This is a genomic window from Mariniflexile gromovii, assembly GCF_017814435.1.
Classification (GTDB): domain Bacteria; phylum Bacteroidota; class Bacteroidia; order Flavobacteriales; family Flavobacteriaceae; genus Mariniflexile; species Mariniflexile gromovii.
In genome coordinates, this window is sequence record NZ_JAGJCB010000001.1 from 57,672 (window position 1) to 115,342 (window position 57,671).

30 protein-coding genes and 1 other RNA gene (2 of these 31 cut by a window edge) are annotated in these 57,671 nt (G+C 35.2%); 17 read left to right on the top strand and 14 right to left on the bottom strand.

What is annotated here, in order from left to right; genetic code table 11:
* From J8H85_RS00250 to J8H85_RS00315, 14 genes are all read left to right on the top strand, one after another.
* On the top strand, window positions 1-101 hold the end of the coding sequence (locus tag J8H85_RS00250; RefSeq protein ID WP_245243697.1) for an efflux RND transporter periplasmic adaptor subunit. 1,690 nt of this gene lie to the left of the window's left edge; only the last 101 of its 1,791 coding nucleotides appear in the window; the start codon falls outside the window, past its left edge; its stop codon occupies window positions 99-101.
* A gap of 38 nt (window positions 102-139) precedes the next feature.
* On the top strand, window positions 140-550 hold the full coding sequence (locus J8H85_RS00255) for a heavy-metal-associated domain-containing protein (RefSeq protein WP_209651508.1): 411 nt from the start codon (window positions 140-142) through the stop codon (window positions 548-550).
* A gap of 21 nt (window positions 551-571) precedes the next feature.
* Window positions 572-1,132: a helix-turn-helix domain-containing protein gene (locus J8H85_RS00260; RefSeq protein WP_209651510.1), complete on the top strand. Its 561-nt coding sequence runs from the start codon at window positions 572-574 to the stop codon at window positions 1,130-1,132.
* Window positions 1,133-1,197: 65 nt separating this feature from the next.
* Window positions 1,198-3,690: a heavy metal translocating P-type ATPase gene (locus tag J8H85_RS00265; protein ID WP_209651512.1), complete on the top strand. Its 2,493-nt coding sequence runs from the start codon at window positions 1,198-1,200 to the stop codon at window positions 3,688-3,690.
* A gap of 490 nt (window positions 3,691-4,180) precedes the next feature.
* On the top strand, window positions 4,181-4,627 hold the full coding sequence (locus tag J8H85_RS00270; protein WP_209651514.1) for a hypothetical protein: 447 nt from the start codon (window positions 4,181-4,183) through the stop codon (window positions 4,625-4,627).
* A 341-nt stretch (window positions 4,628-4,968) separates the two neighbouring features.
* Window positions 4,969-6,306 (top strand): hypothetical protein, encoded by a 1,338-nt coding sequence (locus J8H85_RS00275; protein WP_209651516.1) that lies wholly within the window; start codon window positions 4,969-4,971, stop codon window positions 6,304-6,306.
* A 99-nt stretch (window positions 6,307-6,405) separates the two neighbouring features.
* The gene (locus tag J8H85_RS00280) at window positions 6,406-7,848 is read left to right on the top strand and encodes a T9SS type B sorting domain-containing protein (RefSeq protein ID WP_209651518.1); all 1,443 of its coding nucleotides are present in this window, start codon (window positions 6,406-6,408) and stop codon (window positions 7,846-7,848) included.
* Window position 7,849: 1 nt separating this feature from the next.
* Window positions 7,850-10,273, top strand: coding sequence for a PorP/SprF family type IX secretion system membrane protein (locus J8H85_RS00285; RefSeq protein ID WP_209651520.1), 2,424 nt, complete (start codon window positions 7,850-7,852; stop codon window positions 10,271-10,273).
* A gap of 425 nt (window positions 10,274-10,698) precedes the next feature.
* The gene (locus J8H85_RS00290; RefSeq protein WP_209651522.1) at window positions 10,699-18,972 is read left to right on the top strand and encodes a T9SS type B sorting domain-containing protein; all 8,274 of its coding nucleotides are present in this window, start codon (window positions 10,699-10,701) and stop codon (window positions 18,970-18,972) included.
* A 5-nt stretch (window positions 18,973-18,977) separates the two neighbouring features.
* Window positions 18,978-19,961 carry a PorP/SprF family type IX secretion system membrane protein gene (locus tag J8H85_RS00295; protein ID WP_209651524.1) on the top strand — a complete coding sequence of 328 codons (984 nt, stop codon included), beginning with the start codon at window positions 18,978-18,980 and terminating at the stop codon, window positions 19,959-19,961.
* A 677-nt stretch (window positions 19,962-20,638) separates the two neighbouring features.
* Window positions 20,639-24,850: a hypothetical protein gene (locus J8H85_RS00300; RefSeq protein ID WP_209651526.1), complete on the top strand. Its 4,212-nt coding sequence runs from the start codon at window positions 20,639-20,641 to the stop codon at window positions 24,848-24,850.
* Window positions 24,851-24,915: 65 nt separating this feature from the next.
* On the top strand, window positions 24,916-38,133 hold the full coding sequence (locus tag J8H85_RS00305; protein ID WP_209651528.1) for a T9SS type B sorting domain-containing protein: 13,218 nt from the start codon (window positions 24,916-24,918) through the stop codon (window positions 38,131-38,133).
* Window positions 38,134-38,180: 47 nt separating this feature from the next.
* Window positions 38,181-39,164, top strand: a complete 984-nt coding sequence (locus J8H85_RS00310; RefSeq protein WP_209651530.1) for a PorP/SprF family type IX secretion system membrane protein — start codon at window positions 38,181-38,183, stop codon at window positions 39,162-39,164.
* A gap of 104 nt (window positions 39,165-39,268) precedes the next feature.
* Window positions 39,269-40,411, top strand: a complete 1,143-nt coding sequence (locus J8H85_RS00315; protein ID WP_209651532.1) for an MFS transporter — start codon at window positions 39,269-39,271, stop codon at window positions 40,409-40,411.
* 113 nt (window positions 40,412-40,524) lie between these two features.
* On the opposite strand, the gene J8H85_RS00320 is transcribed toward J8H85_RS00315, so the two are convergent.
* On the bottom strand, window positions 40,525-41,373 hold the full coding sequence (locus J8H85_RS00320; protein WP_209651534.1) for a carboxypeptidase-like regulatory domain-containing protein: 849 nt from the start codon (window positions 41,371-41,373) through the stop codon (window positions 40,525-40,527).
* Between the two features lie 73 nt (window positions 41,374-41,446).
* Entirely contained in the window at window positions 41,447-42,481 is a 1,035-nt protein-coding gene (locus tag J8H85_RS00325; RefSeq protein WP_209651536.1) for a glutaminyl-peptide cyclotransferase, read from the bottom strand.
* 88 nt (window positions 42,482-42,569) lie between these two features.
* On the opposite strand from J8H85_RS00325, the gene ffs reads away from it, so the two are divergent.
* Window positions 42,570-42,668: signal recognition particle sRNA small type (ffs, locus tag J8H85_RS00330), an RNA gene on the top strand.
* Between the two features lie 180 nt (window positions 42,669-42,848).
* The gene (locus tag J8H85_RS00335) at window positions 42,849-43,652 is read left to right on the top strand and encodes an SDR family oxidoreductase (RefSeq protein ID WP_209651538.1); all 804 of its coding nucleotides are present in this window, start codon (window positions 42,849-42,851) and stop codon (window positions 43,650-43,652) included.
* 1 nt (window position 43,653) lies between these two features.
* Here the strand turns inward: J8H85_RS00335 and J8H85_RS00340 are convergent, their stop codons facing one another.
* Complete coding sequence (locus J8H85_RS00340; RefSeq protein ID WP_209651540.1) at window positions 43,654-45,078, bottom strand: TlpA family protein disulfide reductase; 1,425 nt, start codon at window positions 45,076-45,078, stop codon at window positions 43,654-43,656.
* A 376-nt stretch (window positions 45,079-45,454) separates the two neighbouring features.
* On the opposite strand from J8H85_RS00340, the gene J8H85_RS00345 reads away from it, so the two are divergent.
* Window positions 45,455-47,083 carry an ABC-F family ATP-binding cassette domain-containing protein gene (locus J8H85_RS00345; RefSeq protein WP_209651542.1) on the top strand — a complete coding sequence of 543 codons (1,629 nt, stop codon included), beginning with the start codon at window positions 45,455-45,457 and terminating at the stop codon, window positions 47,081-47,083.
* A 71-nt stretch (window positions 47,084-47,154) separates the two neighbouring features.
* On the opposite strand, the gene J8H85_RS00350 is transcribed toward J8H85_RS00345, so the two are convergent.
* From J8H85_RS00350 to J8H85_RS00400, 11 genes are all read right to left on the bottom strand, one after another.
* The gene (locus J8H85_RS00350) at window positions 47,155-47,394 is read right to left on the bottom strand and encodes a putative signal transducing protein (protein ID WP_209651543.1); all 240 of its coding nucleotides are present in this window, start codon (window positions 47,392-47,394) and stop codon (window positions 47,155-47,157) included.
* Between the two features lie 99 nt (window positions 47,395-47,493).
* Entirely contained in the window at window positions 47,494-49,920 is a 2,427-nt protein-coding gene (pheT, locus tag J8H85_RS00355; RefSeq protein ID WP_209651545.1) for a phenylalanine--tRNA ligase subunit beta, read from the bottom strand.
* Window positions 49,921-50,340: 420 nt separating this feature from the next.
* Window positions 50,341-50,679: a hypothetical protein gene (locus J8H85_RS00360; RefSeq protein ID WP_209651547.1), complete on the bottom strand. Its 339-nt coding sequence runs from the start codon at window positions 50,677-50,679 to the stop codon at window positions 50,341-50,343.
* A gap of 142 nt (window positions 50,680-50,821) precedes the next feature.
* Window positions 50,822-51,211, bottom strand: a complete 390-nt coding sequence (locus J8H85_RS00365; RefSeq protein WP_209651549.1) for a VOC family protein — start codon at window positions 51,209-51,211, stop codon at window positions 50,822-50,824.
* A 215-nt stretch (window positions 51,212-51,426) separates the two neighbouring features.
* The gene (locus J8H85_RS00370) at window positions 51,427-51,834 is read right to left on the bottom strand and encodes a hypothetical protein (protein ID WP_209651551.1); all 408 of its coding nucleotides are present in this window, start codon (window positions 51,832-51,834) and stop codon (window positions 51,427-51,429) included.
* A complete protein-coding gene (locus J8H85_RS00375) occupies window positions 51,812-52,408 on the bottom strand; it encodes an archaeosortase/exosortase family protein (RefSeq protein ID WP_209651553.1) in 597 nt (198 codons plus the stop codon). Before J8H85_RS00375 ends, J8H85_RS00370 begins: the two co-directional genes overlap by 23 nt.
* Window positions 52,395-52,667 (bottom strand): PID-CTERM protein-sorting domain-containing protein, encoded by a 273-nt coding sequence (locus J8H85_RS00380; protein ID WP_209651555.1) that lies wholly within the window; start codon window positions 52,665-52,667, stop codon window positions 52,395-52,397. The genes J8H85_RS00375 and J8H85_RS00380 overlap by 14 nt, the downstream gene beginning before the upstream one ends.
* 216 nt (window positions 52,668-52,883) lie before the next feature.
* Window positions 52,884-53,360, bottom strand: coding sequence for a hypothetical protein (locus J8H85_RS00385; RefSeq protein ID WP_209651557.1), 477 nt, complete (start codon window positions 53,358-53,360; stop codon window positions 52,884-52,886).
* A 6-nt stretch (window positions 53,361-53,366) separates the two neighbouring features.
* Window positions 53,367-53,747, bottom strand: coding sequence for a DoxX family protein (locus J8H85_RS00390; protein WP_209651559.1), 381 nt, complete (start codon window positions 53,745-53,747; stop codon window positions 53,367-53,369).
* Window positions 53,748-53,772: 25 nt separating this feature from the next.
* On the bottom strand, window positions 53,773-56,184 hold the full coding sequence (locus J8H85_RS00395) for an alpha-ketoacid dehydrogenase subunit alpha/beta (protein WP_209651561.1): 2,412 nt from the start codon (window positions 56,182-56,184) through the stop codon (window positions 53,773-53,775).
* Between the two features lie 172 nt (window positions 56,185-56,356).
* Window positions 56,357-57,671, bottom strand: the final stretch of a protein-coding gene (locus J8H85_RS00400) for a gluzincin family metallopeptidase (protein WP_245243698.1). It continues 1,532 nt past the right edge of the window; the window shows 1,315 of its 2,847 coding nt (coding positions 1,533-2,847); the start codon falls outside the window, past its right edge; the stop codon is at window positions 56,357-56,359.

A 57,671-nucleotide genomic window follows, 5' to 3' on the forward strand; every position in this document is an offset into this window, starting at 1 on the left:
ACAAGGGAGCAGATTGGTTAAGCACATCAAAAGAAGTGAGAAATCCGTATTACGGAAAATCGATGCTGACTTGCGGAGAGGTTTCAAAAGAATTAAAATAATTTAAACAATAAGTATTAACAATTAAATCAAATTAAAAATGAAAAATTTAAAAGTAACAACAGGAATTATATTAGTAGCATTTTTAGCTTTATCGGCTATGTCTTGTAAAAATGAGACCAAAAAAGAAAATGACACCATTATTGCCGAAGTAGCCCAAAATTTAACAACAATTAGTTTTGGCGTAAGAGGTAATTGTGGTATGTGCAAAAAAAACATTGAAAAAGCTGCAAATGCTGTTGATGGAGTCACAAACGCGGTGTGGGATGTTGAAAAAAAGAAAATCGATGTTATTTATAACAACACAAAAACCAATGAAATGGCCATTCACAATGCTGTTGCCATGTCTGGTTATGATACTGAAAAAGTATCTGGAAATACAGAAGCTTATAATGGGTTACCAGGTTGTTGCCAATACGATCATGAAATGGAAATGAATCAAATGAAATAATTTTCAAATTTTTAAGTCAACATGGCACATTTAGCTGTTAAGAATATGGTTTGTAACCGCTGTATAAAAGTGGTTAAAGAGGAATTGATTAAAAACAACATAAATTTCAGTCATGTTGATTTAGGAACCATCTATTTTAAGGAGGATATTTTAGAAGTGGAAAAAGAAAAGTTAAAAACCATACTTGAAAAAGAAGGTTTTGAGTTGGTTGAAGACAAAGAAGCTGTTATAGTGGAAAACATAAAATCTATAATAGTTCAAATAATTCATCATGGTAAAGAGAAACCCAGCTTTCAAAATTTTTCCGAGTTTATTTCTTCAGAAATCAATATGGATTATTCTCAATTAAGTAAACTCTTTTCAGAAATAAAAGGAAATACCATTGAGCATTATATCATTGAACAACGAATAGAGCGTGCAAAGGAATTAATTGTTTATAACGAATTAAATTTAAGTCAAATTTCATATGAGTTAAATTACAGTAGCCCTCAGCATTTATCGCGGCAGTTTAAGCAAATTACCGGTTTAACGCCTTCTGAATTCAAAAACATTCGAACCAGAAAAAAATTGGATACAATTTAACCAAAATTGTATACAAATCTGTTTGCGATAACTTTGATCTTTGCTTAATAAAAAAACTTAAAATCATGAAACATACATATCATATACATGGAATGACTTGTAACGGTTGCAGGAGTCATGTTGAAGAAACGCTTTCAAAAGTAAAAGGTTTTACAAAAGCATCTGTTAATTTAGAAAAAGCCGAAGCTATTCTGGAAATGGCATCTCATATACCTATCGAAATATTTCAAGAGACTTTAAAAAACGATGGTGGAAGCTATAGTATTCATAACCATGGAGACCATCATCCTTCCACAGAAAAAAAAGAAGAAAAACCTAAAGTTAAAGGCACAGGAATCTTTTATTGCCCCATGCATTGCGAAGGTGAAAAAACATATAATCAGGCTGGAGATTGTCCCGTATGCGGCATGGATTTGGTTGAAGAGCGAACAATTGCTTCAGCAAGTGTGCAATTTACTTGCCAGATGCATCCCGAAGTTATAATAGATGAACCTGGTTCATGTCCTATTTGCGGCATGGATTTAGTGGCAGTTGAAGCAGATGCTTCAGAAGAAGATAAAACCTTTAAAAAATTATTAAAAAAGTTCTGGATTGCAGTGGCGTTTACATTGCCTATTTTTTTGATAGCAATGTCCGAAATGATAAGCAATAATCCGCTGTATCAACTTCTAGAACAAACCTATTGGAACTGGGTTCAATTTGCGCTATCTATTCCTGTTGTATTTTATGCAACCTGGATGTTTTTTGAACGTGCCTGGGTGTCCTTAAAAACCATGAACCTAAATATGTTTACGTTAATTGGTATCGGTTCTGGAATTGCCTGGGTGTTTAGTGTATTTGCTATGTTTTTTCCAAGTGTGTTTCCGGATGCGTTTAAAACACCGCACGGCAATGTATACGTTTATTTTGAAGCAGCTACAGTAATTTTAACATTGGTTTTGTTAGGGCAATTGTTAGAAGCAAAAGCACATAGTCAAACCAGTGGTGCTATAAAGGAATTGCTAAAATTGGTGCCTTCAATAGCAACTTTAGTCGAAGACGGAGAAGACAAAATTATCGCTATCGATAAAATTCAGCAAGGAAATTTATTAAGAGTAAAACCAGGTGAAAAAATTCCAGTTGATGGTGTTATTGTAGAAGGACGTAGCCATATAGATGAATCGATGATAACCGGAGAGCCAATTCCTGTAGATAAAGAGATTAATGATAAAGTGAGTTCTGGCACCATTAATGGCACAAAATCATTCATTATGAAAGCCGAAAAAGTAGGTTCGGAAACACTGCTTTCACAAATTATTCATATGGTTAATATGGCTAGTCGTTCAAAAGCTCCCATTCAAAAATTAGCAGATAGAATTTCAAAATATTTTGTACCAATTGTAATTATAGTTTCTGTAATTACTTTTATTACTTGGGCTGTATTTGGTCCTGCACCAGCTTATGTTTTTGCGTTTGTTAATGCCATAGCGGTATTGATTATTGCGTGTCCTTGTGCGTTAGGTTTGGCAACTCCAATGTCTGTTATGGTAGGTGTTGGTAGAGGTGCCCAATCTGGTGTTCTAATAAAGAACGCCGAAGCCTTAGAAAAAATGAATAAGGTTGATACGTTAATAATTGACAAAACCGGAACTATTACTGAAGGAAAACCTTCGGTTGAAAGTGTAATTTCAATAAGCGATTTGGATAATACAACTTTAATTCAATATATAGCATCGTTAAATCAATATAGCGAGCATCCGCTTGCAGAAGCTGTCGTAAATTATGGGAGAGCAAAACAAGTTTCACTAATTAAGGTAGATGATTTTGAAGCTATTGCAGGAAAAGGAGTTGTTGGAACCGTTGGAAATAATAAAGTAGCGGTGGGTAATGTAAAATTGTTAGAGCAATTATCTATTAGTATTCCTGAAGATTTATCAATAAAAGTTAAAAATGAACAAGAACAGGGAAAAACAGTTTCATATATCGCGGTCGATAACGATGCTGTTGGATATGTTACCATTTTTGACGCCATCAAATCAACCAGTAAGAATGCCATTAAAGAATTACAGAATAATGGGGTTGATGTGATCATGCTTACTGGAGATAATAAAAATACTGCTAAGGCAGTTGCGGAACAATTAAATCTAAAACACTATAAAGCAGAATGCCTTCCAGAAGACAAATTAAACGAAATTAAACGTCTTCAAGAACAAGGGAAAGTTGTTGCTATGGCCGGAGACGGCATAAACGATGCACCAGCATTAGCGCAATCAGACGTTGGTATAGCCATGGGAACAGGAACCGATGTTGCAATTGAAAGTGCTTCTATTACGTTAGTTAAAGGGGACTTACAAGGTATAGTAAAAGCTAAAAAACTAAGTCATAAGGTTGTTAAAAATATAAAACAAAACTTGTTTTTTGCCTTTATTTATAATGTTTTAGGCGTGCCCGTAGCGGCAGGCGTATTATATCCAGTTTTTGGTTTGTTATTATCACCAATGATTGCGGCATTAGCCATGAGCTTTAGTTCAGTTTCTGTGATTGGTAATGCCCTACGATTGAGAAAAATTAAAATTTAATTGGCCATTTTACCTCATTTGATCCAAATCCGTATGGCTCAAGGAAAATATAATTCTGTAATGGGAAGTAGTCAATTATTTTATTTGAAGTCAAAACAAACTGTAATAATGTAAATCAAATAGTTGTAATGGGCTTTCTGTTTTTTTTTATATTTAACTTTTCTTAGAGACTATCGCTATTGTTTAAATAAAAGCATTTCACAATTTTAAATGATTACCGTAAGCATTGTAGTAAAAATTCTAAAACAAATTAAATTTAACACTAAGCAAATTTTAATAGAAGTTTTTAGAGTTGGTTTAAACTTACTCAAATTATTAATTGTTTTTAGTATTTGCAAATGTCTCATTTTTACTATAATACATGGTATTTATTTCAGTTCTGTTTTCAAATTATTGTGTAATAAATGAAAAAATTCGATTAAAAGCTTGTTTTTAACGATTAATTGCATAAATTTGTTTTTTCTAATCCCCAAATCCGTAAATCGCAAATATGAAAACAAAAATTATTCTACTTAGTGTTGCTTTATTTTTAATGGCAGGTGTTAGTTTTGCCCAAAAAAAGAATGATCCTAAAAGCATTATTAGTGAAAACGTAGCTATAAAAAAGTACCATAAAAAGGAAGAGTTAGAACGTATGCAAAAAGGGGAGTTGTTATCCCTATATATAGAACGTATTGTGGTTTTGACTAAAACCTTACCTTATATTGCATTTGCTACCAAACCGGGAGTTACCATGTCTACCTTAGGGATTCCTAATGATAGTGATAACAGAAAAATATTAGAGAGTCAATTTGAGGCTACAGACGATTATTTGGAAGCTACAACCGAATTTCATAAAAAAATATTACCATATTCAGATACTAGCAAATTAATTTCGGCTATTATATTTTATGAAGAAATTATGAAATCATTGCATGAGTATAGTGCATACCATTAAAAAAGATTCTATCTATTAATTTGAATTAGATAATATCAATACAATAAATTAATTATAAACAAAATCAATCTTATTTTCTAAGGTTGGTTTTGTTTTTTTATATCAAACCATACGTATCCATATTTATTTTTATATAAAAGGACCTTCAAATAGACATTTTTTTTGCAACAAAATAGTTTTTAGTCTAACATATGCGCATTTCATCGATAAAATTTATTTATAATTTTACTTATTTTGTGTATTTGGGCGAAATATTTGGTATTTCATGGAATATTTTTATAGATTTGACAAATATTCAGTAGAAAAATCTTATTTGGTTTTTACAATTAAAAAAAATGACTATGAAAAACTTCATTCAAACGACCTTTATATTTCTTTTTATACTGGGGAATCTTTATGGCCAACAAGAAAAGGGAATTATAGGAACTGCTAACTGGTTGCACAACTGGACAGAGTTTAAACCTAACCAAAAACAGTATGATGAGCCAACGCAAATATTAGCTGGTAATATTGATAAAGATAAAAAACTAGTTAAGAGAGAAACTTACATGTTGTTAGGAAACGTTTTTGTAACAAATAACGCTACACTTACCATAGAGCCAGGAACAGTAATCATTGGAGATTTTGCTTCAAAAGCTTCTTTAACTATTACTAAAGGCGCAAAAATTATTGCTGATGGTTTAGAAACAGACCCTATTATTTTTACGTCTAATAGAGGAATAAAACGCTCTGGAGATTGGGGTGGAATTATTCTATTGGGTGATGCGCCAACAAACAAATTTGGAAATGGTTCGGTAGCTTCGTTATATAGTGACTTATCGCAATCTTCTTATTCTTTCACAAATTATGGAGGAGTTAATGCAGAAAGTAGTTCTGGTATTTTAAGATATGTAAGAATTGAATTTGCAGGTAAGAGAATTAAAAATGATGATTATTTTGATGGATTGCTATTGGCCGGTGTTGGAAATAAAACCATTTTAGATAATATTATGGTAAGCTATTCCGGTGGTAATTCTTTTGAAGTTTTGGGTGGTGATGTTTGTTTAAACAAGTTAGTGTCCTACAGATCAAATAATAATGATTTTAAATTAAATTATGGAGCCCAATGTAAGATAGATAATTCCTTAGCCATAAGATCTCCTTATATATCAAGTAGTACTGCTGCTAGATGTTTGCAAATCACCTCTTATAATAAGATGGAAGAAGTTGATTTTACTAAAAAAGGCACAAGCGTAGAAGCCAAAAACTTAACGTTTATAAACGATAGTGAAAGTTTAAAATCTGATATTGAAAAGGGCTTGGTAAAAGATGCCGTTTTCATAGGTCAAAACGCCAATTTAAATATGAACAAAAGTGTTATTTCTGGGTTTAATCCAGCAGTAATATTAGAATCGTCTATACATATCAATCAGGAAAATTTAGAAAAAATCCAGTTTGCCAATATGTATTTCAATAACTGCAATGGAAATATTTTTCTTGAAAACGATTCAAATAATGAAGATTTGGAAAATTGGTATGGCAACAGTACTTTTTTTAACGTGTATTCCAAAAGTAACAATGCTGAAACATTTATTGATTTTTCCAATGAGAAAAGACCGGATTTTAGATTGCGTATCAATAAGATAATTGCGTCAAAAGATGCGACTTATGCGAAAGAAACAGTAGGAATAGGAAATTAAATAATATAATTCCTATGTAACTATTTGCTGGTAGAACTACTATTTATATGAGATTAAAACTATTGAAGTTTTATTGATAAAAGAAATAACACCGTATTTATGAAGAACTTTACTCTTTTTAACATTCTTGTTTTATTTGCACTTTTTTTTACCGAAACCATTTCTGCACAAATGATTATTGGTAAACCGAGCTTGCAATTTGGACAAGCTTGTGCAAGTCCTTCTTTTAACACTTACAACACAAAATTTAGTTTTACAGATCTTTTAGTGGGTGGAAGCAACCAGTTTATTATAGAGCTTTCAGATAGTAGTGGTAGTTTTTCCAATCCTACAGTTATTTATACATCAGCAGCTGGTGCTGTTACAACATCTCAAGCAACATTAAGTTTTTCTCTGCCAATAACAACCGCAGGCGAAGCCTACAAAATTAGAATTAAAAGCACATCTCCAGCAGCTACAAGTCCAGCTTCAGATGCTTTTGCTGCATATTATAAAATACATAATGAGCCTTTTAGTATCAATAATTTGGTTTCATCAAGTTCATATTGCTCAGGCGGAAGTTATATATTAACTATAGATAATCCTGGAACAGGTGGTAATAATTCACCTTTACAATACCCATCATTAACCTATAATTGGTATAAAGTTAATGAAGCTAACCAAACAACATCCGACTTTGTGGCTTCAGGACAAACGTTATCTGTAAGTACTCCAGGAACCTATTTTGTTAGAACCAATTATGGTACATGTACTTCAGATTCTTATTCAAATGCTGTAACCATTACTGAAGTTAATTCTGGTGCAAGTTCATCAATTGATTCTAGTTTAGGAAATCCATTTTGTCCAAGCGAAGGTTCTACAACGTTAAGCACTGTTAATGGAGATAGCTATAAATGGTTTAAAGATGGTATTGAAATACCAGGAGCTACCAACAGAACTTACGTAACAAATGAAACAGGAACGTATTCGGCTACGGTTAATTTAGGCACTTGTACTACAAGTGCAAGTATTGATCTTGAAGTAACTGGGTTTACTAGTAGTATAGATGTACCGGAAACCAACACATTAGATTCAAGTGGCACTTTAGTTGCTACTATAACAACAGATGCTATCAACCCTGAGTTCCAATGGTTTTTGAATGAAACTATCATTGCAAGTGCAACAAGTAATAGTTTTGAAGCTTCAGAAAGTGGGAATTATAAAGTGATAGTTACACAAACAGAAGATTGTGTGTCGTCAAAAGAATTTCTTTTCTCAATTACAGAGCCATTTCCAGATGTAGAAAACATCCCTAATATGATCAGTCCAAACGGTGACAATATTAATGATACTTGGGTAATACCTCAAAAATATATAACAGGAACAAATACAAAAATTGCTATAATGAATTCTCAAGGTAAAGTTGTTTTTCAAACCGACGATTATCAAAATAATTGGCCAGAAAATCAAATAGACTTTATAAATGTAAACCCTGTTTATTATTACGTCATTACAACATCAAGTAATAAAACTCTAAAAGGCTCGATAACGGTTGTAAAATAACATGCAAAAATCTCTCATCCACATAATATTCTTTTTATTTCTAACGCAGTTGCTTCATGCCCAAGATGATGGTGTTGTTGCTTTATCACTCCCTGTTAGAAATTCTTTAAAATTTAATAGATATGCTATTAACCCTACATTTAGTTTGGTAAGGGAACAAAATAAATACTTAACTTTTACCAATAAAAGAGAATGGGTTCAGTTTGATAATGCCCCACAAACCTACCTTTTTAGTTTTTCAGGAAGGTTTGCAGAAAATACAGGTGCTGGTATTGGTTTCTTTCAACAAGATTATGGCGTATTAACCACTTTTGGAGGGGTAGTAAATTATGCATACAATGTTGTTATAAATAGAGATAACAATTTAACATTTGGTTTAAATCTTGGTGTATATAAAAGTGGTATTAATGAGGGTAGTGTTGTTACAAACTATCCAGACCCTTCATTGCAAAATATACCTTCAAATATCATAGGCACTATCAACCCTGGTATAAATTATGGAACTACCTTTTTGGATTTTGGGGTATCATTAAATAACCTGGTTTCATACAATATTAAAACATCACAAATTATAGAAGAAAACCCTGAAGAAAGTATTCAAGTGCATGGTATGTACACAGGTTTTGTAGAAAGTCGTGGTTTTTTTGATGGAAGTAAATTTTCAGCACTGGTACGTTCAGAATTTAAAAAAGAAGAAACAGTCCTTTCTGGAATTTTGATGTTTAGTACATCAAAAGGCATTTGGGGACAAGCGGGTTATAATACCTTATATGGAGCATCAGCAGGACTTGGACTTAATATTACCAATCAAATAGCCCTAGAATATAACTATGAAAAGGAATTGGGTGAAATGTCAACTTTTGGAAATTCCCATGAAATTACCTTAGCATATAAATTCAAGAAAAAACAACGATATATTTATAGTGATGATAATGATGAAGAAGGTGCGTTAATTACGCCATCTACAAAATCAAAAAATACTTCTGCAAAACGTGACGGATCTAATACTAAAATTGATAGAAAAGCACTTGCTGAATCTAAAGCTGCAGAAAGAGCTAAAGCAAAAGCCGATGCATTGGCAAAAATAGAAGCTAGAAAAGCCGAACGACTTAAATCTGTTGAGCAAAGAAAAGATGTACAGCCGAAACCCGAAGAAGAAGTGATAGCTAAATTAACAGACGAAGAACAGGCTAGGGCAGATGAAGAGGCTAGAATGAAGTTAGCGCAAGAAGAGGCGCAAGCTAAGGCAGATGAAGAAGCTAGAAAGAAGCTGGCGCAAGAAGAGGCACAAGCTAAAGCAGAAGAGGAAGCAAGAATGAAGTTGGCACAAGAAGAAGCGTTAGCTAAAGCGAAGGAAGAAGCTAGAATTAAGCTAGCACAAGAAGAGGCACAAGCTAAAGCAGATAAAGAAGCAAGAATTAAATTATTACAAGAAGAAGCTAAAGCAAAGGCCGAAGCAGAATATGCTAAAATGAAATTAGCACAAGAAAAAGCGAAGGCAGATGAAGGAGCATTGGCTAAACAGAAAGCAAAGGATGCAGCAAATGCACCTAAAGATGATGCTAGTATTGCGTTAAATAATTTAACAAAATCTGCAACAGACTATAAATTAAAGCAAGAAGAATTAATTTCAAAATTAAACGAAACGGTAGCTATTAAAGAAAAAGAGCTTCAAGAATTAAAGAGAGAAAATGATTTAAGCGAACAAGGTATATATACAGCACCTAAACCTTTTAAAAGTATATCAGGTGAAAATGCAGCTTTAGAATCTTTAAAAAATCAAATTGATGAAGTCATAATAGCACAAGATGTAAAAATTAAAGAATTAGAAAATCTTTATAATGAAAGGCTTGAAAATGTGTCTAATGGACAAGGTTCAGGAAATGTAGTTTATTTAGATGAAATCAATGCACTAAAAGAAGCTCAATTGGAAACCAAAACGGTAAAAGCAGAATTAGATTCGCAATTAGAAATTATAAAAGAAGCTACCGAGTATGAACGTAAACGACGTATCAAACGAGCTGCTTATGATAATGAGGAGGATAGATTAGCTAAAGATAAAGCAGCGTTGAGTTTTATTAAACAATCAACACCATTGGCTACAACACCACTTAAGGAATCTGATTTTGATTTTGGTGAAGAACGAGGCAGTAATATTGAAATTATGAAAGGCGTTCGAAATGTAGAAAGCGGTTATTATATCATAATTGCAGTGCATAATGATGCAACCAAGAGAGATGAGTTTTTAACTAAAGCGGTAGCTGCAGGTCAAAAAGACATTAATTTCTTTTATGATGCTGCCTCTAGTAAATATTACATATATTATCAAAGATTTGATTCTATAGGAGAAGCAAGTGGTGTCATGAACTCTAAAGGAAATGCTCCTTATAATGCTAAAAAATCTATGATTAAAATTGAGAATTAGTAACTATTGTTACCTTATAGTGGTAATTTTTAACTCATAAATTTATAGTAAGTTCTTATTTACTAAATTTTTAAATAAAAATGAATGCCTCGAGGTCATGCCTCGGGCTTCATTTAGAATTATATAAAAAACTTTTTATAGCAAACTAAAAGATTATACTACTTTCCTTTTAAGTGTTTATATTTTAAATACTTAAAAATAATCGACCAAATCAATTTTAGGCGTCATTTCATCGATTAAACTCTTAATTTATGATATGTGTGTTTTATTGTTCAGAAATAATTTACGATATTTATATCGCTTAAAAACATTTATTCTGGATGAAATATTTTTTTTGTAAGAATAAAGTTGTTTTTTGCGAAACTAAGGCTATTATTAATATTTCTTTTTATGCCCCAGAAGAGAAATAATAAAAATAATTGACTATGAGAAAAACTACTTTTTTTAACCTACTCATTGTTTTATTTGCTATACTGAGTTTTAACAGTGTTATAGCTCAAAACCTAGTACCATTTAATCCAAGGTATGATGAAGCCATAAAAGGAGATATACTTTTAATTGGAAACAGTAACATGGGTGTGCATGCAACAAACCCTTATTCTGGAACTAATAATAATGAAAGTAGTACTAATAGAGACCAAATGGTATATGTTGACATTGATAATGATGGCAATACCTTTAACTCTAGTAGTGCCGATTTAGATGTACCAAATGATGTTAATTGTTACAAAATTGTATACGCCGGTTTGTATTGGAGTTCTGTGGTTAAAGGTAATACTGCCATGGAACAAATTAAATTTAAAACCCCGGGAAGTAGCACTTATTTAGATATTACCGGAACACAAATTTATTACCAAAACTCTTCAAACAATAGAAATTCCAATACGTATGCTTATTATCATGATGTAACAAATATCTTAACATCATTAAGTGATCCTGAAGGAACTTACACAGTTGCTAATATTTCATCTATGACCTCTGCCATGATGAATAGTGGCGATGGGCGTAATACCGAAGGTTTATCAGCAGGGTGGTCACTTTTTGTTATTTACGAGGACCCACTTTTACCAAGTAAGTATATAACATCTTTTGACGGATTTACAAAAATTGATAATCAAGCGCCTAATACACAACAGGATTTTGTTATAAATGGTTTCAAAACAATTCCTATGGGGCCAGTGCGGGCTAAATATGCTTTTAGTGCCTTAGAAGGAGATAGAGGATGGACTCAAGATTATTTGGAAATTAACGGAACAAGAATTAGCGCCACTAATTCAAGCGGAACAACCATTCGTCCTAATAATAACTTTTTTAATAGTACGGTATCCATTATTGATCCAGTCACTAATTCTCCAGTACTTTTTACAGATAGAAACCCTGCAAGTGCAAACACTTTAGGTTTTGATGCAGGTATTATAAACATACCCAATGCGGGAAATAGTTTAATTGCAAATGGTGATACATCTGCCAACATACGATTAGGTACCAATACTGATATATATTATTTTTATTTTAGTGCTTTTGCTATTGAAATTATTGCACCAAATATTGTACTAACCAAAATTGTTGAAGATGTAAACGGAAATGATATTGGTGGACAAATAGTTGATCTTGGAGATGAGTTATATTACACCATAGGTTTTCAGAATACAGGAAACGATGATGCAACCGATTTAACTATAAGAGATATACTTCCAACAAATATTGTATTTAATTATCCCTCAGATATTGGGGTTTTACCTACTGGAGTTACTGTTCAAAGTTATAATGCAGCTACTAGAGAACTTATTTTTAGAGTCGATCCTTCTGTGGTTGAGGAACATGACCCAATATCAGAAATTCGTTTTAAAGTTACAGTGGTATCTACATGTAGTTTGTTGAGTAATGCCTGTTCTAATAATATAGACAATCAAGCCTATGCAACTTATAAAGGCACTATAAATCCAGATTTCACTATTTCAGATGACCCTAGTTATAATAGTAACTCTGGCTGTTTGTTAACACCTGGTGCAACTAACTTTTTAGCCGATTTAAACAATTGTACTTTTGAAGAGGAAGTGATACTTTGTGGTGATAGTACAGTATTAACAGCGGGTAGTGGTTATGATGCCTATTCGTGGTCTACAAGTCCATCAGGAACACCTGTTATAGGAAATACGAGATCAATTACTGTTACAACGCCTGGTACTTATTATGTACATAATACAGCTATAGCACCTTGTCAATCTACCGACCAAGTATTCGATGTTATAACTTTTGGTGCTAATGTTACAAATCCCGTTTTACCTTTTGCAGACCAAGTAGTGGAATGTCCAAACGATGGAAAAAAACTACCCAATATTTTTCTTTGTGGCGCTAATGATTCCCGTTTTATAGAAACCAATATTACCGATACCTCATCTATTATTTGGGAAAAATTAGATGAAACAAGTTGTGCAGCGGTAACACAGAAAGATTGTGCTAATGAAAATCCTGCTTGTACTTGGAATCAGGTAGGAACAGGGCCAAACTTTACTGCAGATACCGCAGGTCAATACCGATTAACTTTAAATTATACAGGAGGCTGTTTTAATCAGTTTTATTTCAATGTGTATGAAAACTTATTAGTACCAACGGTTACTTCAAGAGATATTTACTGTACAACACCTGGTGAAATTAGCATAGGCGGTGTACCAAGTGGTTACGAGTATAGTATTGATGGAACTAATTATCAAACAAGCAATGTTTTTTCAATTACAACTCCAAATTTATATCCCGTTTATATACGACAAATAGGTATAACACCTAATCCCTGTATATTTACAGTACCCGATGTTCAAATAAGACAAAGAAATTTCACGGCTTCATCAGTAGTGGTTCAACCATATTGTAATGGCGAAAAAGGCAGCGTAAAATTAGCAGCTAATAATGTACGTCCACAATACTTCTATGCAATTTATCAAGGAGCTACTTTAATAAATAGTGTGGGTCCGATAAACGAAAGTGATTACACGTTTGCAAACCTAAATCCTGGAGCATATACAGCAACAGTATCTACGGAAGATGGTTGTACGGCAACAATAAACTTTGATATTATAAATCCGCCGCTTTTAACAGCAACTTCAGCACTAACAAAACCGCTCACTTGTACAGATGGAGAGATTACAGTGTACCCAGCAGGTGGGACGCCTCCTTATTACTACTTTGTTAATAGTACAACTGTTTTTCAGGGAGAGCCCATAATAGAAGTAACAACTCCAGGAGTTTATAATATTACAGTTATGGATTCCAATAACTGTTCTGCTGTAACTTCTATAACAGTAAATGCAACTCCTGCGCCCGATTTTAATGTTTCTAAAACAGATATCTTATGTACAAATGCGGGTGATGTAGGTAACATAACCTTTAATGTTACCAATGCTAATGGTAACAGTTTAATGTATAGTATTGATAATGGTGTTACATTTTTTAATTCACCAGTTTTTAACGGATTAGCTGCGGGTAATTATGATGCTGTAGTTCAATATTCCATAGGAACAGATGTATGTCTTTCAACACCGCAACCCATAACTATTACAACTACAACGGCTATTAATGGTACCGCTACTTTAACCACACCTTATACATGTACAACCAATGGTGTTATCACGGTATCGGGTGTTTCAGGAGGCACTTCACCATATACTTATAGTATTGATGGTGTCAATTTCCAACCTGGACTAACATTTTCAGGCTTAGTAAATGGTACTTATACAGTAACCATAAGAGATGCTAATGATTGTACATTTGCAACGGCTCCTATAACAATAGATCCTTTAAATCCTCCAACAGATTTAAGTTTTTCAAATACACCTTTAAGTTGTCCTTCAATAACTTCTAGTGTAACACTAACAGCTACTGGAGGTGTTGGTACTTTAGAATATCAAATTATTGCACCAGCTGCTTCTGCAACGGCATACCAAACATCTAACACCTTTAATGGTTTGTCGCCAAATACGTATACGTTCAGGGTAAAAGATGCGAATGATTGTATTTATACAGAATCTTACACCATTGCACCTTTAGTGCCTATAACATTAAAAACAGTTTTAACCAAAGATTTAGATTGTACGGCATCACCAGATGCTATCATAACTGGAACATTTTCAGGAGGTGTTGCACCTTTTACTTATGCCGTATCAATTAACGGTGCAGCATATAGTTCTTTAGGTACTACAACGTCGCCGTTCAGTTATTCAACTCCAACCAGTGGCACCTATCAATTTTTAGTTACAGATGCCAATGGTTGTACGGCAGAATCCAGTGTGCATACCGTTAATGCTATTTCACCCCCTAGTTTTTCTGTGGTACAAACACAACCAATTTTATGTCCTGGAGATAGTTCAGCAGCTATTAGAATTACAATAGATAATACGGTAGGTACACCAGCTTTTGTTGTTAATGTGAATAATGACACTACGGGAACTAATTATGGCACACAAACATCGGGCTTAACTGCAGGAACTTATACCATTACTTTAACCGATTCTAAATCTTGTACAGACACAAAAACGATTGTAATAAGTGAACCAACGCCTATTAATGTAACCCATCATGCAGTTGATATTACTTGTGATGCTATTTTTGGAATTTCAAAAGGTTCGGTTATCATTGATGCGGTTTCTGGAGGTACAGCTCCTTATAATTACTTTGTAACTGGAACTAATGGTTATTCTGCTTCAGAACTTAACTCAGCCGGAACAACTTCCTTTACTTTTGACGTGGTCGATTTTGGATTATATCAAATAAATGTAGTTGATGCTAATGGTTGTTCAGTATTAATTGAAGATGTTTTAGTGGCATCTCCTCCAAATAATTTAGATATTACAATAACCCCAACAGCAAACTGTCTTACAGGCGGTGAAGCAGAGGTAAGAATTGGTACTGCATTGGCAAGTGTAGGTCCTTTCTATTTCAGTATTTATCGCGGACCAACTTCTGTATATCCAAACCCAGTAGGTACTTGGTTTCCAGAAGATGCTTACCAAAGCAAAAAAACAACGTTTACAGGGTTAGTTCCAGGAGTTACCTACACATTTATTGTTTATGATGATGCAACAAATTGTAGCTACTATCAAACGGCAACAGCACCCATACCAACAAATTCAACATTAACAACTTCAGCTTTAACCGCTAATAATATTACATGCGTGGGAAGTGCCGATGGTAATGTGTCATTTACAATCAACAGTGTTTATGGAGTAGCAACAACTGTAAATTATGAAATATGGGATTCTTTATCAACAACACCTACGGGAATTAGTGGAACCGGAGTTGTACCTGCGGGTGGTTCTTTACCAATAGCTAATTTAGGGCCATTACCTTATGGAACGTATTTTGTTTTGATTAGTGAAACCGTTGGACCAAATGCAGGGTGTGGCGTGGTAACCGATCCTTTTAATATAAGTGAATCTGCCATTGATTTAAGTATTAGTGCTACTGTTGATAAAAACGCGAATTGTAATACCAATTCAGGTGTTATAAGTGCTATTGCAAGAGATGGAACAGCTCCTTATTTATATCAATTAACCACATCGGCTACTGCTCCCTTGGCAACCGATCCTTTATGGGCATCTGCATCAACTTTTAATAGAGATGCAGGTAGTTATTATGCGCATGTTAAAGATGCTTATGGGTGTATAAAAACAACTGCAGTTGTTTTTATACCATCAGATCCTTCACCGGTAATTTCAGCAACACTAAATAATCAATGTACAGATGTTGAAGGAAGTTTTGCTATTGATGTTGTACTTGCAACAGCAGGTATTGCACCTTACGCTTATAGTATTGATGGAGGCGCTTTTCAAACTAAAACAGCTCCTTTTACCATCTCAAATTTAGCATCGGGAAGTCATACTGTTGAGGTTAGAGACGCTAATGGCTGTGGTAATTTAGCAATTGTAAATATTGAGGCACCATTAGGTTTAACACCAGTTATTACAGCTGCACCAACATGTAATGATGATGATGGTGAATTAACTTTAACGGGTACGGGTGGCTCAGGCTCATATACTTTTAGCATAAGTCCAAGTCCAGCAACAGCTAGCATTAGTGGGAATGTTATTTCAGGATTACCATCTGGAACTTATACCGTAACCATGACAGATACTGCTACTTTATGTACGGCAGATGTTGAAGTGTATTTACCAGCAACAACACTTCCAACAATAACACTAGGTGCACCAACACAAGTGACTTGTTTTGGAGATTCCAACGGTACTTTTGAAATTACTGTAAACGGTTATTCAGGTCCTTATTCTTTTGAAGTTTTTAATAGTTCAGGAACATCAATAAATGGCGTTGTATCTGCAAATACCTCAACCAATCCGTTATTGGTAACAGGAATACCAGCTGGAAATTATACGGTTGTAGTAACTGAAACAGCGAGTCCGTTTTGTTCTGCCTCTTCAAATGTAGTTAACATTGCATCGCCTATAAATCCGTTATCGGTAACAGCTTTAGAAACATCTAACGTTACATGTGATGATAATAAAGGTACCATTTCAGCTACAGCTACTGGTGGTTATGGTCCTTATGAATATGAATTAACAGGTTCAGCTACCGTGGCTTATTCTGCGAATGGAAACTTTAGAAATTTGTCTGCAGGAACCTACACAGTGAATGTCAGAGATTCTGGGGGTTGTATTGCTTCAGATAATGTGACACTTACAATACCATCACCAATAAATGCTGTTGTAACTGCAAATACAACAACATTATCTTGTTTGGGTGATAAAAATGCGACTATTACTGCAAATGCAGTTAGTGGTGGTCAAGGCAGTAATTATAGTTATACGCTTCACATGGTTTCGCCAATTGTAACAGCGTCTGGTCCACAATCATCATCCGTATTTAGTGGGTTAGGAGCGGGAACTTATAATGTGGTTGTTACCGATGGTTATAACTGTCAATTTACATCACCAAATATTGTAATTACCGAACCAACTCAGGTAGAAGCAACTTTAGTAAAGGCAACATCGCAAACCTGTACAACCAATGCAACATTAAGATTAAGTGCTACGGGTGGAACAGGTCCGTATACCTATAGTGATACGCCAAATTTTGCAACCGTTTTAGGTACCTTTATGTCACAATCTTCAGCAATATCAGTACCTGCTGGAACCTATATGTATTATGTAAGAGATGCTAATGGTTGTGTTGCAAACGTATCGAATCAAATAAAAATTGATCCGCTTCCAACATTAGTTGTTAATTTAGATACTACGAATGCTTCTATAAATTGTTCGGGTGATACTACAGGTGTTATTATTGCCAAAGCTGAAGGTGGATTAGGCAGTTATGTTTATACCTTGCAAGATGGCTCTGGCACCAATATACCAGGAGCTATTCAAAATAGCCCAGGGGTTTTTACCGAACTTTCTGTTGGAACCTATCAAGTACGTGTTGATAGTGGCGATTGTTTAACTACAACTTCTCCAATCACAATTTCTCAGCCTGCGTCTCCATTAGTGGCAAATTTTGTACCTACAAATATTACATGTCCAGGAATAAATAATGGTCAGTTGGAAATTACGGCTTCTGGAGGAACAGGTATTATTAAATATGCTATTTCACCACGACTGGACCAATTTTTTGAAAGCCCCATATTTGAAAATCTATCACCTGGCAATTATCAAGCGATGGCTCAGGATGAATTGGGTTGTTTTGTTACCTATGATTTTGTTATAGATGAACCATTACCAGTAACAATTACGATTGTTCCTAATTCAATGATTCCAGAGGTTTGTACAGGCGATATGGATGGTGAATTTAGTATCGATATTTCAGGTGGAACAGCCCCATACAGCGTTGCTATAGATGATATTAATGGACCTTATACAACAGGAACACCAACACAAACACAATTTGATTTTACAAATTTAGATGGAGGCGATAAAATTGTATATGTGCGTGATGCGCTTGGTTGTGAGTCAGAATGGAATATCACAATGCCCGAATCTGTTACTATTAATCCTGTAGCCACGGTTGTGTTTGGTTGTACCAACAACGTTTCAACCAATACAGTAACAGTTACGGTTGATGCAAGTATTAACAATCCCGCCGATTTAGATTATTCATTAAACGGGGGCACTTATCAAGCAAGTAATCAATTTGTTAATGTACCAGCTGGTTTAGGGCATTATATAGATGTAAGGCATACAAATGGATGTATTAAAAGAACTGCAAGTTTTGATATTGAACAATACAACCCATTAACTTTGGTGTTGCAAGATGGTGCAATAAATGAAATTGTTGCAGTAGCAGCAGGCGGCTCTGGTACTTATGAATATACACTTAATGGGGAATCAAAGGGTAGTACCAATACGTTCTTTATTTATGAATCTGGAAATTACACGGTTACAGTAACCGATAGTAATGGGTGTTTTGCATCTGCAACTAGGTATTTTGAGTTTATAGACTTGTGTATCCCTAATTATTTCACACCAGATAAAAATTCTAATTATGAATGGGGTCCTGGTTGTGCCTCGCAATATAGAAATTTAAAGTTCCATATTTTTGATAGATACGGAAGAAGAGTAGCCACTTTAGGTGTTGATGAAAAATGGGATGGAAAATATAATGGACTAGAACTGCCAACAGGCGATTATTGGTATGTAGTAAAACTAAACGAAATAAAGTATGATCGAGAATTTGTTGGACATTTTACGCTTTACAGATAAAAACTATGCGTAAAACACTCCTATATATTTTTCTACTATCCATGGTAAGCATCCATGGGCAAGAGCTTCACTTGCCCGTCTTCACGCAGTACTTGGCCGATAACAACTTTGTGGTTTCGCCAACCTATGCGGGCATTGGCGATAATTTAAAGATCAGGGCCAACGGTTTAACGCAATGGGTTGGCATCAAGGGCGCTCCCGATAACCAATCGGTATATGCCGATTTTAGGATCGCCAACCGATCGGGGGTAGGGTTGTCCTTTTACAATGATAGGAACGGGAACACCATCCAATCTGGGGGAAAGGTTTCCTTTGCGCACCATTTGACCCTGGACTATTATTCAAAACAGTACCTTTCCTTCGGGATATCGTACAACCTGAACAACTTCAGGATCGATGTTAACAACTTGTATGGCTATGATGAGAACAATGGGAATCCGGTTCCTTCGACCGTATCGGATGACAGGCGCACATCGAACAACAATTTCGACGTAGGTATCCTTTACAGGAACAAAGGATTCTTTGCAAGTTTCAATGCCAACAACATCCTTGAGAAGAACATAGATGAGGACATCCGGAAAGCGGAACCCGGTATGCTATTAAACTACCAGGTATATTCTGGGTACACCTTTAGGGGTCCCAATAAAAACGGCCTGGAGTTTGAACCGTCCATTTACTACCAAATGTTCAGTAGCGATAACCGTTCCAGTACCGATGTGAATTTTAAGTTCAGGAAATACAACAGGAACGATGATTATTATTGGGCGGGCATCTCTTACCGTTTTTTGAACGACCAGTTTTTAAGGCCGTTGAACGTAGGGCCCATGGCAGGGCTAAAGAAAAACAACTTTTACTTTGGCTATGCGTACCAAATTACCATGAACGACCTGTCTGGTTTCAATTCCGGTACGCATGTGGTAACCATTGGATTGGATTTTCTACAGGGCATCAGCAATTGTCCCTGTACCCAAAATCCGGTACATTATTAATCTGTTTTTTATAATATTAAAGGCTTAATTCTTAGAAAAAATCTCAATAAAAGTATAGAAAAAGGATAAAATTTTCTTTTTAATTAAATAAAATTTAAAGGTTGAGGTAAGTAAAAAAAACTTCAAATAAACTTCTTTATTATCAATTATGCCCTTCTAAAAGTATCTTACATATTGGTTTTTTTGGCGCTATAAAAATTTAACAAAAATCTTTTTTGATGGAATTTTTGTAGTATTTTTTATATTTTCTTCCTTTCATACAACAAGAACAATCATAAACTAATCAATTTAACGGCTTGTTATATAGGGTATTATATTTTTTAAAATATAATTATCCTTCAGATAATTTTTTAAAAATTCTATAAAAAATACCGTTGTTCTGCAAATTTATCGGATTTAAAAACATGAAAATACACGTTAAAAAAACAATAAAATGCATTTTATCGAAAAAAAGTTACGTTTCATGGATTTTTTTTATATTTTTGGGTTTTGTTATTGAGAAGTGTTGTAGCCCACAATAACAGAAAATGTTTTATTTAAAATTGTACAATAACTCTAAATTTTTTTTAGAATCTCTCTAGGGAAAGAAAAAGCAAAATTTAATTATGATTAAAAACTCTACTTTTTTCAGTTTTCTACTTTCTGCACTAATCATTTTTAACAATTTTATTAAAAAGATGATTTCTTTATTAATAGAAGTTGCTAAAAAATTAAGTAATACAAAACTCTTGTTAATCTTTGGTTGTAGTGGTTCATTGCAACTTAAGAGAGTAGCTTACCAAATGGTATGTTGCTTAATTTTATTGAGTAGTGCAACAGCATTTTCACAACTTGCAAAGCCGTTTACTACTAGGCTACCAGGAGGAAGTGTTAAAGTAAAAGGAGATATTGTTTTAATTGGAAATAGCATAATTAAAGGTCAAGGACTAGCTGACCCGTATAATGGAAGTGGTAACAATAATAGTTATGACGGAGAATATATAAATGTTGCATCAGGAGGAGATCCGTCAATATTTAGTTCCAGTACAGCAGATTTAACTTTAGATACGTCATGTAAAAATATTTTATATGCTGGTTTATACTGGGCATCTGTGTATCCTAATGAGGTTGGTACCAATTCAGGGCAACAATTTGTTGGTACACCTAGATTAAATGATTGGAATCAGGTAAAATTTAAGTTGCCAACAGGAGGGTTTGTTGACTTGGTTGCTGATAATAACCCAGACCCTGCTGGAGAAGAAGATGATATTATTTTTGATGGTTATGATTATTCTAATATTAATAACTCATTTAAAGATTCACCTATAATATGTTATAAAAATGTTACAAATTTATTACAAGGATTAACAGAAGCTGAAGGAACCTATACCGTTGCCAATTTAAGAGCTACCAGAGGAAAAAGGACTGGTGGTTGTGCAGGAGGGTGGACGCTTGTAGTAATATATGAAAGTCCTACTTTGCCTAGTAAATTTATTTCTATTTTTGACGGTTATGCAGGTGTTCAAGGAAGTACTTCTGTTGATATCCCTGTTTCTGGTTTTCAAACCTTGCCCGCGCCATCTCCAGTCGTTGCTAGAATTGGGGTTTCTGCTTTAGAAGGGGATTATGGCATATCTGGTGATACTTTTAGATTCAAAGCAAGTACATCTGGTGTATTTACCACTATAAGCGATGCTTTAAGCCCTGCAAATAATTTTTTTAATTCTAGAATTACAAATAATGGTTCTTATTTAAATAATCGAAACCCTAATAGTAGGAATACATTAGGATATGACATTAAGAATGTGATCATCCCCAATCCACTTAATGGGGTTCTTCCAAATAATGCAACGGCTGGAGATCTAAAACTAACTACAAGTGGTGATGGATATGGAGCTTTTGTTGCTTCTTTTGCAGTAGATATTATAGAACCCAAGATTTTACTAACTAAAATTGTAGAAGATGCATTAGGAAATGATGTAAGCGGTGCCGATGTAACTCTTGGGGATGAGTTAAATTACATTATAGGCTTTCAAAATATAGGTAATGATGATGCCACTAAGTTTACTATTAAAGATATATTACCTGTAAATGTAATTTTTAATTATCCTGCAGACATAGGGATTTTGCCTCCAGGGGTGACAGTTCAAAGTTATAATCCTGTAACCAGAGAAATTATTTTTAAAATTGATGATTCAGTAGTGGAAATTAATGACCCTGTTTTAGAGATTCGATTTAAGGTACGGGTTGTGCCATTATGTAACATGTTAAGTGATGCTTGTTCTAATAGTATTGATAATCAGGCATATGCTACTTATGAAGGAGTTTTTAATCCTAATTTTGTTATTTCTGATGATCCAAGTATTAATAGCAATACAGGATGTATTTTAACGCCCAAAGCAACAAATTTTTTAGTTGGTGTAGATGATTGTTTGTTTACTGGAACCGAAGTGCTTTGTGGCGCAACTGTAGAGTTAACAGCGGCAAACGGGTATAGTTCTTATTCTTGGTCTACGAGTCCAACTGGTACTCCAGTAATTGGAACCACTCAATCTATAACGGTGTCAAATGTTGGAACTTACTATGTTCATAATACGGCGGTCGCTCCTTGTTTGTCTATTGATCAAGAAATTACAGTTGTCCCATTTGGAGGTGTTTTGACAAATCCTGTAATTCCATATGCGGATGAGGTAGCCATTTGTCCTAATGACGGAAAACCATTACCTAACATATTTCTATGTGGAGCCAATGCATCTCGAGAAATTCGAACAGGTATTTCAGATGGATCAACCATTATTTGGGAGAAATTAAATGAAGGAAGTTGTGCAGCAGGTTTTAGTCCTAATTGTGCGAATGAGAGTACTTCTTGTACATGGACTCAAGTGGGTACTGGACCAAACTATACAGTGAATACTTCAGGGCAATTCAGATTGACATTGAATTATGCAGGAGGTTGTTTCAATAGGTATTATTTTAACTCCTATCAAAACTTATTGAATCCAACGGTGTCAACTCGCGACATTATATGTACCACACCTGGGCAAATCACGATTGGAGGAGTTCCTGCTGGATATGAATATAGTTTAGATGGTGTAACATATCAATTGAGTAATATTTTTACTATTAATACTCAAAATACTTATACTGTTTACATAAAGCAACTAGGTGTTACTACTAATCCTTGTATATTTTCTGTACCAGATATTCAAATAAGACGAAGAAATTTTACGGTTTCAACAGTTATTACGCCTCCGTTGTGCCATAATGGAAAAGGATCTGTAATATTAGCGGCTAATGATGTACGTGCCCAATATTCTTATGCTATTTATCAGGGTGCTACTTTAATAAATAGTGTTGGGCCAATAAACCAAGGTGATTATACCTTTGCAAATTTAAACCCAGGAAACTATACTGCTACGGTATCAACTGAAGATGGGTGTACACAAACTGTAAATGTTCAAATTACCAATCCTTCATTATTAACAGCAACTTCAGCAATTACAAAGCCGTTAACTTGTACCGATGGTGAAATTACTGTTTATCCAACTGGAGGTACCGCTCCTTATTTTTACTTTGTAAACAGTACAATTGATTTTCAAGATGTACCCGAAATTGTTGTTACAACATCGGGAGTATATGACATAACTGTCGTTGATTCTAATAACTGTAGTACAACTACTTCAATTACGGTTAATGCTATTTCACCACCTGTTTATACTGTTAGTAAAACTGATATTTTATGTTATAATTCTAACACAGGTGAGATTCGATTTAATGTTTCAAATGCGAATGGTAATAATTTGGAATTTAGTATAGATAATGGTGTTAGTTTTACCTCTAATCCGGTTTTTTCAAATCTAGGTCCAAATACTTATCAAGCTTTGGTTAAGTATACATTTAGTGGATCAGAATGTTTTACAACAGCACAAAATATAACTATAACCCAACCAGATGCTGGTTTAACAGCTTCAGCAGGAGTATCAGAGTTAGCTGGTTGTGGGCCAAACGGTGCAGGGAGATTGCGAATTACCAATCCTCAAGGAGGTACAGCACCCTATGAATATAGTTTTGATAACCAAGCAAGTTGGAGTACCACCAACGATGCTTATTTACAACCAGGAACTTATACATTGTACATAAGAGATGCCAATGGCTGTATATATGCAATGCCTAATATTGTTTTGGATCCAGAACCAGTTGCTCCAACTATAAATGTGGGAACTCCAAATTATAATTGCGACGGTTCAGCAAACTCAACAGTAACTGTAACCAATGAAGAAGTTGATACTTTTACATATACCTATTTAATAGATGGTGTACCAAATACGAATACAGCCGATCCAAAAACTTTTTTAAATGTACCAGAAGGAGAACATATTATAACCGTAGGGTATGTTTTATCGAATGTACCAACTTATAGTAATTTGTTGAAGGAAGATTTTGGTTCTGGATCTGATGTGTCTTCACCTGGTATAAATCCAGCTTTTTGTTGGGAGAAACAAGATTTTACATCATGTGATAAAAATGGAAGACTGAATAATGGGGAATATACTATTACTAAACGTTTAGAAAACAATCCGTATACAGGCTGGCACAATCCAATAGATCATACGAGTGGAAGTTCAACAGGTAGATATATGGCTGTTGATGCAGGAAGTGTAATTCCAAATAATGCAGTTCTATATAGAAAAACTATTAATGATATTATTCCTAATCAACCTATACAAGTAGTATTTTATGCTACAAATTTATTAAAAGTAGGAAATACACAACCAAATGCCTCTTTAACGGTAGAATTGCAAAATAGTTCAGGAACTTCATTGTCTTCTAGTTCAACAGGTGGAATACAAAAACAAATGGGTGGGTTAGATATGAAAGAACTATTAATCCAGGAAATAATACAACCTTAGATTTTGTTTTAAGGCTAGAAGTTTCTCAATCGAATGGAATAGATTTTGCTGTTGATGATATAGAAGTGTTTCAATTACCTAAATCTTGTGTCACTCAAGTAGATTTTCCTATTGTTGTTGGATCGGGTAATGCTTTTAATTCTCAAATAGTTAATAGTAGTGACGTGTCCTGTTTTGGAGCCAGTGATGGTACTATAACTGTGGCAGCACAAAATTTTGATACTAATAACGGATTCCAATATTCTATTGATAATGGAGCAACATGGAATACACAATTAACATCTCCTTACACTATTACTGGATTGGCACAAGGTACATATGATGTTCAAATTAGATATGCAAATACTTCAAATACTGCATGTATAAATGCGTTTACGCAAGTTATTGGGTCACCAAGTCCTTTAGGGGTTACTGCTTCAGCAACTCCAATTACCTGCATAAATGGTGCAACAATTAGAGCAACTGGAACTGGAGGTACACCAGCATATTCTTATGAATTATTAGATACAGCAACATTAAACCTAATTTCTAATTTTCCAAGTAATGGTGTTTTAACAGACATTCCTGCTGGAAATTATACTGTGAGAATTACCGATGCAAAAGGATGTACAGCAACAACAACACTTACTTTAACAGAATCAACAGCACCAACAGCAACTATAACGAATGCCGATTATTGTTATGATTCTATTAATGGGGCATCATTTGAAGTTACCGCTACAGGCGGGCAAACTCCTTATGAGTTTAATATAAACGGAGGTCCATTTCAATTAAGCAATACATTTACTAGTTTAACACCAGGAAATTATACTATAATTGTTAGGGATGCCTATGGATGTACGGTTACTTTGCCAACAGAAACCATTGCACAACAATTATCAGTAAATGCGGTTTTAACCAAAGAATTAGATTGTACAGCATCGCCAAATGCAGTAATTACAGGAACTATTGCTGGCGGTTACGCTCCATTTACATATGAAGTTTCTATTAATAATGGTGCATATGCGTCATTAGGTTCAACAGGAACGTCATTCACATACTCAACTGCCACGGCAGCAACATATCAATTTAGAGTAACTGATGCCAGAAATTGTCAATCTGTTTCAAATGTTATCACTATAAGCCCAATAACCAATCCTACAGTTTCAGCAACCACAACAAATGTAAGTTGTAATGGGGCTTCAGATGGATCTGCACAGTTAGTAGGTTCAGGAGGTTCAGGAGGCTATACATTTAGTAATGATAATGTGACATTTACAGCGTCGTCTTTATTCACCGGTTTATCAAACGGTTCACATACGTTTTATGTTAGAGATAGTAAAAACTGTACTTCTAGCGTAACGGTGAACATCACCCAGCCAACGCCCTTAACGGCCACAGCAAGTGCTACGGCATTTAGTTGTAGTGCCACCAACGCCAAACAATCGGCAGTAATCACGATTGCGGTGCCAACAACGGGAACAGCACCTTACCAGTACAGTTTTAATAACGGCACAACGTTCAGTTCAAGCAATACCCTAACGGTAAACGATAACGGATCGGACCAGACCTTCAATTATGTGGTAAGGGATGCCAATGGTTGTTTAACAGCAGCGCAAAGCATCACGCTAACGGCATTGGATCCGCCAACGGATTTAGCCTTTGCTTCAGCAGCAGTAACATGTACAGCTACCACAACAACGGTAACTTTAACAGCAACGAACGGAGTAGGACCATTACAATATGAAACCATTGCGCCTTCACCGGTTATAAGAGCCAAACAAGGATCTAATTCATTTGCAGGCTTAGCACCGGGCACGTATGTATTTCAGGTAACCGATGCGAACGGATGTTATTATTCAGAGTCTTACACGATTGCACCGGTAACGCCCATAGCAATTGCTGGCAACTTGGTTAGTAATGTGTTGTGTAAAGGCGGTACTACCGGTTCAGGAACATATAACGTTTCAGGCAATGCCACAGTTGGAAATTATACATATGCATTAACAGCAGGGACATTAGGAACAGGAAGCCTTACAAAATCAGGAGACGTATTGACCTTATCGAATGTAGCAGTCGGAACCTATACCGTACAAGTTACAGATTCAGCTACGGGATGTGTTGCCAATGCAAGCATAACCGTTAGCGAACCTGCAGATGTATTAACACTTGCAACAACAAGTAATATCAATGCGAATTGTTTTAATAGAGCACAGGTAACAGTAGCCGGATCTGGCGGAACACCAAATTACACCTATGCTTTTGTTCAAGATGGTGCTTCACCGGCAGGACTATATACCTCTAGTAATACGGCCACTTTAGACCCAATAACCAATACGAATTGGGATGTTTGGGTTATGGATAATCAAGGCTGTACAGCTAAAATAGATGTTGTTATTGCTACCGATCCAGTACCAACCATTGACCCTGTAGCGCTGCAATGCTATACAGGTAGCCCAATTTCGATCACCTTATCTGGGACAGCTGTAGGAACACCAACATACAGTATAGGAGGAAGCTATCAAGCAAGTCCAACCTTTAGCATCAATGCTCCGGGAGTCTATAATGTGAGTATAAGAGATGGTAATGGATGTATAGCCTCCAGAACCTTTGAAGTTCAACCGGAATTGCTATTGGATGCGAACATGACACAGGATTTAACCTGTGCGGTTGATGCCAGTATAACCTTAACGGCTAATGGCGGAACGGGAACTTACAGCACTTATGCTGTAAGCTCTGATGGAGGAACAACTTATACAAATATTGCAGGTTCTTCATATACAGCGACTACAGATGGAAATTACCAGTTTAGGGTTACCGATTCACAGGGATGTCAGGCGATATCAAATATCATAATAGTAACGCCAAAAACAACCCCAACTCAAACCTATACACAAACCAATGTAAGCTGTAACGGTGCAAGCGATGGCGGTATAGTAGTAACGGCAGCTAATGGTATCGCCCCTTACCAATACAGTAGGGATAATGGAGCGACCTTCCAAGCATCGAATGTGTTTAATGGATTAGCAGCAGGAACTTACAATATTGTTGTAAGAGACAGTAAAAGCTGTATTTCTGTAGCAACAGTGGTTACTATCACCCAGCCAACAGCATTATCGGCCACTGCAAGTGCAACGTCCTTCAACTGTAGTGCAACCAACGCGAAACAATCGGCGGTAATCACTATTGCGGTACCAACTACGGGAACATCACCTTACCAATACAGTTTTAATAACGGCACATCGTTCAGTTCAAGCAATACCTTAACGGTAAACGATAACGGATCGGACCAGACCTTTACCTATGTGGTAAGAGATGCTAATGGTTGTTTAACAACAGCACAAAGCATTACGTTAGCGGCATTGGATCCACCCACGGATTTAGCTTTTACTTCATCTGCAGTTACATGTTTAGCTACTACATCTAGTGTAAGTTTAACGGCAACAAATGGAGTTGGAACGTTGCAATATGAAACTATTGCGCCTTCGCCAATAATAAGAGCAAAACAGACCTCTAATTCATTTGCGAACCTTACACCTGGAACTTATGTGTTTCAGGTAACCGATGCGAATGGTTGTTACTATACGGAATCGTACACGATTGCTTCAGTAACGCCGATTGCTGTAACAGGATTAAAATTAAGTGATGTTTTATGTAATGGAAATAATACAGGTGCCATTCGATTTACAGTTTCTGGATATGCGGGAACGTATTCAAGTACTTTAACCAGTGGCGCAGGTACCTTGGTTCAATCAGGAAATACCGTAAATTTAACCAATTTAATTGCAGACACCTATACTATTGAAGTTACTGATGACAATACAGGATGTACAGCAAACTATTCAATTACAATCACAGAGCCTACTGCTTTAACTTTTACTTCAACATCAACCAATGTGTTCTGTACAAATGATGAATCACAAATTACGGTGTCTGCATCAGGAGGAACTGTTAGCTATACATATGCAGCTGTAGTAACAGGAGCAGCGGCACCAGTAGTGTATGATGCTAGTAACGTAATAACTGTTGATACCAATTCAGCAGCAAACTTAGTATGGGATTTATATGTTAAAGATGCCAATGGTTGTATTACTATGAACACCGTAACTATTACGGCAGATGCTTTACCAACAGTAACGACACCTGCTTTAGCATCAAACCAATGTACAGCTTCAACTGGATTTACATTTACAGCAACAGGTACTGGATTAGCGCCTCTTTCTTATAGTATAAATGGAGGTACTTCTTATCAAACAAGTCCAACATTTACAGTAAATACACCTGGAAGTTATACAGTTACTATAAAAGATGGCAACGGTTGTACAGCAACTAGTTCCACTCCAACGGTTGTTTATGCACCACTAAGCACCAATGCTGTTCTTACAAAAGATTTAACGTGTTCGGTTCCAACAGACGCAACTATTGATATAACAGTATCTGGAGGAAATGCGCCTTATTCTTATGAAGTTAATTATAATGGTAGCGGGTATACTGCTATGGCAAGCGTTCCTTATTCGACATCTTTAAATGGAACATATCAGTTTAGAATAACAGATGCTAACAGTTGTACAATTGAAACGAATGTTATTACAGTTAATCCAATTGTAAACCCAGAGATTACAAACGTTGTTCAAACCCAATTCATTTCATGCAGTGGAGAAGCAACAGCGGCTATTCAAATTACTGTTGATAATTCTAAAGGGCTAGCTCCTTTTGTATTTACAGTAGTAAATACAACAACAGGTCAAAATTTTGGTACACAAACATCTGGTTTAACAGCAGGGGATTACGAGATAACCGTTACAGATTCAAAAGGTTGTACTGATACCTTTACACTTGTAAATCCAATTACTGAGCCTGATCCAATTGTTTTGGATTATGATGTAAATCCAATTACATGTGGAGCCGGTGGTATTTCATTAGGAGAAATTATAATTAATTCCGTAACGGGTGGTACTGCAAATTATATATATCACGTAAGAGGTACCAATGGTTATAGTCAACAACTATTGAATCAAACAGGAGCAACTCAGGTTTTTGAAGTAGTTGATTTTGGTTTGTATGAAATAATAATTACTGATGCCAATGGATGTACTTTATTAGAACAGAATATAATAGTAGCATCTCCGCCAGATGATTTAGATATTACCATTGATGCTACAGTAAACTGTGCCACAGGAGGTGAAGCAGAAGTAAGTATAGGCTCATCTTCAAGTATAACAGGAGTAGGACCATTTTATTTTGCAATTTATACTGGACCAGGAATGCTTTATGATGGTTCTCCAACTTGGGTGTTGGGTACAGGTTCTCCAGCCTCAGCAACTTTCACCAATTTAATACCAGACGTAACTTACACGTTTATAGTTTATGATGATGATACAAAATGTTATTATTATGAAACGGCAACTTTAGCAGTACCAACAAATTCTACTCTTAGTATTTCTGGTTTAACCGCTTATAATATTACATGTACAGGAGAAACAGATGGAAGTGTAAGTTTTAATATTACAAGCGCATATGGTAGCGATACCGATGTAACTTATGAAATTTTAGATTCTCAAACATTAGTTACTACGGGTATCTCTGGTTCTGATACAGTTCCTGCCAATGGTACGTTAACCGATTTGAATCTAGGTTCTTTGCCTTTTGGTAACTACATACTAGTTATAGAAGAAACTTCAGGTCCAAATGCTGGTTGTAGTGTGGCATCATTACCTTTTAATATAACAGAATCTGCCATAGAATTAAATGTTACAGCATCTCTAACTAAAAACGAAAACTGTAACGAATTAGGTGTTATTACTGCTATAGGAAAAGATGGTACGTCGCCTTATACATACCAACTTTTATTAGCTACCGATCCTGCACCAGACAATACATCATCAGGTTGGGGATCAGTAAACACCTTTACTGCTACTGCGGATAGTTATATCGTTTATGTAAAAGATGCTTATGGTTGTGTTAGAAATGCTCCTATTACGTTAACAAGAGATGCTGACCCTACAATTGATGCAGTAACCGAACAATGTTTTACAGGCTCACCAATTTCAATTACTTTATCAGGTACAACAACTGTAGGTCCAGTAACGTATGCTATTGGAACTAGCGGTGTAGCAGGTGCTTACCAGTCAAGTGCTACATTCATAATTAATGCAGCAGGAACTTATGATGTATTTATTAAAGATGGAAATGGCTGTATAGCAACAACTACTTATGTTGTACAACCTGCATTGTTATTAGATGCAGAAGTAACAAAAGAATTAGATTGTACAGTTCCACCAGATGCGGTAATTACCTTAACATCTAGTGGAGGAACAGGAACATACACTACTTATGAAGTAGATTATAATGGAGGAGGTTATGTAGGAATTGGAGGCTCACCATATTCTGCGGCAGCAGCTGGTACGTACCAGTTTAGAGTGACAGATTCCCAAGGTTGTCAGGCAGAAACAACCATCATCACGATAGACCCATTGACGAACCCTGCGTTCACGTTTACCCAAACGAACGTAAGCTGTAATGGCGGAGCGGATGGCAGCATCGTGGTAACCGCAACAGGAGGAATAGCTCCATACCAGTACAGTATCGATAACGGCGCAACTTACCAGGCATCGAATGTGTTCACGGGGTTAAACGCAGCGGGCATATACAATGTAATTGTTAGGGACAGCAAAAGCTGTGTGTCGCCAGCTACCTTGGTAACCATAACGGAACCGGCATTGGTTGGAGGCTCGGGTGTTTTGACCCAAGGCCTGACCTGTGGTGCGGGCAATGCGGCCCAAGCGGCTACCGTAACCATTACGGGCAGCGGCGGAACGTCACCTTATACCTATAGTTTTGACGGCGGTATCAATTACACATCAACCAATACCTATTCCACATTTACCGCGGGAATGGTAACGGCTTATGTAAAAGACGCCAATGGATGCATCATACCAACTCCTATAGATGTTGCGGTACCTGCATTGAATGTACCAACGGACCTGGATTTCTCAGCAACAGCGGTAACGTGTATAGCCACAACAAGCGATGTGCAGTTGACGGCAACGGACGGTGTGGGAACATTAAGCTATGCCATACTGTCACCGGCAGCTTCAACGGGGAACGTATCGGGCGCCTCAACGGGTCTGTTTACAGGTCTGGCACCGGATACCTATATGTTTGAGGTAACCGATGCCAATGGCTGTACCTACCAAGAATCCTATACGGTTGTACCGGTAACGAACATTACAGTTTCAGGAGCATTGGTTAATGATGTTTCCTGTAATGGAGGCTCAAATGGTGCAGTAGACTTTACTGTAGGAAATTTTACAGGAACTTATAGTTATACCGTAAATGGAGCAGCAGCAGTAGTTGGGCAATCATCGGTAACGATTAACTTGACCGGATTGCCAATAGGGAACCAACAAATTGTTGTAACAGATGAAATCACAGGATGTACGGATACGTTTACAGTAATGGTTAGCGAGCCAGCAAGTCCATTGACATTTACTGCGACAGCAACGAACGTGTATTGTACCAATGATGAGTCACAGATAACCGTGACGGCATCGGGAGGCACAGTGAGCTATAGCTATGCGGCAGTGGTAACGGGAGCACCGGCACCGGCAACTTATGGAACAAGTAATGTAGTAACAGTAGATACGAATTCTGGAACGGACCTGGTTTGGGATGTCTATGTAAGGGATGCAAACGGATGTATTGAAATGAATACCGTTACGGTAATATTGGATCCATTGCCAACGGTATCAACACTGGCATTGGCTTCAAATCAATGTACTGTTTCTTCAGGATTTGCTTTTACGGCATTCGGAGAGACAGGGGTAGCACCATTTACATATAGCATCAATGGAGGCGCATCATATCAAGCAAGTCCAACATTTATAGTAAATGCCCCAGGAACCTATACGGTTACCATTAGAGATGCTAATGGATGTACTGCCAATAGTGCAACCACGACTGAGGTATATGCACCGTTAAATTCAGTGATAACCTTGACCAAAGAATTGGATTGTACAGGAACACCAGATGCTGTAATTACCGGAACAATAACCGGAGGTTTAGCACCATATACCTATGAAGTGGATATAAATGGTATAGGGTATACAGCATTGGGTGCTGTGGCAACCCCTTATACATATACTACAGCAAGTGCAGGAACGTACCAATTTAGAATTACGGATGCAAATGGCTGCCCAGTAGAAACAACCATCATCACGATAGACCCATTGACGAACCCTGCGTTCACGTTTACCCAAACGAACGTAAGCTGTAATGGCGGAGCGGATGGCAGCATCGTGGTAACCGCAACAGGAGGAATAGCTCCATACCAGTACAGTATCGATAACGGCGCAACTTACCAGGCATCGAATGTGTTCACGGGGTTAAACGCAGCGGGCATATACAATGTAATTGTTAGGGACAGCAAAAGCTGTGTGTCGCCAGCTACCTTGGTAACCATAACGGAACCGGCATTGGTTGGAGGCTCGGGTGTTTTGACCCAAGGCCTGACCTGTGGTGCGGGCAATGCGGCCCAAGCGGCTACCGTAACCATTACGGGCAGCGGCGGAACGTCACCTTATACCTATAGTTTTGACGGCGGTATCAATTACACATCAACCAATACCTATTCCACATTTACCGCGGGAATGGTAACGGCTTATGTAAAAGACGCCAATGGATGCATCATACCAACTCCTATAGATGTTGCGGTACCTGCATTGAATGTACCAACGGACCTGGATTTCTCAGCAACAGCGGTAACGTGTATAGCCACAACAAGCGATGTGCAGTTGACGGCAACGGACGGTGTGGGAACATTAAGCTATGCCATACTGTCACCGGCAGCTTCAACGGGGAACGTATCGGGCGCCTCAACGGGTCTGTTTACAGGTCTGGCACCGGATACCTATATGTTTGAGGTAACCGATGCCAATGGCTGTACCTACCAAGAATCCTATACGGTTGTACCGGTAACGAACATTACAGTTTCAGGAGCATTGGTTAATGATGTTTCCTGTAATGGAGGCTCAAATGGTGCAGTAGACTTTACTGTAGGAAATTTTACAGGAACTTATAGTTATACCGTAAATGGAGCAGCAGCAGTAGTTGGGCAATCATCGGTAACGATTAACTTGACCGGATTGCCAATAGGGAACCAACAAATTGTTGTAACAGATGAAATCACAGGATGTACGGATACGTTTACAGTAATGGTTAGCGAGCCAGCAAGTCCATTGACATTTACTGCGACAGCAACGAACGTGTATTGTACCAATGATGAGTCACAGATAACCGTGACGGCATCGGGAGGCACAGTGAGCTATAGCTATGCGGCAGTGGTAACGGGAGCACCGGCACCGGCAACTTATGGAACAAGTAATGTAGTAACAGTAGATACGAATTCTGGAACGGACCTGGTTTGGGATGTCTATGTAAGGGATGCAAACGGATGTATTGAAATGAATACCGTTACGGTAATATTGGATCCATTGCCAACGGTATCAACACCGGCATTGGCCTCAAATCAATGTAATTTGACTGGAGACCCTTATACGTTTACTATCATAGGTAGTACAGGTGTTGCTCCTTTAACATATTCTGTAGGAAGTGGTTTCCAATCAAGCGGAACATTCACAGGTTTAACACCTGGTAATTATTTCGTAACAGTAAAAGACGGAAATGGTTGTGAGGCCATTAGCCCAACTTCTGTAACGATATATGAGCCATTAGATTTTACACCAACTGTTACTACATTACCATCATGTTCAGATGATGATGGCGTAATTAGTATGGTTCCTTCAGGAGGTTCAGGAAACTATTCGTATGCGATATCACCAAGTGGTTCAATTAGTTTATCAGGAAATGTGTTTTCAGGTGTTCCATCAGGAACTTATACCATCACAATTACGGATACGACAACATTATGTACCAAAGATATAGATGTAACAGTAACATCAGCTACACCAGTAACATTTACAGCATCGGTTGATGATGCAAGCTGTTATGGTGGTAGTGATGGTATTATTACTGTAAGTTTACCTTTAAGTAATGACAATCCAATTTATACTTATGCAATAACCGCTGGACCTTCAACAGCTTCAACCCAAAATTCTAATACTTTTTCAGGGTTGGCAGCAGGAATTTATACAGTTGAAGTAACTTCGGGAAGAAATTGTGTAGCGAGTCAAGATATTACTGTAGGAGAACCTAATGCAATAGCAGTACCAACACCTACTGTAATAGAATATGCTTGTTCAACCAATACTAATTCGTCTAACTATGCAACAATCACAGTTTCTGGTTCTACGGGTGGTAGTGGTACTTACACTATTTATGAATTTATAAAAGGGAGTACTATTGTACAATCAGGAAGTAATAATGTGTATACTGAAACAGATTACCAAGGAGGTACTTATATCATCAACGTGTATGATAGTAATGGTTGTTCTGGCACTACAAGTGCTAATATTAATCCATTTATAAGATTAGATTCTTTGGAAATTACTATCGATAATGCCATTACTTGTACCAATAATGAAGATATTACACTTTCTGTAACTAGTACAGGAGGTACTCCAACCAATTTACAATATACTTTAGTAGATGTTGTTGGATCAACAAAGGGAGGTGTATATAATCAAACAAATACTACTGGAATATTTACAGGATTACCTATTGGTAGTTATTTAGCTACGGTTTTAAATAATGATACAGGATGTAGTGTTCAAAAAGTACATTATGTAAATAATCCAAACACATTTGATCTTGCTATTAACAATGGTGTTAATGTGACTTGTTTTGGTGATAATGATGGTAGCGTTGAAGTGACTTTTATTGATAGAAAACCACTTCCTAGTGATGAATCTGGTGCTTTTAATTACGAGGTATTTAATAGTTTAGGTAATTCGGTTGCCACAGGATCAGCTATTGATGCTGGACCAATTACTATATCTGGACTTTTAGCAGGAACTTATACTATAGCGGCTAGTTTATCAAACGCTCCTTATTGTACAGTTAATAAAAACTTTACTATTACGGCACCAAACGCTGCTTTAGCTATTACTGAAACACACACTGAAATAACATGTGTAAGTGGTAATAATGATGGTTCTATTTCTGCAAGAGCAACTGGTGGATGGCCAGGTGATTATGAATATCAATTAGAGCTATCTTCAGGATCAATTATTTATTCATATAGCGATAATTATGATTTTGAAGGATTAACTCCAGGTGATTATATAGTAAGTGTAAGGGATAGTAGAGGTTGTATTGCTTCAGTTAATGTATTATTAGTAGTTCCAACTCCAATAAACGCTACTGTTACAGCAACACCTACACTACTAGTTTGTTTTGGAAATACTAATGCTAGTATTACAGTAAGTGGTGTTACAGGTGGACAAGGTTCCAATTATACATATACACTTAATACAGTATCTCCAGTGATTAGTAGTTCAGGGCCACAATTATCACCTGTGTTTAATGGATTGGGTGCAGGAACATACAATGTAACTGTTAGAGATGGCTTTAATTGTTCATTTACATCATCTAATATTGTTATAAGTGAACCAACTCAAGTGGAATCATTGTTAGTAAAAGAAACATCTCAAACGTGTTTAACCGGTACTACTTTAAGACTTAGTGCCACAGGAGGAACAGGTATGTATGAATACAGTAGTACATCAGATTTCGCTACAGTTTTAGGTTCATTTGCTTCTTCAACAACAGTAAATGTGGCACCAGGAACTTACATGTATTATGTAAGAGATGTTAATGGTTGTGTAGCTAATGTATCCAATGAAATTAAAATTGATCCATTGCCCACATTGGAAGTAAATGTAGATGCAACCAATGCTTTTATTAATTGTGCAGGCGATAACACAGGTGTTATTGTTGCAAAGGCTCAAGGTGGCTTAGGAAATTATATTTATACTTTACAAGATGCCTTAGGAAATACTGTTCCAGCTACTCAATTGAGTCCTGGTAGATTTACTGAGCTTTTTGCAGCAGATTATCAAGTACATGTTGATAGTGGTGATTGTGAAGCAACATCTACTGTTGTATCAATTACAGAACCTAGCGCTCCATTAATTGCTCCATTTACAACAAGTAACGTTACTTGTAATGGGTCAAGTAACGGATCTATAACTGTAAATGCTTCAGGAGGAACAGGTCAGATTAAATATGCTATCTCTCCTCAGTTAAATCAATTTTTTGAAACCAATACGTTTAGTAATCTTGCTCCAGGAACCTATGACGTGATTGCTCAAGATGAGTTAGGATGTTTCATAGTTGTAAATTTCACAATTACAGAACCAGATCCATTAGCATTATCTATCGTTTCAGGATCATTGCTACCAGAAGTTTGTTCAGGCGATATGGATGGCGAGTTTAGTGTAGAACTTTCAGGAGGAACTGCCCCATACAGCGTTGCTATAGATAATATTAATGGACCTTATACAACAGGAACTCCAACACAAACACAATTTGATTTTACAAATTTAGAAGGTGGTGACAAAATGGTATATGTGCGTGATGCTTTTGGTTGTGAAACTGAATGGAATATTACGTTCCCAGAGTCTGTTACCATTAATCCAGAAGCTACGGTTGAGTTTGGTTGTACCAACAACATTTCAACCAACATTGTAAGAGTGAGTGTAGACCCGAGTATAACAGATACGAACGATTTAGACTATTCTCTTAACGGAGGCACATACCAGTCTAGTAACGAGTTTATAAATGTTCCTGCAGGAGTAGGGCATTATATAGATGTTCGACATACCAATGGTTGTATAAAAAGAACACCAAGTTTTGATGTGGAACAATATAACCCATTAACCATTGGAATAGCTATGGGTGAAATAAATGAAATTATTACAGCAACTTCTGGTGGTTCTGGTACTTATGAATACACATTGAATGGTGAATCTTACGGAAGCACCGATACATTCATAATTTACAAGTCTGGTGATTACACGGTTACAGTAACCGATAGTAATGGGTGTTTTGCATCGGCTACCCAATATTTCGAGTTTATCGATTTATGTGTTCCAAATTACTTTACACCAGATAATGATGGCGTTCTAGATACTTGGAGTCCAGGTTGTGCATGGCAATATCCAAATATGAAAGTTAACATTTTTGATAGGTATGGAAGAAGATTAGCCATTTTAGGTGTTAATGATAAATGGGATGGTAAGTACCAAGGAAAAGATCTTCCATCAGGTGATTACTGGTATACCATTAAGCTAAACGATAAAAAGTACGATAAACAAGTCGTTGGACATTTTACATTATACCGATAAAAGCAAGGTTAATTAGTGATTGAAAATCATTAGAAAAAATAAAAATTATGCGTAAAACACTCCTATATATTTTTCTACTATCCATGGTAAGCATCCATGGGCAAGAGCTTAACTTGCCCGTCTTCACGCAGTACTTGGCCGATAACAACTTTGTGGTTTCGCCAACCTATGCGGGCATTGGCGATAATTTAAAGATCAGGGCCAACGGTTTAACGCAATGGGTTGGCATCAAGGGCGCTCCCGATAACCAATCGGTATATGCCGATTTTAGGATCGCCAACCGATCTGGGGTAGGCTTGTCCTTTTACAATGATAGGAACGGGAACACCATCCAATCTGGCGGAAAGGTTTCCTTTGCGCACCATTTGACCCTGGACTATTATTCAAAACAGTACCTTTCCTTCGGGATATCGTACAACCTGAACAACTTCAGGATCGATGTTAACAACTTGTATGGCTATGACGAGAACAATGGGAATCCGGTTCCTTCGACCGTATCGGATGACAGGCGCACATCGAACAACAATTTCGACGTAGGTATCCTTTACAGGAACAAAGGGTTCTTTGCAAGTTTCAATGCCAACAACATCCTTGAGAAGAACATAGATGAGGACATCCGGAAAGCGGAACCCGGTATGCTATTAAACTACCAGGTATATTCTGGGTACACCTTTAGGGGTCCCAATAAAAACGGCCTGGAGTTTGAACCGTCCATTTACTACCAAATGTTCAGTAGCGATAACCGTTCCAGTACCGATGTGAATTTTAAGTTCAGGAAATACAACAGGAACGATGATTATTATTGGGCGGGCATCTCGTACCGTTTTTTGAACGACCAGTTTTTAAGGCCGTTGAACGTAGGGCCCATGGCAGGGCTAAAGAAAAACAACTTTTACTTTGGCTATGCGTACCAAATTACCATGAACGACCTGTCTGGTTTCAATTCCGGTACGCATGTGGTAACCATTGGATTGGATTTTCTACAGGGCATCAGCAATTGTCCCTGTACCCAAAACCCAGTACATTATTAATCTGTTTTTAATTAGAAAAACAAAAACGTTATACTATTTTTGCAGCTTGAAGGATCTAGCTAAATACATCTTTCTAAAAGCTAAAATTAGAATAGGTAACAACAATGGAATTAAGGAAAAAACAACGTATCGCTTTAAGTGTCTATTTTTTTCTGTCTGGTATCTGTTTTGCATCATGGGCATCACGTATACCTACCATTAAAGATTTTTTCAATTTAAATGAAGCAGAACTGGGAACCATTCTTTTAGCTATGCCTGTAAGCTCTTTAATTGGGCTTCCTATTTCAAGTTGGTTGGTATCTAAGTTTGATAGTCGTGTACCGCTAATCGTTTCATTCGTATTTTTCTCAATAGCCTTAACCTGCATTGGTTTTGCTACAACACCTTTTTGGTTGGTTTTTTCAGTATGTTTATTTTCATTTTCCATGCGAATTTTAAATATTTCGGTAAATACTCAATCAATAACTCTACAGAAAAAATTTGAGAAACGTGTTGTGGGAGCTTTTCACGGGCTTTGGAGTACCGGCGGATTGTTAGGTGTTGCTTTTTCAACACTTATGGTAAAAATGGATGTTTCTATAGAAATACATCTACTAAGCATTTCAATATTTGGGTTAATATTAGCCTTACTAACCTATCCATTTACTGTTAAGGGAGATATCTCCACTACAGGAAACAAATTAATAATAGGAAAACCCGATCCGTTTATTTTGTATTTAGGGATTTTAATATTTCTAGGTGCTATTTGCGAAGGCGGTATGTTCGATTGGAGTGGGGTGTACTTTAAAGATGTTGTAAATGAAGAAGTCTTCACCTTTGGATATCTTATGTTTATGACTACCATGGCACTTTCAAGATTTTTCTGTGATAGGTTAGTTGATGTATTTGGATTACAAAAAATGTATATCTTAAGCTCTGTACTTATAGCATTGGGGATTGCTATTGCGGTGGCATTTCCATTTTTTTGGTCTGCTTTATTAGGTTTTTGTTTTGTAGGTTTTGGTACAGCAGCTATTTTTCCGGTAACATTATCGTTGGCAGGGACCTCAAAAAAATACTCACCCGGTATGGCAATATCTATAGTAACCACTTACGCGATTGCAGGCATGTTGATAGGGCCACCATTAATAGGATATTTGGCACAGGCATTTAACTTAAAAAACGCTTTTATTATTTTTATAATCCTTGGGTTACTATTTATTCCTGTATCACGTTCTTTTTTTAAGTTTCAAGCTAAGAATTTATAAGTTTTGGGCGCAACCCTAAAGGGTCGGGTTATCCACTGCAAGTCCTCGTTCGTGCCTCACTGCGGGCTTTCCGTTACTACCCCTTGCGCGGGCGTATTTGCAAAGTAAAAGTTTCACCTAAAAATAGAAGCCATTTTGTAAAAGAATTTTCCAAAGCTACTGCGCTCAATGTCACCATTTCTTATTTTTTGTCTATGCGCTTTATACTGTTTTTTATAAAATTCAGAAGCATTGGTTCTTCTGAATTTATTTTGCTTTTTACGTTCTAATTCTTCAGGAGAGCAAACGTATTTTGTCTCGCTTTCGTCTACAACCCCATATCCAACCACAACCATGCCGTCCAATATAGCTTCATCCATAACAAGAATTATGTTGTTTTCTTTTTCAGTAATTTTCAACTCTTTAGTTTTAAACCCAATATAACTCATAACTAAAACATCTCCTTTGTTTGCTTTTAAAGAAAATTTCCCATCAAAATCCGTAGCTATTCCATCACTGGTTCCTTTAACAAGAACATTTACACCAGGTAAAGGCGTGTTGTCTTCATCTGTTATAATACCGCTGATGAGGTTTTCATTAACCAAAGGTTTTGGTTTTATCTTACCTACAATATGGTTCTGTTTAGTAGAATCTGTTTGAACCACTTTGGTTTCACCTTGTGCATGGATATATGGACTTGCTAAGCCCATAAAAGCAAAAAATCCAGAAGCTAAATAGGTAACGTAGTTATTCTTTTCTTTTCTACTTAATACAATATCTCTTTGTAGTTGTGTGGCTTTAAAACGTCCGCAAAGGTTATTGTTCTGCTCAAAAGTTTTAATTATTTGCTCGTCGGTTTTGGTAGTAAAATCAAACACGGTTTTTTTGCACGCAGCACAGTGACGCCCTTTTTCATTTGGCGTCATGTTATTCCAGTTTTCGCTACAAGGCTTCGGAATATCTATATTTATTACTTTTCTCATAGTTCAAATTACCATAAGAAAAAGCAAAACTAAAAGTTAGAATGAGTGAGCGGGTTATTTTGTTGAGTAACGTTTACTTTTCAGCAATTTCAACCTCAAATAATTTGTCCCAGCGTTTCCCGGTAACAAAAATGGTTTTAGTATCTGGATTGTAAGCAATACCGTTTAAAACATCTAAACCTTCGTGCTGTGTTACTAATTTTTTTAACGGAGAAAAATCAATCACACCAATTACGGCACCATTTTCTGGATTAATTAAAGCAACACCATCTTTTTGATAACGATTCGCATAAATAACCCCGTTAATCCATTCCATTTCATTAATCTCAACAATTTTTCCTTTGTTGGTGTAAACTTGTATGTGGTCTTCTTCAACCAAAGTATCAGGATTTAAAATCCAAATATTTTCGGTACCATCACTTTTATAAAGTTTTTTTGAATCGTTGCAAATGCCCCAACCTTCTTTACTGTTTCCGTATTTAAAACTATTTGTTTTTTCAAACGTATTCACATCGTAAATAAAACCTGTGCCCGATTGCCATGTTAGCTGATAAATTTTGTCGTTAAGTACGGTAAGGCCTTCACCAAAAAAAGCATCAGCTAAGTTAACGTTCTTCAAAACTTCACCTGTTTTGTAATCAACTTGTCTTAGTTTCGATTCTTTACGTTGCCCTGTACTTTCGTATAAATTGCCTTTATAAAACTCCAAACCTTGTGTGTACGACGTTATGTCGTGTGGGTATTCATTTATAATTTTATAGGTATACACTTTTGGAGCTTCATTATTTAAAATGGTAACCGTTGTAGTGGCCACTTGCTTGTCATTATTAAAATAAATGGTCGCATTTATGTTGTGCTTTCCTAACTTAAAACTTTTTAAATTGGATGTATTGCTTATTTTTTTACCATTTAAAGTATAGCTTACAGAGTCAATTGGATGTTTTTTTTTGTTTTCTATGGAGAGATTTAAGGTTTCATTATTAGAAATATCTCCTTTAATAGCATTGGTTTTTATAATAAAATCACTTTTTTTTTGTCCTGTGTTAGAACCACAAGAAATGATAAGAGCGCTTAATAAAATGATTAATAGGTGTTTAAATGTATTCATTTGAAATATTAAATTTGAAGCAAGATATTTATTTAAAATCAGTTTAAAAAATCATTGTGAAAATTTTAAAAGGTTGTATCTTTGCACTCGGCAAGTCCTACACAACCAGCTCCTGTTGAATCCTCCAGGGCGGGAACGCAGCAAAGGTAAATGGTCGTAGCGGTGTGATGTAGGTAGCTTGCCTTTTTTTGTGCCTTATTGTGAAGTACTAAATCTCGCATTTTTCTGCTCAAATTCACTCAAAAACTTTCTTTTTATCTGATATTGTCAAATTCATTCTTAATTTTACATTATCAATTATCAATTATCAATTATCAATTATCAATTATCAATTATCAATTATCAATTATCAATTATCAATTGAAATATGTCTAAAGTTGTATTAATTACAGGAGGGTCTTCTGGGATTGGAAAATCGGTAGGCGAGTACCTTACCGAAAAAGGATTTAAAGTTTATGGAACAAGCCGAAATCCCGAAAACTATAAAGCCAGTAAGTTTTCTATTTTAAAGTTGGATGTGAAAAACATTGAAACCATACACCAAACTGTAAAAACAATTATAGATGCTGAAGGTAGGCTAGACGTGGTAATAAACAATGCTGGGGCGGGTATTACGGGAGCTATTGAAGAAATTCCGGAAGCTGAAATTAAAGCAAATTTCGATACTAATTTTTTTGGACCTATAAACGTCATTAAAGCTGTGTTGCCACAAATGCGTAAACAACATTCGGGTTTGGTAATTAATATTACATCAATTGCAGGTTACATGGGTTTACCTTACCGTGGTATTTATAGTGCTAGTAAAGGTGCTTTAGAATTGGTTACTGAAGCTTTTAGAATGGAAATTAAGGACTTCAATATAAAAATGACCAATATAGCTCCTGGTGATTTTGCGACCAATATAGCTGCAGGAAGGTACCATGCGCCGCTTCTGGACAATTCGCCCTATAAAAAACCGTATGGCGATACTTTAAATTTAATGAATACACATGTTGATAATGGTAGCGACCCCACTATGATGGCACAAGCGGTACTAAAAGTTATTAATACCGAAAACCCAAAAGTGCATTATAAAGTAGGGGAGTTTATGCAGAAATTTTCGATTGTATTGAAACGTATTTTACCAGATAAAGTTTATGAAAAAATGTTGATGAAGCATTATAAACTATAATTTACTTTCTATTAATAGCTCCTAAGAGTTGTTCTTCAAAATTTCCTGAAAAAATATTGGTGTTGCTATAAACTATTTTTTTGTTTTTATCCAGAACAATGGTTTTGGTCATGGGTTGAATAGCCAAAGCTTCAATAGATTCTTTAGGGTTTTTGAACTGATATTCATCCTTAAATTTGAACCTGTTTTCTTTAAGGGAAGCTTTAGGTTTGTCTTGTCCAAAATCATCAATATTTATTGCTATAAACTTAACTTCAGGATACTTCTCTTTAAGTTCATTAAGTTTATAATGACTTTCTTTAAAGTGATTGTAATATTGGTTGGACCAAAAACAAATGACAGTAGCTGTATTGATTAAGGAGTTAATTTCTAATTCAGCATTTTTATAATCAATAATTTTAATATTAGGAAAGTTACCGCCTTCTTTTAAATTATTCAAAGATGTAGCAAAACGTTTTATTTCAGTTTTACCTGTTTCATCGGTACTTATACTTAAATAAGATTTTACAATAGCATCGTTATTTTCAGGGTTGTTGCTTTTTGATAGATAAATTGAAGTAAAGTGATAAAGCAAATCATTCTTAATATTTTTATTTTTTATCAAGCTATCTACAATTTTAAGTCTGTCTATGTTATAGCATAAGGAATTTCTTTTAAATTCCTTATCTGTACTATGTTGTAAGTGGTCTTCTAGCGCAAAGTTATTAACGCTATATCTTAAAAAAGAGTTATAATGGTTGTGTTCTTTAAAAAAATCGTCATCATAATTTATCGATTTTCTATAATCATAAAAATCCTTTGGGAGTGATTTTACAATGTCGCCCTTATTATTGCCATGATGCACAAAGGGATATACTTCTTTGCTAGAAAAATAACTGTAATCTATGTTTGCTTTAGCTATTTTGTCAAAAAGAGGAGATGGATTGTATTTAGATCTAAATTTGTTGAGCTTATCTAGTTTAAAAGCTTTTAATGAGTCAACCCTTCTTTCATAGGTATCTGGTTTTAATTGACAGAATTTAAAAATCTTCTTTTCTTGAATTTCATTTTCAAGAAATTCGTTCATTAAATAATTGTTTTTTTTATCGCCAATACCTGTAAAAACCAAAGACTCGTCAAATTCAAGCGTATTCAATCTAAAAAGCAAACTATCTTTGGGCTCCAACAAAACCATTTGGATTTCACCACCGTGGTAAAAAGTGTATAAACCTTCTTTTAAATCGTTAATTTTATATAGAAACCTATTTCTGTTATCTAATTTAATAGTGTCAATGACCTCATCCGATTTTAAGAGAACAACAAAATCACCATTTGGGTTCATAATTTCACCACCAAAATAGGCATAATTATCTGCTGAATTATTGCCGTCATTTTTGCAATTAAACAGTGTTAAAATAACCAATAAACCTAAAATGTGTAATTTCATTTGAAAATTTTCGTTCGTATTTTAAAAATTGCTGCTTACGCAGAACCTTTCAATAATTCTATAAAACTTAAAAAAGGTAACTTAAAGTGTATGCAATTTACATATACAAAAATATGCGTTGTATTTATAAACTGCTGTTAACACGCTGTTAAATGTTACAATGCCTAATTTATTCAAAAATGCACATTTTTTTTAATTTATAGTTTTACTTTTTAAAATTAACCAACTAAGTTTCGACTTACGGTTTGAATTTTTTACTTTTGCAGCAAACTTTCAAAAAGAGGGATAATTAAGTAAAAATCTTAATATTATTGAAAGTTCACGAAGGCTTATATGGGCCATTAAAAATAATCTGAGTAAATTTAAAATACCCACTATGTTATCAGTATCAAACCTTTCGGTTCAATTTGGCAAACGCATACTTTTTGATGAAGTAAGCACCACCTTTAATACAGGGAATTGCTACGGAATTATTGGCGCTAATGGTGCTGGAAAATCTACTTTTTTAAAAATAATATCTGGTAAACAGGATCCCACATCTGGACATGTACATTTAGAGCCAGGTAAACGTATGTCCGTTTTAGAGCAGGACCATAATTTATACGATGCACACACCGTTTTGGAAACTATTTTAATGGGTAACAAGCCATTATATAAAATTAAGACCGAAATGGATGCGCTTTATGCGGATTATTCAGATGAAAATGCTGATAGAATAGGAGAGCTTCAAGTACTGTTTGAAGAAATGAATGGGTGGAATGCTGATAGTGATGCTGCTGCCATGTTATCTAATTTAGGTATTAAAGAAGAATTCCATTATACTTTGATGGGTGAATTGGATGGAAAACAAAAAGTACGTGTGCTTTTGGCACAAGCCTTATTTGGAAATCCAGATGTGCTAATTATGGATGAGCCTACCAACGATTTGGATTATGAAACCATCTCTTGGCTTGAAAACTTTTTAGCTAATTATGAAAACTGTGTAATTGTTGTATCGCATGACCGTCACTTTTTAGATGCCGTTTGTACCCATATTTCAGATATCGATTTCGGTAAAATTAATCATTACTCTGGAAATTACACTTTTTGGTATGAATCGTCGCAATTAGCTGCACGCCAACATGCACAACAAAACAAAAAAGCTGAAGAGAAGAAAAAAGAATTGGAAGAGTTTATTCGTCGTTTTTCTGCCAACGTTGCAAAAAGTAAGCAAGCAACCAGTAGAAAGAAAATGATTGAAAAATTGAACATTGCAGATATTAGACGTACAAGCAGGAGGTATCCAGCTATTATTTTTGAACGCGATAGAGAAGCTGGTGATCAAATTTTAAATATTCAAGGATTGGCTGCCTCGAGTGAAGAAGGTGAAGTATTATTTAAAGACATTGATTTAAACTTGGCCAAAGGCGATAAAGTTGTTGTGTTTTCAAAAGATTCAAGAGCCACCACAGCTTTTTATGAAATATTGAACAATAAAGAAAAAGCGGATGCTGGTAAATTTGATTGGGGAGTTACCACAACACAATCCTATTTACCATTGGATAACAGTGAATTTTTCGATAACGATTTAACGTTGGTTGATTGGTTACGCCAATGGGCAACTACCGAAGAAGAGCGTGAAGAGGTAAATATTAGAGGTTTCTTAGGAAAAATGATTTTTAGTGGTGAAGAAGCCTTAAAAAAATCGAATGTGCTTTCTGGAGGTGAAAAAGTACGTTGTATGTTGAGCAGAATGATGATGATGAGAGCTAATGTCTTGATGTTAGACGAACCAACAAACCACTTAGATTTAGAAAGCATTACGGCGTTTAACAACTCGCTTACCAATTTTAAAGGCACTATGTTGTTTACAACGCACGACCACGAATTTGCGCAAACAGTAGCAAATAGGGTAGTTGAATTAACACCAAACGGCATTATCGATAGATATACTACGTTTGATGAATATATGCAAGACCCAAAAATTAAGGAAATGCGCAATAAAATGTATGCGGTTACCGTATAAAGTATTAATTATAAATAAAAAAAGGAGCAATTTTTAATAAAATTGCTCCTTTTTTATGGAAGTAGGTTAAATTACGCTTCCAATTCTGAAGTTATATCGTTAACTACTTTTGTAGCTTTTTCAAGTTCATCTTTATGTACATAAACTTCCTGAAAATCTGGAGCCAATGTACCACCAAAGCCACCTAAAATAGCAGATTCTGCTTGGTCTTTAACCACCGGGTTAATATCCATGTCATTTAATTCTATTGTAATGCGCTTTACAACAGCAAAATTCCCGGTGTATATTTTTATATAATTTGAATCAGACATAATGCAAAATTATAGGTTCAACCTAAAGATACAAATTTAAGTTGGAAAGTTTGAAAGTATAAAGTAAAAAGTTAATTTACAACACCTAACACCTAACACTTATCTCAATTCCGCACCCAATTGGTTTTCAAACTGTGTTTGGAGCGTTTTCATTATTTTATCTATTTGCTTGTCGGTAAGTGTTTTGTTTTCATCTTGTAAAATGAAACTAACGGCATAACTCTTTTTTCCAGCAGGTAAGTTTTTACCTTGATACACATCAAAAAGGTTTACACTTTTCAATAACTGCTTTTCACTTTGTTTAGCAATTTTTTGAATAGATTCAAAAGTAACTTTATCATCTAGCAACAAAGCAAAATCACGACGCGCCTCAGGATATTTAGGAATCGCTTTAAATGAAATTTTATTGCGCTTCACAATTTCTAAAATAGCATCCCAGTAAAAATTTGCATACATGACTTCTTGCGAAATATCAAAATGCTTTAAAATTGGTTTTTTAATCAAACCAAAATCTACCAATGTCATTTTACCTAAACCAAAACTCAAACCTTCACTGAACATGTCGTTTTCTATAGGTGATTCGTTAAATCTTGAGATTCCTAAACGTTCTAAGATACTAATAATATTTCCTTTCAGGAAGAAAAAATTACTTTTTACATTTGGTGTGTTCCAATTCTCAACTGTTTGGTTTCCTGTAACAAATAAAGATAAATGTTTGAACTCTTCATGTTTGTCGCCATAACCATGGTAGGTTTTTCCAAATTCAAAAAGCTTTAAATCGGAACGTCTTCTATTGATATTAAATGATACAGCTTCCAAACCTGAAAACAACAACGATTGTCTCAAAACAGACAAATCGCCACTTAAAGGATTTAGAATTGTTATGTTATGTTCTTCTTTTAATTGGTCGCTTAACGCCGCATAATTAGGCGTCGTCAATGAATTTGAAAGTATTTCGAAAAAACCTTGAGCAGCTAATTGGTTTCCAACTAAATTCTGGATTTTATGATCTTCAAAACGTGTAGAATTGGAAATGGAAGCATTTAACTTTTCGGTAGTTTTAATATTATTATAACCGTAAACGCGTAATATTTCTTCAATAATATCAGCTTCACGGGTTACATCGTTTCTGTAAGCAGGAACCGTTAATCCCAATCCTGTTTCAGTAACGTTGTTTATTTTAATCTCTAATGATGTTAAAATACGTTTGATAATTTCCTTTGGAATTTCCTCCCCAATTAATTTCTTAGCATTTTCAAAACTTAAACGTACTTGAAAATCTTCAATTTTATTCGAGTAAATATCCACAATATCACTAGTGATTTCTCCACCAGCTACTTCCTGAATCAATAATGCGGCACGCTTTAAAGCATATTCTGTAATATTTGGGTCAATACCACGTTCAAATCTAAAAGAAGCATCGGTATTTAAGCCATGGCGTTTAGCCGATTTACGAACACTAACAGGGTTAAAATAAGCACTTTCCAAGAAAATACTAGTAGTTTCTTCCGTCACTCCCGAATGTATACCACCAAAAACACCCGCAATACACATTGGCTTTTCGGCATCACAAATCATTAAATCATCTTCATGCAACTCTCTTACCACACCATCTAATGTGGTGAATTTTGTACCCGAAGGCAAGGTTTTAACCTCTACTTTGTTGCCTGTAATTTTAGCGGCATCAAAGGCGTGTAGTGGTTGCCCTAAATCGTGCAATACATAATTAGTAGCATCTACAATATTGTTAATAGGGTTTAAACCAATGGCCTTTAAGCGGTGTTGTAACCAAGCAGGAGACGGTTTTACCACAATCCCTGAGATGGTAAGTCCGCAATAACGCGGTGCCAATTCCTTGTTTTTTACGTCCACATCAATACGCAAGGTGCGGCTATCAACATGAAACGCACTTACAGATGGGGTAATAAACTCTAAATTGATGTCTTTTTGTACCAAGCCAGCTTTCAAATCGCGGGCAGTTCCTAAATGGCTCATCGCATCGGCACGGTTTGGTGTTAAGCCAATTTCAAAAACCTGGTCGTTTTCAATATCAAAAATAGTAGCAGCAGCTGTTCCTACTTTAATATTGGTGTCTAAAACCATAATACCATCATGACTTTTCCCTAACCCAAGTTCGTCTTCGGCGCAAATCATACCGTGGCTTTCTTCACCTCTAATCTTACCCTTTTTAATGGCCCAAGCTTCGCCTGTTTCCGTGTATAAGGTTGTTCCAATAGTTGCTACAGGTACTTTTTGCCCAACAGCCACATTTGGTGCGCCACATACAATTTGTAATGGGGCATCTTCACCAATATTTACAGTGGTAATCCTTAATTTATCAGCATTTGGGTGTGCTACACAGGTTAAAACCTCACCAACAACAACACCTTCCAATCCACCTTTAACCGATTGATAGACTTCTATACCTTCAACTTCCAATCCTAAATCGGTAAGTAATTCGCTAGTTTGTTCCGGTGTCCAATCAATCTTAATAAATTGTTTTAACCAGTTGTATGAAATTTTCATAGATTAATTCCTGTTTTAAAGTGTGCAAAAATACATATTTTATTTCTAAAAAACTTTATAAAGCACGCTTAGAAACACTGACTTTTGAACATATTAATACACAGAAAAATTGAAAACATTAACTTATTTTGGGTTTTACCTTTATACTGAAACAAGTTCAGGTACCAGAGTCTGGCTTGGAGTCTATCCTGAGCGCATACGAAGGGTTACAAGTCCTCGCTCCTGCGTCGCTGTGGGCTTTTCGCTTCAAATGCGACGCATTCACAATTTCCTTGATTTAAAAATAATATGCATGAATAATCTCTAACGCAACTATTTGCTGTGAATAATGTTAGGTAGTATGTTTCTAGTTGTTTTGTTTTGTTTTGTTGTTTTCGTAATGAGCAGGATGTTGTTAGTATTGATTTTAAGATGTATAAATTAATTAAATTTTATTTTTATGCCTAATCGATACTCTATCTTGTCAGTCTTTTTGTTTACTTGTGTCACAATGAAATTTGAGCAATAATCGAAAAGTTCGAAATATTTATCAAAATCTCCAACTGAAATTTTATAGGTTACGGTGTGACTTAGTATTATTTCGTTTGCGTCAATTGATATTTTACCAGTACCAGAACTTGAGAAACATTTTGCGTAAGACAAAATAGAATTTTTAAACATTGCGTTAGCCAATACAAATTCTTCAAAATTCTCAAAAGTTTTTTTGTTACCAAATTTCTTAGAAAACAGCAGAGACTCTCTTGCTTCACGAATTTGCATTATCAAAATTCCCTAAGAACTGAGACATTTAGTTTCACTATCACTAATGGAAAAACCTGTAGCAAAAAGTTGATTTAAGTTTTCGATGAAAATATCTTTTTTTGGTATAATTTCAATATTATTTTAACAGTCTTGTAATTACCTATTTCATAGAATGTAAACCAAACATATTACCTTCAGTATCTGTACCTAAAACAATAAAACCATATTCACCAATAGACATTTTGGGTTTAAATACTTTACCGCCTGCGGCTTCAATGTTTGCTTCTTCGTGGCAGTCTTCACTATGAAAATATACCAAGGTACTATTGCCACCGGCTTTAAAACCTTCCATTTTTACTAAAGCACCTCCAGAACCGTAACTGGTCATGTTACTGGGAAAAGTGTACATAATTAAGCCTCCTTCTTCATCAGGTGCTGGAAGTTTTTCTAAAGTGGTTTTAAATACAGCTTCGTAGAATTTTTTGGATCTGGGCATATTGTCTACATAAATTTCGAACCAAGCAACGGGATTAGAGTGTGGATTTTCCATGATTTTAAGTTTTAAAGTTTCTTAAAATTAGGAAACAAAAGTGGGATGTAAAAGCAAAGTTTTGAATAAAGCCAATTATTCTGAACTGTATCTTAAGTATTAAAAAGGAATTTTATTGGAAATTTAAAAATATTTAATCAATATGTATCTAAGAACTGTTTTTTTTACAGGAAATTCAACAGTTTTAGATTAGTGAATTATATATTTTTTATAGGTTATAGTTTATGACTGTTTTTTTTAAAACTATGGTTGAGAAGTCCCATAGCAACATACAGAACAGGAGATATAAGTGCTTCTTGAATACTGCCAGCAAAAGCCCTTAAATTAAGACTCATACCGCCGATTAGCAAATCAAAAATGCCAAGAGATATTATAATAGTTAACCCTGAAATATGTACAACATGCCAGATAAAAGACATCCACGAATCAGTTAATTTTCCAAGATGAAAAGTACCAACAAAGTACACAACCACCGTAGCGAGGAATTTTATTATATGTCTTACTTTCGAAGGTAATTCTAAATCACTGTTTTCTTCAAAAAGCACATAATAACATGTGTAAATAATAAAAATTAATATAAGTCCTGATATAAAACGAACTTTATCCGACTTGTATAGATTCATTTTTTAATTGAATTTTTCTTGAATATACAATCCACATTATAAATGTTGTGGAATATACTATGATTTTAAATAAATAATGATGTGCAAATTGAAAATATTGTTGAAAATATTCTCTTAAATAAATAAGTCCCACACATCTAATAATGTTTATAAAATCAATGAGAATGACACCAATAATTATATATAGAACTTTCCGTAAAAAACTAGATGGCATGCAAATAATAAAACCTATATATAAAATTATTAATTCTAAACCATTACAAGCATTAGCTATATTAAGTATTTTTTTATCATTATGATAAATTACAGACATATTAAATTCTTGTATTTCTCCATAATGAATTTCAGGATATGTTTCGTTTATAGCAGTAAATCCAGACATAGAACCTAATCCGTTTAAAACCTTAACGGAAGAATTTCCCACGTGTTTAGTTAAAATACTATCAAGATATTGTGAGTCAAATAAGAAAAAAACATAAATTATTTTCCATGCAATGAAAAATAATAAGGCTTTTCCTAAAAAAAGCCTTATTGGTAAAGGAATGTTATTTTTTAGTGAATTAAACTTTTTCATTTTTGTTTTCACGTAATTTTTTCACACCAAAAATTGCTGCACCAGCTAATAGAATTCCAAGACCTCCGTCTAACGGAACAGAATCTGTTGAGCTATTATGTCCACATCCTTGTGTATGTGTATGGCCTCCAAAAAGCCAACTCAACCAGCCTCCAAACAAACTTGGTTGTGCTGCATGTATATTACTTGAAAATGTTAGAGCTAATACCACAATAGATATTCTGATAGTTTTAATTAATTTGTAATTTTTTTTTTTCATTTGTAAAATTTTAAGTTAAAGATTAATAGCGAAATGAAAATAACTACAATTTTAAATAAAAACCATTTTTTTCGATAAGAATAGTGTTTTATTCTATTAATGGTTAATTATTAACAAATCATTTATTTTCTTTAAATAATGCGAATATTGTTAAAATAACTAGTAAAATTTTATAAAATAGTAATTTATCGAGTTTTTAAGTAATTTAGCGAAATGCTATTTGGATAGGTCTTCCAGTATTAAATTAAAATCGTACTGCAAATCTTCATGAAGCGTACAAACTATTTTTTTTATCAATGCTATTTGCCTATAATACATATTTTGCAACTGTGTGCTGTACTTAATACTGGGCGAAAAAGCTTTTAATTTTTCGCAGAAATAGAGGAGGATTGTCGCTTCGGTTTCCTTATTTTGGGAATACCGAATGAATTTTTTTGTATTGGTTAGAATTTTTCGGGCGCTTTTACGAATGTAAAAATAACTGGCGGTGTTAATTAACTCGAATTGCTCGTCTATATAACTTTTAACAGATTCAATATAGCCTTCTTCATTATGGGATTCAAAAAGTAGATAGGTAAGGAGTTCTTTGTTTTCTTTTTTAAATCGGGCAAGACGTAAACAAAGTTCCGCCATGTCATCATACGATTTATGGCTTAGTTCCTTTTTTATTTCAGCAAGTGAAGCACCTTTCAAATGTATCTATTTTTTAAACCCGTCAACTGAATATTTACCAGAACCAGTGAAAAGTAACACTAAAAAACCAAATAAGTATAGTAATGCTTTTTCTTTAACATTTAATGGGTCGCTGGCGTGAATAACAAATGCAGCTACAAACATGGTAATAACAACTGGTATAGCAGCTAATTTTGTTTTGAACCCTATTAAAATTAAAATAGGAGCAACAACTTCGCCTATTAAAGTTAAGATTAATGACGTTGTTTCACCAATACCAAAAGGGTCGGCAAATTTTATGGGACTTTCAAAAAGTGAGTTAATTTTTGGGATACCGTGTGTAAGCATTAAACTTGCGAAACCAATTCTTAGAATTAGTAAACCTAAATCGGGGAAATTTTTATTCATTTAAATATTGATAATTACGTGAAATCTATCTTAATTTGGGGAATTCACTGGGATTTGCTTCATGCATAACACCATAAACAGCTTCAAAAATATCTTCGGCCGATGGTTTTGAAAAATAATCACCATCATTTCCATATGCAGGTCTGTGTGCCTTAGCGGTAAGCGTTTTTGGTTGGCTATCTAAATAGTTATATGCATTTTGAACGTTTAATATTTCATTTAAAATATATGCGGATGCACCACCAGGGACATCTTCATCAATAACCATTAAACGATTGGTTTTTTGAATGCTTTTAGCGATATCATGGTTTAAATCGAAAGGTAATAATGATTGTACATCAATTATTTCAGCATCAATACCAACTGCTAATAAATCTTTAGCTACTTGTTCTACAATTCTAAGTGTTGAACCGTAGGAAACCAAAGTAATATCTGTGCCTTCTTTTATGGTTTCAACAACGCCAATTGGTGTTTGAATGTCACTTAAGTTATTTGGTTTTTTTTCTTTTAATCTGTATCCATTTAGACATTCCACCACAATAGCAGGATCGTCACCTTTTAAAAGTGTGTTGTAGAAACCTGCAGCTTTGGTCATGTTTCTGGGCACTAATACATTTACGCCTCTAACTAAATGTAAAATACCACCCATTTGAGAACCTGAATGCCAGATGCCCTCTAATCTATGGCCACGTGTTCTAATAATTAAAGGCGATTTTTGCTTCCCTTTGGTTCGGTAGTGTGTGGTTGCTAAATCGTCGCTAATAATTTGTAGCGCATAAAGGATATAATCTAAATACTGGATTTCGGCAATGGGGCGTAAACCGCGTAACGACATACCAATACCTTGGCCAACAATAGTGGCTTCTCTAATACCAGCATCAGCAACTCTTAATTCGCCATATTTTTCCTGTAAACCTTCTAAACCTTGGTTTACGTCACCAATATTTCCTGTGTCTTCCCCAAAAACAAGTGCCTCTGGATAGTTGCTGAAAATAGCATCAAAATTATCACGAAGAATGATGCGTCCATCAACTAACTCTGCTTCGTCACTATAAATGGGCTTAATTTCTTTTACAAGGATGTTAGACCGATTCGTTTCAGAATATAAATGAGAACTGAAATTTGGTTGAATGTTTTCAAATGTTTTATTGATCCAATTAACAAGTTGCTCCTTTTCTAAAAAAGATTCCTTGATTAAATGAACTAAAGTTTTTCTTGCTGCAGATAAAATATCTTTTCTTGTAGGTTCATCTATAGCAGCTAAAGTATCTTTTATTTTTTCTATAAAAACGCCATTAGCGCTATGGGATGCTACTTGCTTTAAAATTGTAATTAATTCGTTTTGCTCTTTTAATATGGGTTTTAAAAAGGTGTTCCAAGCATTTTTTCTTGCTTCTCTAACTTCTCTTTTTATGGCTCTTTCAATTTCAATAAGCGTTTCATTGGTAGCAATGCCGCTTTCAATAATCCAATCGCGCATTTTAGTGTTGCAATCGTGTTGGCTTTCCCAAGCTAATCGATCGGAAGTTTTATAGCGTTCGTGCGAACCAGATGTAGAGTGCCCTTGTGGTTGTGTTAATTCTAAAACATGAATTAAAACAGGAACGTGTTCTTGACGAGCTATAATGGCAGCTTCTTGGTAGGTTTCTACCAAATTCGCATAATCCCAACCTTTAACACGAAGGATTTCAAAACCTTTTTCATCGTCTGTTCTTTGAAATCCTTTTAGAATTTCTGATATATTTTCTTTAGTTGTTTGATGTTTTGCATGTACTGAAATTCCATACTCATCATCCCAAATACTAATTACCAAAGGAACTTGTAAAACCCCAGCTGCATTTATGGTTTCGAAAAATAAGCCTTCACTAGTGCTGGCATTACCAATGGTACCCCAAGCCACTTCATTTCCATTTACTGAAAAATTAGTGGTATTAATGCCTTCAACTTGTCTGAAAATTTTTGATGCTTGCGCTAACCCTAGTAAACGTGGCATTTGTGCAGCAGTAGGCGATATATCGGCACTGGAATTGTATTGCTCGGTTAGATTTTTCCAACTCCCATCGTTATTCAAACTATGGGTAACAAAATGCCCACCCATTTGGCGACCTGCGGACATGGGCTCCTGTTGTAAATCCGTATTGGCGTATAAACCAGCGAAAAATTGTTCAACGGTTAATTCACCAATAGCCATCATAAAGGTTTGGTCTCGGTAGTAGCCCGATCTCCAATCACCTTTTTTAAAGGCTTTAGCCATGGCTAACTGAGGTACTTCTTTGCCATCGCCAAAAATTCCAAATTTAGCCTTTCCTGTTAAAACTTCACGACGACCTAATAAACTACATTCCCGACTTTTTACAGCTGTTTTATAGTCGTTCAAAACTTCTGCTTTAAAATCTTCGAATGATAAATTGTTTTTCAAATCTGGAATTGTGTGCATAGGTTTGATGCTTTAACTTTTGCAAAAGTAGTTAAAGTTTACGGTTTTTACAATTAAAACATCAACACAATTAATTATGAAATTCTCAATAATTTTTAATATTTTAATTTAAAATTAGCAATTTACTATAAGAAGTTTAAAATAGCCTATAATTGTATAACATATTTAACAATTAGTACCAACGGCGTCTAAATAAACCCAATAAGGCCTGTGGGTCTACGGTAAACTTAAATCGTATTTTTTGGTCGTAATGGGGTTGGGCTATTTCCCAGCCTAAATTGGAATAAACTGGTAAGTAAATTTCAAAATAATCGGTAACTAAATTGATTCTAATACCAGAATCGTAAACAAAATGCGCATTATCGAATTTGTTTTTAACCAAACCTACATCACCATACATTAAAATATACTTCCATAATGTGGTACTTGTGTTTAATGTGGTCATCCATTGATTCGCAAATGGAGTTTCTAATTTTGATTTAAATCCACCTTCGGCATCTATATATTGCTGACTGAATATACCCGACTCCTCCGAGCGTCCTAAATATTGATAGTCAAATAAATAATCGGTTGGTCTATCCAATGCAAAACTAAAGTAGTCTGAATTTGGATTATTTGTGTTTCTTAAAAATACCCCTGAAAAAAATCGTAGATTCAATTGTCTGTTATTTTCAAATAAGTGCCTAAATTCATAATTAAAGGCTACTTTAGTAAATGTTTTTGCAATTTGAAAATCTGCGTACCATTTGCTAAAGGTTATTAAATTATCATTAGAATCAATATATCTAGCATTAAATATATTGTAATTTGGTGTGTTGTTTGTATAAATATTATTTACGTCTTCGTCTTTGTTAGTATCTATATATCTAAATAAAAGCGATTGTTTTTTATTTGAACGCAAATCGTCTTTTTGCCTAAACAAAAAGCCTAACGATGGTGTTATTTGCGTAACAAACAAATCTGGTGCGTAAGAAGTATATGCACCACCAATACCATAATATATGGAATATAATGACCTGTTTTCAATTTGATGCGTCATAGAAACAAATGATGAACCGGTTAATGTTCTCGATTTAAGAGAATATTGGGGTTCAAATTTGTAATTAAAGGCTTTTTTTAAGAGGGTTTTGTTGTAAGCTTTAACTCCTAAATTTAGCCCATCATAAATATTGTTAAATTGTACTATTGGCATAAAAAACACCTGGTTGTAATAGGGGTCTTCCATATCTTTAAAAAGCCTAAACTGTAGTGGTTTATTATTAAAAAAGAATCCTTTTAGCGACTTCCAATTATCACGTGCATTAATTTCGGGGATGACATTGTTATAATTTAAAACCAGTTTGTTGGCATTATTTCTAGGAATGGTAATGGTTTTGTTTTCGGTAATATTCTCTATCCAGGTTTTTGATATGATGCTATCATTATTTAAAGTATATAATGAAACGGGCATGCCATTATCTTGCTTGTTTTTAATAGTTAAAGTAATG

Coding starts and splice junctions, on each gene's coding strand:
- J8H85_RS00255 (WP_209651508.1), top strand. CDS start 140: ATGAAAAATTTAAAAGTAACAACAGGAATTATATTAGTAGCATTTTTA.
- J8H85_RS00260 (WP_209651510.1), top strand. CDS start 572: ATGGCACATTTAGCTGTTAAGAATATGGTTTGTAACCGCTGTATAAAA.
- J8H85_RS00265 (WP_209651512.1), top strand. CDS start 1,198: ATGAAACATACATATCATATACATGGAATGACTTGTAACGGTTGCAGG.
- J8H85_RS00270 (WP_209651514.1), top strand. CDS start 4,181: ATGAAAACAAAAATTATTCTACTTAGTGTTGCTTTATTTTTAATGGCA.
- J8H85_RS00275 (WP_209651516.1), top strand. CDS start 4,969: ATGAAAAACTTCATTCAAACGACCTTTATATTTCTTTTTATACTGGGG.
- J8H85_RS00280 (WP_209651518.1), top strand. CDS start 6,406: ATGAAGAACTTTACTCTTTTTAACATTCTTGTTTTATTTGCACTTTTT.
- J8H85_RS00285 (WP_209651520.1), top strand. CDS start 7,850: ATGCAAAAATCTCTCATCCACATAATATTCTTTTTATTTCTAACGCAG.
- J8H85_RS00290 (WP_209651522.1), top strand. CDS start 10,699: ATGAGAAAAACTACTTTTTTTAACCTACTCATTGTTTTATTTGCTATA.
- J8H85_RS00295 (WP_209651524.1), top strand. CDS start 18,978: ATGCGTAAAACACTCCTATATATTTTTCTACTATCCATGGTAAGCATC.
- J8H85_RS00300 (WP_209651526.1), top strand. CDS start 20,639: ATGATTTCTTTATTAATAGAAGTTGCTAAAAAATTAAGTAATACAAAA.
- J8H85_RS00310 (WP_209651530.1), top strand. CDS start 38,181: ATGCGTAAAACACTCCTATATATTTTTCTACTATCCATGGTAAGCATC.
- J8H85_RS00315 (WP_209651532.1), top strand. CDS start 39,269: ATGGAATTAAGGAAAAAACAACGTATCGCTTTAAGTGTCTATTTTTTT.
- J8H85_RS00320 (WP_209651534.1), bottom strand. CDS start 41,373: ATGAGAAAAGTAATAAATATAGATATTCCGAAGCCTTGTAGCGAAAAC.
- J8H85_RS00325 (WP_209651536.1), bottom strand. CDS start 42,481: ATGAATACATTTAAACACCTATTAATCATTTTATTAAGCGCTCTTATC.
- J8H85_RS00335 (WP_209651538.1), top strand. CDS start 42,849: ATGTCTAAAGTTGTATTAATTACAGGAGGGTCTTCTGGGATTGGAAAA.
- J8H85_RS00340 (WP_209651540.1), bottom strand. CDS start 45,078: ATGAAATTACACATTTTAGGTTTATTGGTTATTTTAACACTGTTTAAT.
- J8H85_RS00345 (WP_209651542.1), top strand. CDS start 45,455: ATGTTATCAGTATCAAACCTTTCGGTTCAATTTGGCAAACGCATACTT.
- J8H85_RS00350 (WP_209651543.1), bottom strand. CDS start 47,394: ATGTCTGATTCAAATTATATAAAAATATACACCGGGAATTTTGCTGTT.
- pheT (WP_209651545.1), bottom strand. CDS start 49,920: ATGAAAATTTCATACAACTGGTTAAAACAATTTATTAAGATTGATTGG.
- J8H85_RS00360 (WP_209651547.1), bottom strand. CDS start 50,679: ATGCAAATTCGTGAAGCAAGAGAGTCTCTGCTGTTTTCTAAGAAATTT.
- J8H85_RS00365 (WP_209651549.1), bottom strand. CDS start 51,211: ATGGAAAATCCACACTCTAATCCCGTTGCTTGGTTCGAAATTTATGTA.
- J8H85_RS00370 (WP_209651551.1), bottom strand. CDS start 51,834: ATGAATCTATACAAGTCGGATAAAGTTCGTTTTATATCAGGACTTATA.
- J8H85_RS00375 (WP_209651553.1), bottom strand. CDS start 52,408: ATGAAAAAGTTTAATTCACTAAAAAATAACATTCCTTTACCAATAAGG.
- J8H85_RS00380 (WP_209651555.1), bottom strand. CDS start 52,667: ATGAAAAAAAAAAATTACAAATTAATTAAAACTATCAGAATATCTATT.
- J8H85_RS00390 (WP_209651559.1), bottom strand. CDS start 53,747: ATGAATAAAAATTTCCCCGATTTAGGTTTACTAATTCTAAGAATTGGT.
- J8H85_RS00395 (WP_209651561.1), bottom strand. CDS start 56,184: ATGCACACAATTCCAGATTTGAAAAACAATTTATCATTCGAAGATTTT.